General features: G+C 55.4%; 43 protein-coding genes and 1 tRNA gene. 21 read left to right on the top strand and 23 right to left on the bottom strand.

Going from position 1 to position 41,015, the window contains the following annotated elements:
* Nucleotides 1–2: 2 nt before the first annotated feature.
* The gene (locus ACI9KD_RS08495) at nt 3–512 is read left to right on the top strand and encodes an NUDIX hydrolase (protein ID WP_414980735.1); all 510 of its coding nucleotides are present in this window, start codon (nt 3–5) and stop codon (nt 510–512) included.
* A 22-nt stretch (nt 513–534) separates the two neighbouring features.
* Here the strand turns inward: ACI9KD_RS08495 and ACI9KD_RS08500 are convergent, their stop codons facing one another.
* The gene (locus ACI9KD_RS08500) at nt 535–807 is read right to left on the bottom strand and encodes a TMEM165/GDT1 family protein (protein WP_414980736.1); all 273 of its coding nucleotides are present in this window, start codon (nt 805–807) and stop codon (nt 535–537) included.
* Nucleotides 808–907: 100 nt separating this feature from the next.
* Between ACI9KD_RS08500 and ACI9KD_RS08505 the strand changes: the two genes are divergently transcribed.
* Both ACI9KD_RS08505 and ACI9KD_RS08510 read left to right on the top strand, forming a co-directional pair.
* A complete protein-coding gene (locus ACI9KD_RS08505) occupies nt 908–1,672 on the top strand; it encodes an SDR family oxidoreductase (RefSeq protein ID WP_414980737.1) in 765 nt (254 codons plus the stop codon).
* A 10-nt stretch (nt 1,673–1,682) separates the two neighbouring features.
* Nucleotides 1,683–1,931: a hypothetical protein gene (locus tag ACI9KD_RS08510; RefSeq protein WP_414980738.1), complete on the top strand. Its 249-nt coding sequence runs from the start codon at nt 1,683–1,685 to the stop codon at nt 1,929–1,931.
* 12 nt (nt 1,932–1,943) lie between these two features.
* Here ACI9KD_RS08510 and ACI9KD_RS08515 read toward each other — a convergent pair whose 3' ends face one another.
* The 3 genes from ACI9KD_RS08515 to ACI9KD_RS08525 all read right to left on the bottom strand — a co-directional run bounded on the left by ACI9KD_RS08515 (nt 1,944) and on the right by ACI9KD_RS08525 (nt 3,960).
* Nucleotides 1,944–3,176: an acetamidase/formamidase family protein gene (locus tag ACI9KD_RS08515; protein ID WP_414980739.1), complete on the bottom strand. Its 1,233-nt coding sequence runs from the start codon at nt 3,174–3,176 to the stop codon at nt 1,944–1,946.
* Between the two features lie 152 nt (nt 3,177–3,328).
* Nucleotides 3,329–3,404, bottom strand: a tRNA-Phe gene (locus ACI9KD_RS08520).
* A gap of 82 nt (nt 3,405–3,486) precedes the next feature.
* On the bottom strand, nt 3,487–3,960 hold the full coding sequence (locus ACI9KD_RS08525) for an LEA type 2 family protein (RefSeq protein ID WP_414980740.1): 474 nt from the start codon (nt 3,958–3,960) through the stop codon (nt 3,487–3,489).
* Between the two features lie 140 nt (nt 3,961–4,100).
* Between ACI9KD_RS08525 and ACI9KD_RS08530 the strand changes: the two genes are divergently transcribed.
* Complete coding sequence (locus ACI9KD_RS08530; RefSeq protein ID WP_414980741.1) at nt 4,101–4,967, top strand: SDR family oxidoreductase; 867 nt, start codon at nt 4,101–4,103, stop codon at nt 4,965–4,967.
* Nucleotides 4,968–5,385: 418 nt separating this feature from the next.
* Here ACI9KD_RS08530 and ACI9KD_RS08535 read toward each other — a convergent pair whose 3' ends face one another.
* Both ACI9KD_RS08535 and mutY read right to left on the bottom strand, forming a co-directional pair.
* Nucleotides 5,386–5,658, bottom strand: coding sequence for an oxidative damage protection protein (locus ACI9KD_RS08535; protein ID WP_414980742.1), 273 nt, complete (start codon nt 5,656–5,658; stop codon nt 5,386–5,388).
* Nucleotides 5,655–6,734, bottom strand: a complete 1,080-nt coding sequence (mutY, locus tag ACI9KD_RS08540) for an A/G-specific adenine glycosylase (protein ID WP_414980743.1) — start codon at nt 6,732–6,734, stop codon at nt 5,655–5,657. The genes ACI9KD_RS08535 and mutY overlap by 4 nt, the downstream gene beginning before the upstream one ends.
* A gap of 109 nt (nt 6,735–6,843) precedes the next feature.
* Here mutY and hisB point away from each other — a divergent pair, with 109 nt between their 5' ends.
* Genes hisB through hisF form a run of 4 tightly spaced genes read left to right on the top strand, consistent with a single transcriptional unit; the run spans nt 6,844 to nt 9,662 of the window.
* Nucleotides 6,844–7,449, top strand: a complete 606-nt coding sequence (gene hisB, locus ACI9KD_RS08545) for an imidazoleglycerol-phosphate dehydratase HisB (protein WP_414980744.1) — start codon at nt 6,844–6,846, stop codon at nt 7,447–7,449.
* A gap of 58 nt (nt 7,450–7,507) precedes the next feature.
* Complete coding sequence (hisH, locus tag ACI9KD_RS08550; RefSeq protein WP_414980745.1) at nt 7,508–8,158, top strand: imidazole glycerol phosphate synthase subunit HisH; 651 nt, start codon at nt 7,508–7,510, stop codon at nt 8,156–8,158.
* A complete protein-coding gene (hisA, locus tag ACI9KD_RS08555; protein WP_414980746.1) occupies nt 8,152–8,889 on the top strand; it encodes a 1-(5-phosphoribosyl)-5-[(5-phosphoribosylamino)methylideneamino]imidazole-4-carboxamide isomerase in 738 nt (245 codons plus the stop codon). The genes hisH and hisA overlap by 7 nt, the downstream gene beginning before the upstream one ends.
* Nucleotides 8,889–9,662, top strand: a complete 774-nt coding sequence (gene hisF / locus ACI9KD_RS08560; protein ID WP_414980747.1) for an imidazole glycerol phosphate synthase subunit HisF — start codon at nt 8,889–8,891, stop codon at nt 9,660–9,662. Before hisA ends, hisF begins: the two co-directional genes overlap by 1 nt.
* Here hisF and ACI9KD_RS08565 read toward each other — a convergent pair whose 3' ends face one another.
* From ACI9KD_RS08565 to gpmI, 4 genes are all read right to left on the bottom strand, one after another.
* On the bottom strand, nt 9,663–10,637 hold the full coding sequence (locus tag ACI9KD_RS08565) for an alpha/beta hydrolase (protein ID WP_414980748.1): 975 nt from the start codon (nt 10,635–10,637) through the stop codon (nt 9,663–9,665). It abuts the gene before it with no gap.
* A 53-nt stretch (nt 10,638–10,690) separates the two neighbouring features.
* The gene (locus ACI9KD_RS08570; protein ID WP_414980749.1) at nt 10,691–12,037 is read right to left on the bottom strand and encodes a S41 family peptidase; all 1,347 of its coding nucleotides are present in this window, start codon (nt 12,035–12,037) and stop codon (nt 10,691–10,693) included.
* Between the two features lie 88 nt (nt 12,038–12,125).
* Complete coding sequence (locus tag ACI9KD_RS08575; RefSeq protein WP_414980750.1) at nt 12,126–13,328, bottom strand: murein hydrolase activator EnvC family protein; 1,203 nt, start codon at nt 13,326–13,328, stop codon at nt 12,126–12,128.
* A 9-nt stretch (nt 13,329–13,337) separates the two neighbouring features.
* Nucleotides 13,338–14,891 (bottom strand): 2,3-bisphosphoglycerate-independent phosphoglycerate mutase, encoded by a 1,554-nt coding sequence (gene gpmI / locus ACI9KD_RS08580; RefSeq protein WP_414980751.1) that lies wholly within the window; start codon nt 14,889–14,891, stop codon nt 13,338–13,340.
* A gap of 192 nt (nt 14,892–15,083) precedes the next feature.
* On the opposite strand from gpmI, the gene ACI9KD_RS08585 reads away from it, so the two are divergent.
* From ACI9KD_RS08585 to secB, 3 genes are read left to right on the top strand one after another with little or no spacing between them, the layout of a single operon-like run.
* Nucleotides 15,084–15,500, top strand: a complete 417-nt coding sequence (locus ACI9KD_RS08585) for a rhodanese-like domain-containing protein (protein WP_414980752.1) — start codon at nt 15,084–15,086, stop codon at nt 15,498–15,500.
* A 13-nt stretch (nt 15,501–15,513) separates the two neighbouring features.
* A complete protein-coding gene (grxC, locus tag ACI9KD_RS08590; RefSeq protein WP_414980753.1) occupies nt 15,514–15,783 on the top strand; it encodes a glutaredoxin 3 in 270 nt (89 codons plus the stop codon).
* A gap of 53 nt (nt 15,784–15,836) precedes the next feature.
* Nucleotides 15,837–16,340 (top strand): protein-export chaperone SecB, encoded by a 504-nt coding sequence (gene secB / locus ACI9KD_RS08595; protein ID WP_414980754.1) that lies wholly within the window; start codon nt 15,837–15,839, stop codon nt 16,338–16,340.
* Nucleotides 16,341–16,369: 29 nt separating this feature from the next.
* Here the strand turns inward: secB and trmL are convergent, their stop codons facing one another.
* The 5 genes from trmL to glnA all read right to left on the bottom strand — a co-directional run bounded on the left by trmL (nt 16,370) and on the right by glnA (nt 21,606).
* Nucleotides 16,370–16,834, bottom strand: a complete 465-nt coding sequence (gene trmL, locus ACI9KD_RS08600) for a tRNA (uridine(34)/cytosine(34)/5-carboxymethylaminomethyluridine(34)-2'-O)-methyltransferase TrmL (RefSeq protein WP_414980755.1) — start codon at nt 16,832–16,834, stop codon at nt 16,370–16,372.
* A 3-nt stretch (nt 16,835–16,837) separates the two neighbouring features.
* Nucleotides 16,838–18,256 carry a nitrogen regulation protein NR(I) gene (gene ntrC / locus ACI9KD_RS08605; RefSeq protein WP_414980756.1) on the bottom strand — a complete coding sequence of 473 codons (1,419 nt, stop codon included), beginning with the start codon at nt 18,254–18,256 and terminating at the stop codon, nt 16,838–16,840.
* A gap of 1 nt (nt 18,257) precedes the next feature.
* Entirely contained in the window at nt 18,258–19,304 is a 1,047-nt protein-coding gene (glnL, locus tag ACI9KD_RS08610; protein WP_414980757.1) for a nitrogen regulation protein NR(II), read from the bottom strand.
* 233 nt (nt 19,305–19,537) lie between these two features.
* Nucleotides 19,538–20,101, bottom strand: a complete 564-nt coding sequence (locus tag ACI9KD_RS08615; RefSeq protein ID WP_414980758.1) for a hypothetical protein — start codon at nt 20,099–20,101, stop codon at nt 19,538–19,540.
* A 98-nt stretch (nt 20,102–20,199) separates the two neighbouring features.
* The gene (gene glnA, locus ACI9KD_RS08620; RefSeq protein WP_414980759.1) at nt 20,200–21,606 is read right to left on the bottom strand and encodes a glutamate--ammonia ligase; all 1,407 of its coding nucleotides are present in this window, start codon (nt 21,604–21,606) and stop codon (nt 20,200–20,202) included.
* Nucleotides 21,607–21,981: 375 nt separating this feature from the next.
* Between glnA and typA the strand changes: the two genes are divergently transcribed.
* Entirely contained in the window at nt 21,982–23,793 is a 1,812-nt protein-coding gene (gene typA / locus ACI9KD_RS08625; RefSeq protein WP_414980760.1) for a translational GTPase TypA, read from the top strand.
* Between the two features lie 6 nt (nt 23,794–23,799).
* Nucleotides 23,800–24,240, top strand: a complete 441-nt coding sequence (gene dtd, locus ACI9KD_RS08630; RefSeq protein WP_414980761.1) for a D-aminoacyl-tRNA deacylase — start codon at nt 23,800–23,802, stop codon at nt 24,238–24,240.
* 21 nt (nt 24,241–24,261) lie between these two features.
* Here dtd and ACI9KD_RS08635 read toward each other — a convergent pair whose 3' ends face one another.
* Entirely contained in the window at nt 24,262–24,885 is a 624-nt protein-coding gene (locus tag ACI9KD_RS08635) for a GNAT family N-acetyltransferase (RefSeq protein ID WP_414980762.1), read from the bottom strand.
* Between ACI9KD_RS08635 and ACI9KD_RS08640 the strand changes: the two genes are divergently transcribed.
* Together ACI9KD_RS08640 and parC are read left to right on the top strand one after the other, a co-directional pair.
* Entirely contained in the window at nt 24,884–25,726 is an 843-nt protein-coding gene (locus tag ACI9KD_RS08640) for a cyclic nucleotide-binding domain-containing protein (protein ID WP_414980763.1), read from the top strand. The genes ACI9KD_RS08635 and ACI9KD_RS08640 overlap by 2 nt on opposite strands.
* 63 nt (nt 25,727–25,789) lie before the next feature.
* On the top strand, nt 25,790–28,039 hold the full coding sequence (gene parC, locus ACI9KD_RS08645) for a DNA topoisomerase IV subunit A (RefSeq protein ID WP_414980764.1): 2,250 nt from the start codon (nt 25,790–25,792) through the stop codon (nt 28,037–28,039).
* A 28-nt stretch (nt 28,040–28,067) separates the two neighbouring features.
* Here the strand turns inward: parC and ACI9KD_RS08650 are convergent, their stop codons facing one another.
* On the bottom strand, nt 28,068–29,333 hold the full coding sequence (locus ACI9KD_RS08650; RefSeq protein ID WP_414980765.1) for a hypothetical protein: 1,266 nt from the start codon (nt 29,331–29,333) through the stop codon (nt 28,068–28,070).
* 119 nt (nt 29,334–29,452) lie between these two features.
* Between ACI9KD_RS08650 and serB the strand changes: the two genes are divergently transcribed.
* Nucleotides 29,453–30,622 carry a phosphoserine phosphatase SerB gene (gene serB, locus ACI9KD_RS08655; RefSeq protein WP_414980766.1) on the top strand — a complete coding sequence of 390 codons (1,170 nt, stop codon included), beginning with the start codon at nt 29,453–29,455 and terminating at the stop codon, nt 30,620–30,622.
* Here the strand turns inward: serB and ACI9KD_RS08660 are convergent.
* Complete coding sequence (locus tag ACI9KD_RS08660; protein WP_414980767.1) at nt 30,602–32,431, bottom strand: GTPase; 1,830 nt, start codon at nt 32,429–32,431, stop codon at nt 30,602–30,604. The genes serB and ACI9KD_RS08660 overlap by 21 nt on opposite strands.
* Nucleotides 32,432–32,568: 137 nt before the next feature.
* On the opposite strand from ACI9KD_RS08660, the gene efp reads away from it, so the two are divergent.
* Both efp and epmA read left to right on the top strand, forming a co-directional pair.
* Complete coding sequence (gene efp / locus ACI9KD_RS08665) at nt 32,569–33,141, top strand: elongation factor P (protein WP_414980768.1); 573 nt, start codon at nt 32,569–32,571, stop codon at nt 33,139–33,141.
* A 1-nt stretch (nt 33,142) separates the two neighbouring features.
* Nucleotides 33,143–34,099 (top strand): EF-P lysine aminoacylase EpmA, encoded by a 957-nt coding sequence (gene epmA, locus ACI9KD_RS08670; RefSeq protein WP_414980769.1) that lies wholly within the window; start codon nt 33,143–33,145, stop codon nt 34,097–34,099.
* A gap of 16 nt (nt 34,100–34,115) precedes the next feature.
* On the opposite strand, the gene ACI9KD_RS08675 is transcribed toward epmA, so the two are convergent.
* Both ACI9KD_RS08675 and nhaC read right to left on the bottom strand, forming a co-directional pair.
* Nucleotides 34,116–34,565: an acyl-CoA thioesterase gene (locus ACI9KD_RS08675; protein ID WP_414980770.1), complete on the bottom strand. Its 450-nt coding sequence runs from the start codon at nt 34,563–34,565 to the stop codon at nt 34,116–34,118.
* A gap of 9 nt (nt 34,566–34,574) precedes the next feature.
* Nucleotides 34,575–36,053 carry a Na+/H+ antiporter NhaC gene (gene nhaC / locus ACI9KD_RS08680; RefSeq protein WP_414980771.1) on the bottom strand — a complete coding sequence of 493 codons (1,479 nt, stop codon included), beginning with the start codon at nt 36,051–36,053 and terminating at the stop codon, nt 34,575–34,577.
* A 91-nt stretch (nt 36,054–36,144) separates the two neighbouring features.
* On the opposite strand from nhaC, the gene ACI9KD_RS08685 reads away from it, so the two are divergent.
* Nucleotides 36,145–36,267 carry a hypothetical protein gene (locus ACI9KD_RS08685; protein ID WP_414980772.1) on the top strand — a complete coding sequence of 41 codons (123 nt, stop codon included), beginning with the start codon at nt 36,145–36,147 and terminating at the stop codon, nt 36,265–36,267.
* On the opposite strand, the gene ACI9KD_RS08690 is transcribed toward ACI9KD_RS08685, so the two are convergent.
* Genes ACI9KD_RS08690 through ACI9KD_RS08700 form a run of 3 tightly spaced genes read right to left on the bottom strand, consistent with a single transcriptional unit; the run spans nt 36,268 to nt 39,544 of the window.
* Complete coding sequence (locus tag ACI9KD_RS08690; RefSeq protein ID WP_414980773.1) at nt 36,268–37,527, bottom strand: class I SAM-dependent methyltransferase; 1,260 nt, start codon at nt 37,525–37,527, stop codon at nt 36,268–36,270.
* A complete protein-coding gene (locus ACI9KD_RS08695; protein ID WP_414980774.1) occupies nt 37,524–38,288 on the bottom strand; it encodes a DUF1365 domain-containing protein in 765 nt (254 codons plus the stop codon). The genes ACI9KD_RS08690 and ACI9KD_RS08695 overlap by 4 nt, the downstream gene beginning before the upstream one ends.
* Nucleotides 38,285–39,544 carry an NAD(P)/FAD-dependent oxidoreductase gene (locus ACI9KD_RS08700; protein ID WP_414980775.1) on the bottom strand — a complete coding sequence of 420 codons (1,260 nt, stop codon included), beginning with the start codon at nt 39,542–39,544 and terminating at the stop codon, nt 38,285–38,287. The genes ACI9KD_RS08695 and ACI9KD_RS08700 overlap by 4 nt, the downstream gene beginning before the upstream one ends.
* 210 nt (nt 39,545–39,754) lie before the next feature.
* Here ACI9KD_RS08700 and ACI9KD_RS08705 point away from each other — a divergent pair, with 210 nt between their 5' ends.
* Nucleotides 39,755–40,381, top strand: coding sequence for a sigma-70 family RNA polymerase sigma factor (locus ACI9KD_RS08705; RefSeq protein WP_414980776.1), 627 nt, complete (start codon nt 39,755–39,757; stop codon nt 40,379–40,381).
* Nucleotides 40,382–41,015, top strand: a 634-nt coding sequence (locus ACI9KD_RS08710; RefSeq protein ID WP_414980777.1) for a ChrR family anti-sigma-E factor, incomplete at its 3' end; no start/stop codon positions are given.

The following is a 41,015-nucleotide window of genomic DNA, read 5'->3' on the forward strand; positions in this document are numbered from 1 at the left end:
CGGTGTGTCGTGACGATGATCGTCCCGTCATTATTGTGACCCGGCGTAGTGCTTCATTGAGGGCACATTCGCGACAATGGGCGCTACCCGGGGGGCGTCGGGATCAGGGTGAGACCGCCGTTGAAGCTGCGCTGCGAGAACTTCACGAAGAAGTGGGCCTGCTGGCTGGGCCAGATAGTGTTTTAGGCACCTTGGATGACTACGCTACCCGGTCAGGCTATGTGATTACGCCCGTGGTTGTGTGGACCGACAAAGATTGGCGCGAGCTGGAACCCAATCCTGATGAGGTCGAGCTTATAAAACCGTTCTCGTTTAAAGAGTTGGCTCGGCGTGACTCACCGAATCTGCAGACGATTAAAGAAAGCGAACATCAAGTGTTATCCATGAATTTTCATGACGATGCTATCTATGCCCCTACCGGTGCGATGCTTTATCAGTTTCGTGAGGTGGCGATGTTCGGTCGTCCTACCCGGGTAGCGCACTTTGATCAGCCGCTGTTTGCCTGGCGGTGACGCTGGAGTCAATAAGGATGTACTACGCTTTGTAGAGCGTGAATGCGCCGATGATGATGAAGCCAGCACCCGCGATGTAGTGCAAAACTTTCTCGTTGATATACGAGGACAGCAGGCTCCCCGCCAGCACTCCTATTGCGGAAGCAAGTATCAGAGCCGCCGACGCTGCGAAAAACACCGTCCATTTACTGACCTCTTTGTCCGCGGCAAACAGCATGGTAGCCAACTGCGTCTTGTCCCCAAGCTCGGCGATAAACACTGAAGCAAGTACTGTTGCAAAGATTTTCCAGTCCATGGGTTTTATCCGACCAGGTTGCGAGCAGGTAGCCGATTGTCAGCTGTGTTGTTTCGTTACACTGGGCATTATCTATTTAAAGCCAACATAAGGAAGACAAATGTCTGACCGAATGACGAATAAAATTGTCCTTGTTACTGGCGGTGGTGCGGGAATAGGTCAAGCGGCGTGCTACGCCTTTGCGCGCGAAGGCGCGAAGCTCATGGTATCGGACATAGACTCTGCGAGCGGTAACGCAACAGTCGATGCCATACGCGAAGACGGCGGCGATGCACACTTTGTACAGGCGGATGTATCCAAAGCCGCTGATGTAAGGGCCATGGTTGATTGCTGCATTAAAACCTACGGCCAGCTGGACTGCGCTTTTAACAACGCAGGTATCGAGGGAGACGTGGCAGTGCCTATTACCGAGGCCTCAGAAGAGACCTGGGATCGAGTAATAGATGTCAATTTAAAGAGCGTGTTTCTGTGCATGAAGTACCAGCTGGTGCACATGCAGGAGCGCGGCACCGGCAGCATAGTGAACACCGCATCCATTGCCGGTTTGGTTGGTGGAACTTTTGGAGCTGCTTACTTTGCCAGCAAGCACGGTGTTGTGGGCCTGACCAAGGCTGCTGCTATCGAATACGGACGTGCAGGTATTCGCGTTAATGCGGTCTGCCCTGGCGTGATTGAGACGGACATGGCCGACCGTTCCATGGGCGACAACCAAAAGCTACAGGACGTTGTTCGCGCTCAGTATCCGCTGCGTCGCTTTGGTCGGGCCGAGGAAGTTGCCGAGTCTGTAGTGTGGCTGTGTTCTGATGCCGCGTCTTTTGTCACCGGGCAATCGCTTGCGGTAGATGGCGGCTTTGTTGCGACTTGAGTTAGTTGGCATGACCGAAACCCAAGAGCAAGATGCGGACCTTGGGCAAGAGTTCTTTCTTGCCCTACACCGACTTACAGAGCGTCTGGCCAAGCGGCACGGTGTTCCTGTGGAGCGCGCCGCTGATTACTTGTTAGCGGGTTCGTTGTTCACAGCGGCGCACATCTATGAATTGAGTCTCGATGAGACTATTGAAGTGGCGCAAGAAATTGCCGAGTCAGTGCAACAGGATGAGCTCCCTGCGTCGACGCGGCATTGAAAAGTCTTCGATTTACTCAAAGATATCCAGCGGCAACAGTGCTACTGCGCCCACATTCGGCGCATCGACAAGTTGGCCGATACGAAGATCCACAGCGACCGAGCAAATCACATAGGCCTGATCGATGGTGTAGCCTCGCTCGTCGACCAGATAGTCGATCATTGCGACGAGCGCGTTGCGGGCAGCCAGCGCAATGTCATCGGGCAGACTTTCAAGTTCTGCCATCAAAGTGGAGTTGAGGTACTCCATGTCGGGTGGGATTTCTCCCTCGGACTTAAAGGGTAGGCCCGTAGTGGCAAAGTAAGTTTCGCTGGGGATTGCCAGGGTCGATGCCGGTCCAGTAAATGAGACCCCCGCCGCCGGGGCCTTATTCAGCACCGCGGTGCTTAGGGTGACCGTTGCATCCATTTCTATGGCGGTGCCGCTGACCTCGCCATCGCCCTGAGCGAAGTGGACGTCGCCAACAGCCAGGCCGCAGCCATCAACCATGCAGGGAAGATACAAAGTAACCCCCGGCCGTATGTAGCGAATATCTACATTACCGCCGTGCTCCCGCGGCGGGATAGTCCGTAGGCACTCATCTTTTACACTGCCATCGGGCCCACAAATTTGCGCTGGTGTCGCGTTGACCGGTGTTGGGAGAAACACGCGGGCACCGAGTTCGGCGATTGCAGCTTCGCGCGCCAGCGACTTTTTCACAAGTTTGGCGTCCGGAAGCGTAGTGATGACGCCCGGAAAGGCACTATTGGGGATGCGAACACCGGGAATCTGTTTGGAGGTGGCGTAATCTGAATTGAGCTTCCAGGTGGCAGCAAACCCAGTAGGGTACTTGTCTGCAAGAAATCCGCCGCTGCCGACCCAGGTTTTCCCCCAGGGGCCCGGTTCTACCGCCAGCAGCGTCACTGCCAGCGTATCGCCAGCCTTTGCGCCGCGAATATGCACCGGGCCGGTCAAGGCGTGCCCGGTATTGCCCGTCGCCCGCCGTGGATCCTTATAGCTGCTTGCGGGATCGAGATCAAAGTCACTGGCATTACGTGTATGCATGACAATGGTTTGACCGGGGTCCGCCATCGCTGCCATGGGGATATCGGGGTGAAGTCTATTGATGCACTGCGCATCTACATTGCAGTTACGACCATTGCCACCGACTTCAAGCACCTCTGTCGCCATGCATGGCGTGGTGAGTAGAAGCACAGTGATCGGACTTAGTTTTCTAAGGCAGCGCGCGGAGAAAAGGCTTTGCATGGTTGGTGGCTCCGGAAAAGACTCTCTGAGTCTCCCATTGCCCACAGATGCCGGCAAGTCCGACGGGACCTGTTCTTAAGGTATCTTTGGGCTTATCAGCAGTTTGAGCCCGCTTGTGGGGGAGTACTTGCTGATTGGTGATGTTCAAGAAATGGTGCCCGGAGACAGAATCGAACTGCCGACACGGGGATTTTCAATCCCCTGCTCTACCGACTGAGCTATCCGGGCACAAACCTTGGCGTCAATCTGTGGACGTTGCACGCGTCCGTTGCTCAAGGGCCGCGTATTAAACCTATAGGCCCGCGTACAGTCAAGGGCGGGCGTTCAAATCTATGCTGCCTTCACGGCTTACGCGTATGGCCCCGCCGATGCCCGACCGGGACAGCTTGGCATTAAGCTTGTAAGGCAAACCGCCATCTGTGGGCTTAGACATGAGATCCCTAATCAAAGCGAGGGACCCAAACATGCCCGCGGCCACCTCTAGTTCGGCGACACTTTCGCTATAGGCGTCTATTTTGAGGCCCTCGTTACTGACGCCCGACAGAACTTTTGAATCCCGAATAAAGACATCGTAGGCCATGCCATTGATTTCCAGAGGAATGGAGTTGGGATTGACGACACGCAGTTTCACGAGGAATCGCGCTTCCAGACCCTGGCTAGGAAGCGGCTCTAGTGCCAAAAGTTCGATTTCCGGATCATCAAAGTCCAGCATGCCAACGCTGGCGCAGCCGCTCAACAGTAGCGTGGTGAATAACAATGAGAGCACGAGCCTATTAACTGCCATACGTTTTCCTATGGTTTTGATATCCGTTATTGTGCGCCCTGCCGTAAAAGGTACAACGTTCGCTTTTGCTGCGACGTATAGTGACAAACCCCGAACAGAGCTGGATGTCGATTGACTCCATACCCACGCAAGGAATGACTATGAGCTTAGCAGGAAAAACAATATTTATTACCGGCGCCAGTCGCGGTATCGGCCTGGCTATCGCAAAGCGCGCCGCCGCTGACGGTGCGAATGTGGCGATCGCCGCGAAGACCACCGAACCCCACCCCAAGCTGCCCGGTACCATCTACACCGCCGCAGCAGAAATAGAAGCCGCAGGTGGAAAAGCACTGCCCCTGATCTGCGATATCCGCTTTGAAGAGCAGGTGCAGGCGGCCGTGGACAAGACTGTAGAGACCTTTGGCGGCATCGATATTTGCATTAACAATGCCAGTGCCATCAGTCCTACACCGACCTTGGGTACTGAGATGAAGCGTTATGACCTCATGAATGAGATCAATACGCGCGGTACATTTTTGACCTCCAAAATCTGCATTCCCCACCTTCAGAAGTCCAGCAACGGCCACATTCTGAATTTGGCGCCACCGCTGGACATGGAAGCCAAGTGGTTTGCGCCGCATGTGGCCTACACTATCGCCAAAATGGGTATGAGCCTGTGTACCTTGGGTATGAGCAAGGAGTTCGCGTCGGATGGTATCGCTGTGAATTCCCTGTGGCCGCTCACTGCTATTGATACTGCCGCTGTGCGCAATGTTCTGGGCGGAGACTCAATGAGTAAGGGCAGCCGTACCGTTGCGATCATGGCGGATTCTGCATACGAGATTCTCACGCGTCCTTCTGCCGAGTGCACGGGTAACTTCTTTATTGATGAGGTTGTCCTGCGCGATGCTGGTGTCACGGACTTTGATCAGTATGCGGTCGCCCCCGGAGAAGAGCTGTTCCGTGACTTCTTCGTCCCTGACGATGTCATTGATAGCTTGCCGACTAAAACGCTGACTATGTACTAAGAGTCCAAGTGCTGATGGTCAGGCTTTGGGGCGCGACTTAGTAGGCGTTCTGGGCGGCTCGACTCCGCTTTACTCGAGCTGCTCGCGCATCTCCATTGGCACCAGAGTATTAAACAACGCGCTCGACGGACGCTCGAGCAAAACGGAGCCGAACCGCCACCCTTCGTAAGTGCATGCACAGCCAGGCACTACGCCTCGATGAGGCACTGACGGAGGCTAGGCGGGCGGCAGTCCTTTGAGCGTCCGTCGCGTGGGTCTGACAATGCTGAGGCTTCTCTAGAGATGCGCGAGCAGCTCAAAAGACTGCCGTCTGCCGCGCCGACTCAAAGGCTCAGCGTGGTCATGAGCTAATGCCTTTCAGAGCAATGATTGAGGCGACGCGCAGGCCTTGATCTGGGAGCCCGCGACGGCCCTTTTTTTAGGCCTCCGGCGGAACGTAACCCTCTGCCTGATCGTATTCTTCGCCCGCCAAAAACTTGTCCATTTCTTGCTGCAGATATTTTCGTGTTTCGGGATCAATAAGGCTGAGCTGCTTCTCGTTGATCAGCATGGTTTGATGCGCCTGCCATTCTCCCCACGCCTGCTTGGAGACATTCTCAAATATATCCTGCCCCTTGGGGCCCGGGTAAGGGGGGGCCTCCAGACCGGGTAAGTCCTGTTGATGCTTGCGGCAGAAAACCTGTCGGCTCATTGTTTTTTGTCTCCTGTTCTTGATTTTGTGATGACGGCAGCGGCTTCCTGCCATAGGCGTTGCACGGGTGCGGCTAGCCCCACCGCCGGCGATTCCTCGGCCGGCCAGAAACGCAGCTGATCGTGCTCGCTGATCATGGTCGGTGTTCTCGACAGTGTAAGCAGCAGTGGACTTATCTCAAGATGATAATGGCTAAAGCTATGGCGGAGGGTCGGTAACTCAGTCATAGCCGCTATGTCTGTAAAAAGGGTTTCTTTGCAGTAGCGGCTTGCGCTGGCAGCATCGTCGACTTCGGGAAAACACCACAGACCACCCCAGATACCTGAGGATGGGCGGCGCTCCAGTAGCAAATGATCGTCAGGACTGTGGGCAATCACAAAGTGGGTGCGGCGAGTGGGGATCGATTTTTTAGGCTTTTTACCGGGAAAATCACCCTGACGGGACCATCGCAGCGCGGCACAGTCCCCTGCCTGAGGGCAGCGCTGGCAATCTGGCTTCGCGCGGGTGCACAGCGTTGCGCCCAAGTCCATGATGGCCTGCGTGTAGTCAGCGACACGTGACTCAGGGGTATGCTCTTCGGCATGCTCCCAAAGCGCAGCCGCAACGGCGGTTTTACCCGGCCAGCCCTCTACGGCATGAAAGCGGGCCAATACCCGCTTTACGTTCCCATCGAGTATTGCTGCTCGACCACCAAGGGCGGTGGATAAAACAGCGCCGGCTGTGGATCGGCCTACCCCCGGTAATGCTTGCAGAGCGTCGATATCAGCGGGGAACTCGCCGCCGTAATCTGTCACAAGCATAATGGCTGTCTTGTGTAGATTCCGCGCCCGAGCGTAATAGCCCAGTCCGCTCCAATGATGAAGGACTTTGTCCACGTCGGCACTGGCGAGGGCGTTGATATCGGGGAAACTTTCGATGAATCGCTCGTAGTAGGGAATCACGGTGGCAACCTGTGTTTGTTGCAGCATGATTTCTGATAGCCACACGTGATACGGCGTAGCATCGCGCTGCCAGGGCAGGTTGTGGCGGCCATGGTCGTCATACCAGGCCAGCAGTTGTGTAGCGAAGTCGTCCATAATCGGTCGCGAGACTATCCTTGCAGCGGCAGAATTGCCAATGAATTGGCCGAGGGGCTACCCTATAATGGCGCGCTTTCGCGAACCCCGTCGCGAGCTGGAGGAAAACATGTCACAAGTTAGCTCAGACCGCAGCGCAACGGTAAGCCGCGATACGCTGGAAACACAGATCACCGTGTCTGTGAATCTTGACGGCAGCGGCAAGGCCGAATTCGATACGGGCTTACCGTTTCTCGAGCATATGCTGGATCAAATTGCCCGTCACGGCATGATGGACATCAACGTTAAGGCCCATGGCGACCTACATATCGACGCGCATCACACCGTCGAAGACATCGGTATTACCTTGGGCCAGGCTTTTACCAAGGCGGTAGGCGAGCGCAAAGGTATTCAGCGTTATGGACATGCCTATGTACCCTTGGATGAGGCGCTATCTCGGGTTGTGATTGATTTTTCTGGACGTCCGGGTCTTGAGTTTCACGTCCCCTTCACCCGCTCAGCGGTGGGGAATTTTGACGTCGATTTGTTCTACGAGTTTTTTCAGGGTTTCGTTAATCACGCCCTGGTGACCTTACACGTTGATAATTTGCGCGGCGACAACAGCCATCACCAGATCGAGACAGTGTTTAAAGCCTTTGGCCGCGCACTGCGTATGGCTCTCAGCGCAGACCCGGCAATGGCCGGTGTCACGCCATCCACCAAGGGCGTGCTCTAGCTCTTCTTGGTTTTTTGTAGGACGCGCTGTTTTTTAAAAGGCTTAAGGGAGATTCACTGTGGGTGAGACGGTCGCAGTTATCGATTACGGCATGGGTAATCTTCACTCTGTGGAGAGCGCTTTGCAGCACGTGGGTGCCCAAAAAGTCATCGTGACCCACGATGCAGATCTCATACGTGGTGCAGACCGTGTTGTGTTTCCCGGTGTAGGCGCTATACGCGACTGTATGTCCGAGATTCGTCGTTTGCATTGCGACGCCCTGTTGGACACCGCTTTGCGAGAGCAGCACAAGCCGGTATTGGCGATCTGTGTGGGCATGCAGGCGCTTATGCAGCGCTCAGAAGAGAACGGCGGAGTCGACTGCCTGGGCCTGCTTGAAGGTGACGTTCGGCACTTTGGCGCTCCTTTGGCGGATCATGATGGCAATCGGCTCAAAGTACCTCACATGGGGTGGAACGGCGTCCATCAGGAAAGCCCTCACCCACTGTGGCAGAACATTGCCGATGGCGAGCGCTTTTACTTTGTCCACAGCTACTACGTGCACGCAAGTGATCGCTCACTTCTTGCGGGAAGCGTTGATTACGGCGTTAAAGCCGACGCAGCCCTGGCGAGAGACAATTTGTTTGCGGTGCAGTTCCACCCGGAAAAGAGTCACCGGGCAGGCTTGCAACTCTTAAGTAACTTTCTTGATTGGAACGGAACATGCTGATTATCCCTGCGATCGATCTTAAGGATGGCGAGTGCGTCCGGCTTCGTCAGGGTGAAATGGACGATAGCACCGTGTTTTCTGATGACCCTGTTGCGACTGCGCAGCGTTGGGTGGATGCGGGGTGTCGGCGCTTACATCTGGTGGATCTCAACGGTGCTTTCGCCGGAATGCCGGTGAATGGCGACGCCGTGACCGCGATTGCGGCGAAGTTTCCTGACCTGCCTATCCAGATCGGCGGCGGGATTCGCAGTCTTGAAACCATTGAATTCTATCTTCGGGCAGGTGTGAGCTACGTGATCATTGGCACCCAGGCCGTTAAAGAGCCGACCTTTGTCGCTGAGGCCTGTGCCGCTTTTCCGGACAAAATTATTGTGGGTCTTGACGCGCGAGATGGTCGTGTTGCCACGGATGGTTGGGCCGAAGTGTCTGCGCTGCAGGCCACTGACCTGGCCCGGCGGTTTGCTGGCGATGGCGTCAGCGCCATCGTTTACACCGACATTGCTCGAGACGGCATGATGCAGGGTGTAAATGTCGAGGCCACTCTGGATGTGGCCCAGGCTGGCGGTATCCCTGTGATCGCGTCTGGCGGAATTACTAATATGCGCGATATTCGAGCGTTGGCTGCGCTGCGTGGTGCCGGCATTATGGGCGCCATCACTGGCCGTGCTATCTACGAAGGCTCGCTTGATCTTGCCGAAGCTCAGAATTTCTGTGACGAGAGTGCCGCCTGATGGGGCTTGCAAGGCGCATAATCCCTTGCCTGGACGTGGACAATGGTCGCGTTGTTAAGGGCGTCAATTTTGTTGATATACGGGACGCCGGCGACCCGGTGGAGATCGCGGCGCGCTACAACGAGCAGGGTGCAGACGAAATCACCTTTTTGGATATCACTGCCAGCCATGAGGGTCGGGATACCACTGTGCACATGGTCGAGGCCATCGCCCGAGAAGTGTTTATACCTTTGACTGTAGGCGGTGGAATTCGCAGTGTTGAGGATATTCGCGGAATGCTCAATGCGGGAGCCGACAAGGTAAGCATCAATACCGCAGCGATCCATGATCCTGACTTAGTGCGCCGTGCATCGGAACGTTTTGGCGCCCAGTGCATCGTCGTGGCCATCGATGCAAAACGTGTTGATGATGTCGATGGCAAGCCGCGTTACGAAATCTTCACCCACGGAGGACGTAAATCCACGGGGATCAACGCTGTGGAATGGGCACAGCGCATGGCTAAGCTTGGTGCCGGGGAGATTCTCCTCACCAGTATGGATCGGGACGGTACTCGAGATGGATTTGAGTTGGGCGTCACCCGTGCCATCACTGATGCGGTAGACATTCCCGTCATAGCCTCCGGTGGCGTCGGTAACCTTCAGCATCTGGTCGACGGTGTAACTCAAGGTGGTGCTGACGCCGTGTTGGCGGCCAGTATTTTTCACTTTGGGGAGTTTACTGTCGGGCAGGCCAAGGAATACATGGCCGCGGCAGGGATCGAAGTGCGAGTCTAGCTATGACTCAGCAATAAACGCGCTGATGAGCTCGGCGATGCCCGAGCTTGTACCCGGCGCGAGAATGTCTCCGGTGAGTACGTGGGGGCTCAGGCTTTCTGGCTTATCCACCTTGTGAATTTTCTTGCGCTCGGCAGGCAGCGTATCGAAGCCTGCAAGTAGCTTGCTCACTGACACCACATCATCCTGTGGCGAATACACCAGCATCGCGTTGGGGGTTTCGGCTTCGGGAGTCAGCGTCACAGCCAGATTGACGAGGCGCATCACTTCAACAACCGATGCGGCCGGGTAATTCGTGGACCAATACTTCTCCTGAAGAGGATTGGCGGCTACCCAGGAGCGGCGCTCGCCCAAAATCAGTCGCGCCAGCTGCGGTCCATAGGGGCCGGTGGTAATACCAGCGCCGTAATCGGCGGGTCCGAAGTTGGGCGAGACCAATATCAGGCCATGCACCAAAGAAAAATCCGGATGTCTCGCCATGGCCAGCGCGATTGTGGCACCCGTCGACGTACCCATGAGGATGATTTTGTCGCCCAGGGTTTTGGCAGTCGCAAGCGCCTCTGCCCCGTCGTGCATCCAATCTTCGGCGCTGATGCCCGCGAGTTGTTCTCTCTCCCGGCCATGACCGGACAGACGCGTTTCAAACAGGTTCGCCCCCAGCTCTTTGGCCACAAGCTCTGGAACGGGTGCTATTTCCTGGCGCGTCGCAGAAAACCCGTGCAGGTAAACAAGCACGTACTCGCTGCGCTGCCCGGGCTCTACCGCCCATACAACTCGCTTCTCTGCCCCGGGGGTAATGCCAAACCTGGCAGCGACAGACGCTTCTTCCTTACGCAGATATTCATCGATGTCTGCAGGAACAGTGGCGCTCGGTGCTTCCGGTGAGAGCTCTGCTGGTTTTGTGATCCAGCCACCCACCGCAATAGCGACTGCTGTTGCGCCTAGCGCGGCCAGGATCATTTTTTTGCCCGTCATTTTTCGGTAAGCAGTATTAAAAGCTCCGGCGCGTGAGTTGCATAATTATGCAATCAAGACTCACGGTCAGTGTCGTCTGCAGAAGCTGTTTGTTGTCCCTCAGGCAAGGCTCGTGGCGGCCTTGGATTAATGATATTGATGCCTTTTAACAGGATCAGGGCTTCATAGAGCTGATTGTCTCGAGAGATAAGGCCTTCGCTAGCCTCGGCTTCGATTGCCTCTTGATCGGTAGTGTTATCCAGGTGTCCCACAAGGTCTTTTTCTCTAACGCGACCTGATTCATCAAAGGTTTCTACCTTTGCGCGTTCGACAATGATGTCCGGTTTAATACCTTCTGCCTGAATAGATCGGCCATTGGGCGTGAAGTAGCGTGCGGTTGTTAACTTCACAGCGCGGAAATCAGAAATCGGAAGTACGGTTTGCACTGATCCTTTACCGAAGCTTTGAGTGCCCATGACCACCGCTCTGGCGTGATCTTGCAGTGCGCCTGCAACAATTTCGGAGGCGCTTGCGGAGCCGCGATTGATCAAAATAACCAGCGGCGTACCGTCGGTCATATCACCGACCGCTGCACCATAGTTTTGCGCAGCGTTGTTCAAACGCCCTTCGGTGTAGACAACATCGCCGCTTTCCATAAACAGCCCCGCTACGTCTACGCTGGCTCCAAGTACACCACCGGGATTGTTACGAAGATCAAGAACGAGGCCTTTTAAAGACTGCTCCGCTTGAAGCTTCTCGATGGACGCTCTTACATCGTCACCGGTTTTTTGCTGGAATTGAGAAATACGTAGATAGCCAAAGCCAGGCTCCAGCCATCGCTCGCGGACACTGGCTATGCGAATCGTGTCCCGCACGAGAGTGACATCAAAGGGCTCCTGTTCGCCCCGGCGCCCAATGGTCACTACGATCTCGCTGCCCTTGGGGCCGCGCATTTTCTCGACGGATTCGTTAAGGCTCACTCCTCGAATGGCTACGCCATCTAACTTAAGAATGACGTCCCCGGATTGGATGCCCGCATCAGTAGCCGGTGAGCCATCGATGGGCGAGATAACCTTCAAAAAGCCGTTCTCCATGCCGACTTCGAGCCCCAGGCCAGAAAATTCGCCACTCGTTGATGACTGCAGTTCTTCGTAGGCGTCGCGCTCAAGGTAAGCCGAGTGGGGGTCGAGGCCGCTCAGCATGCCTTTTATGGCGTACTCCAGCAGCGTACTGTCGTCGATTTCTTCGACGTAGCCCACGCGAATCTGATTGAAGACGTCGGCGAAAGTGCGGAGTTCGTCCAGCGGAAGCTCAGTCGCGTCAGCGTTTTCCTGGGCGGCAGAGATTTGAATATTGCCAAGCAACAAGCCTGCGGCCGCGCCAACAAAAAAACGGTGGAGTGATGTACGAGTCGTATTCATGGCATGCATAGTTAAATTTTTGAAACCTTTTTTGAAGCCTTTTTTTGGAGCTTTAGTGTAGCCTAATCGGCGCTTTGTCTAAGTGCGTCTAACCTCGGCACCAACCCTGTGGGTCCGTAGGTTTGCCATCTTTTCGAATTTCGAAGTACAACCCGGCCTCGCTCTGACCGCCGCTATCGCCCACGGTGGATACCGGTGCGCCGGCAGTGACCCAGTCGCCGACTTCGCGTAGGAGACTTTCGTTGTGTGCATAGAGGCTCAGGTAGCCCTCGCCGTGATCAATCACCAGTAATAGTCCAGAGCCTCGAAGCCAGTCTGCATAAACAACGCGACCGTGATGAATAGCAGCCACTGTGCTGCCAGATTCGGCTTTAAGGCGAACCCCCTGCCAGCGCATCTTGCCTTGATTTCGAGGGCGACCAAAGCGACTCGTAATTCGACCGTCGACCGGCCAGCGCATGCTCCCTTTAGCAGCACTGAAAGGTTCGACATCGTCCTCGGGGATAAGTTGCGCGAGCGCTGCGTCGATTTGGGCAAGGAGGTTTTCCAGTTGCTCACGGTCTTGTTCTCGGGCAGCGAGTTGCTCCGCTTCACTTTTTAAAGTGCTATCTATCTTTCTCAGTAGGCTCTTGCGTTCGCTACGTTCGGCCTCCAGTGAGCGTTGTTGTGTAGCAAGAGAAAGCCTTTGCGCTTCCAGTTCCGCCTCGCGCGTCTGAAGTTCCTGTTTGGTATTGGCAAGCGCACTTAGGGTGTCCCGGTATTCATCCAGTAGCTCACTGCGCGCAGCCAGGATATAGCGGTAGTAGGCAAGCATGCGGGCCAGGAGTTGCGGATCTTCCTCACTTAGCAGGAGTTTTAGTTGGTCACCCCCTCCGCCTTTGTAGGCTTCGCGAATCTCCCGGGCTACTGCATCACGCTGAGAGGCGGCGGCATCCACAAGCATGCTCTGCTCAACACCAAGCTTCGAGACTTCTCCTTGATTACGGCCTATTGCGGCGCGTGTTGTCTGCTGTTGCTCCTGTAGGCGCCCCAGAGCGACCTCACTGCGACGTAGATCGGCCTGGAGGCCGCTTCGTTGTTTTTCCCGTTTGGCCTGGGCGGCGGCAATTCGCGCAATATCCTTCTCTAGCTGCGCCAAGCGTTCACGGGTCTCTTGAGCGTCAGCGCTGCTGCTTTGCGCTTGTAACTCGGGCGCGACGACGGCGACGATTAAGCTCGCGAGAAGCAGTACAGCTGACAGCCAGGTGATTAGAGCCTGCTGACTGCGATTAGCTGGAGCAGTGCGCCTCACGGGCAGTGGTCACTCCTGGTTTCTACTTGAGTTGATTAAGCTGCGACCGCTCATCTCCCTGGGCTGGTCCAGCATCATGAGCGAGAGCAGGGTCGGTGCCACATCAGCCAAAATACCGCCCTTCGGATCGAGGGTCAGCGGGGTGTCGCCCAGATACACCAGAGGTACCGATTCGGTGGTGTGCTGTGTGTGAAGCTGGCCGGACTCGTAATCTTGCATTTGTTCACAGTTACCGTGATCTGCCGTAATCAGCGCTTGGCCACTCACATCCTTAAGCGCCATCTCCACACGCCCAAGGCAGGTGTCTAAAGCCTCCACGGCCTGCATTGCTGCTGCGTAGTTGCCCGTATGGCCTACCATGTCTCCATTAGCGTAGTTGCACACGATAAGGTCGTATTTTCGTGAACCAATAGCCTCTACGAGTCTGTCGGTGACCTCCGGAGCACTCATAGTTGGCTGTAGATCGTAGGTAGCGACGTCTGGGGAGGACACCAGAATACGCGTTTCATTCTCAAATTCGGCTTCCCGTCCCCCGCTAAAAAAGAAGGTGACATGCGCGTACTTCTCGGTTTCTGCGATACGTAACTGGGAAAGGCCTTTATCTGCGATCCAGGCGCCGAGCACGTTATCCAGTTTGCTTGGCTTGAATGCGCAGGCTGCAGGCATTCCTGCCGCGTATTCCGTGGTCATTACAAAGCCTGACAGTTTTGGGCGCTGCTTCCGCGCGAATCCTTCAAAGCCGTCTTCAACAAAGGCCTGGCTAAGCGCTCTTGCGCGGTCGGCACGAAAATTCATGAACAACAAAGCGTCCCCATCACTGATGGGCGCGGCCTCACCAATGCGTGTGGGCGTCACAAACTCGTCGTTCTCGTCCCGAGCGTAGGCTGCGTTGAGGGCGCCTATGGTCGTCGCATCTGAGAACTCCGCGTCCCCCTGGGTTAGTAAGCGGTAGGCGGGCTCTACCCGTTCCCAACGCTGGTCCCGATCCATGGCGAAGTAGCGCCCGGTGACGCTAGCGACGCGACCAACACCAAGTTCATCGAAGCATTTCTGGGCAGCCAGTAATGAGGGTTCAGCACTGCGCGGCGGTGTGTCACGGCCATCCAAAAAAGCATGTAGGTAGATTTTTTTGGCCCCACGTTGGGCCGCAAGTCGCAGCGCGGCAAATATTTGGCGCTCGTGACTGTGGACCCCACCAGGAGACAGAAGCCCCATCACGTGCACCGCACCATTGGCAGCAATAGCGGCGTCTATGGCATCGCAGTAGGCGGGGTTCCTGGCGAAGCTGCCATCACTGATCGCTTCGTCGATGCGAGAAATGCTCTGGTACAGAACTCGGCCCGAGCCCAAACTCATATGCCCTACTTCCGAATTGCCGAACTGCCCTTCAGGTAAGCCTACATCCGGACCTGAAGCGGAAATCAAGGTGTGCGGCGCTTCGCTCCAAAGGCGGTCCCAAGTTGGAGTGTCCGCATTCGCGATGGCGTTGTCTTGCGTCTCCTCGCGGTAGCCCCAGCCGTCGAGAATAATCAAAACCGTTGGAGATTTTTGCTGCTCTTGCATATTCGGTTCATCCGGCTCGCTGAATAAGTTCCTTGGGCAGTTCGGCTGATTTGTCTCGCCGTTTGCCAAGGGGTTCCGATTCTACCGATTGTCAGCCATGGGCGCATTTTTCGGGGTGGAGCCTCTTCCACTCAAACTGTATACTTCGCGACCTTTTCGGCCTTAGGCCCTTGTCGGTATACCTACGGGATCATGGAACTTTTTTTAGAATTTGCAGCTCAGCAATGGATTCTTATGGCCGCACTGGCGGTTTCTATTGCGATGCTCGTCGCGCACGAAGGCCGAAAATCCGGCCCGACACTTAGCCCACAACAGGCGATTAACCTCGTGAACCGTGAGGATGGGGTGTTTGTGGATTTGCGGGATACCGCTGCCTTCAAGCAGGGGCATATCGTTGAAGCACGGCATATCCCTATGGCTAAGCTTCAGGAGCGCAGCGCGGAACTGGAGTCCTTTAAGGACAAGCCCGTGGTGTTGGTGTGCAAGATGGGCCAGCAGGCAGCTACCGCCGGCAAACAGCTTCGTGCCGAGGGCTTCAATCAGGTCTATAAGATGGCAGGCGGCATGATGGAGTGGTCAAGCCTTCAGTTGCCCACCGTTAACAAGTAGCTGGACCCCGACAATGAGCGCCGACGTTACTCTTTACAGCACACGATTTTGTCCCTATTGCGTAGCGGCAAAACGACTGTTGGAGGCCAAAGGCGTGAGCTATCAGGATATTCCGGTAGATGGCGATCCTGAATTGCGGCAACAAATGAGCCAGCGCGCTGGGCAGCGCACGGTGCCGCAAATCTGGATCGGAGAAGAGCACGTGGGCGGGTATACGGATCTTGCGGCTCTGGAGCAGCGGGGACTTCTTGACGGTCTTTTGAGCTCAGCCCCGAACAGTTAATACAGAATCGAACGTAGTCTTACACTTTCTTTAAAAGAGCAGGAGCAGAAACGATGGCCGACGAACAGGCAGCAGCAACCCAAGAACCCGTGCAGCAGCAGTTTGTATTGCAGCGCATTTACAATAAGGACTTGTCTTTCGAGTCCCCCTCTACGCCAGGAATCTTCAAGAAGCAGTGGCAGCCCAAGGTCAATGTTGACCTAAATACGCGCAGCAACGCGATTGATGAAGAAGGCAACTTCGAAGTTGTGCTGACCATTACTGTGACGTCAAAGATGGAAGAAGACACAGCCTTTTTGGTTGAGGTTCAGCAAGCAGGGGTTTTCTTTATCACTGGTTTTGAGCCCGATCAACTGCGTCGAGTGCTGGGCACTGCAGCGCCAAACATCTTGTTCCCTTATGCGCGGGAAACAATCGATGGTCTCGTGGTTAAGGGTGGTTTCCCGGCCCTGATGCTGTCACCGGTAAGCTTTGATGCGTTGTTTGAGCAGGCTCTGGCGCAACAGGCTCAGCAACAGCAACAGGCTGCTGAAGCCGAAGCTCCCGCCACGCACTAAGCTCTTGTTAGGGGTTCCCCGTGTATGGCTTAAGCCATGCCTGGGAAGCCCTGCTGACGCAGACCTTCATAAAGAACCAGCGCTGTTGCATTGCTGAGGTTGAGACTCCGGCTTTCGGGGAGCATCGGCACCCGTAAGCACTTATCAACCCCCAGTTCCTTGATGACCGCCACAGGCAATCCGCGTGTTTCGGGTCCAAACAGCAGAACATCACCTTCCTGAAATTTTGCTTCCGTGTGATTTTGGGTTCCCCGGGTGCTGAGTGCCCAGATTCGCGGATTGTTCAGCGCGGCGATGAGTGCTTCTAAGCTCTCGTGAACGCGAACGTCTGCAAACTCGCGATAATCAAGCCCGGCACGCCGTAACTGTTTGTCCTCCAGGGTAAAGCCCAGGGGTTTGATTAGGTGCAAGGGGCAACCCGTGTTTGCACAAAGGCGCATGATATTGCCCGTGTTCGGGGGTATTTCTGGCTCATAAAGTGCGACTTGCAGCATCTTTTACAGGTCGTCGCTTTCTAGTTCTTTCATTTTTCGTGTCAGGGTATTTCGACCCCAACCCAGAAGTTCTGCCGCGTCGCGCTTGCGGCCGCGGGTATGCGCCAGCGCCACCTCAATCAGGGCTTTTTCGAAGGCCGGAATCGCATCGCGAAGAATGTGCTGCTTGCCACTGACCAATTCAGTGCGAGCCCACTGGCAGAGCAGTTCCTGCCATTGAGTTTCCTGCTCTCCGGCGGTCTCTTCATTATTGCGGCCAAGCTCTGGTGGCAGGTCAGACAGGTGTATCTCGCGTCCCGAAGCCATGACGGTAAGCCAGCGGCAGGTGTTTTCCAGCTGACGTACATTCCCGGGCCAGTGAAGGGAGACCAGAAATTGCTGTGTCTCCGGGAGAAGGATTTTGGGTGCACCGCCAAGCTCCTTGGCCGCCTTATCAAAGAAGAAGTCCATGAGGCGAGGTATGTCTTCCTGGCGCTCGGATAGCTTCGGGATGTGAATGCGAATGACGTTCAGGCGATGAAAGAGGTCTTCTCGAAAGTCACCGCGACGAACAAGCCCCTCAAGATCCTGATGTGTTGCCGCAATGATTCGCACATCGGTGCGCTGGGAAGTGTGGCCGCCTACCCGATAAAACTCTCCATCTGCGAGAACGCGAAGGAGCCGTGTTTGAGTTTCTGCCGGCATGTCGCCAATTTCATCGAGGAAAAGGGTGCCGCCATTGGCCTGCTCAAACCGACCCTCCCGGCGAGTGTTGGCCCCGGTGAATGCGCCCTTCTCATGACCAAACAATTCGGACTCCATGAGGTCCCGGGGAATTGCTGCCATATTCAGCGCAATAAAGGGCGCGTTCACTCGCGGACTGTGGCGATGCAGTGCCCGGGCGACAAGTTCTTTACCGGTACCCGACTCGCCATTGATAAGAACGGTGATATTGCTATGTGCGAGACGGCCAATAGCGCGAAACACCTCTTGCATAGCCGGAGCTTCGCCGATGATTTCTGGGGTAGGTTCACCGCGGCTGATACTTTTGGGTGTGCCTCGACCGCGCTCTCGAACCTGCGCTAATGCACGCTCTGCGACGGCGACCACTTCGTCGATGTCGAAAGGCTTGGGTAGGTACTCAAACGCGCCTTTTTGATAAGACGCGACCGCGCTGTCCAGATCGGAGTGCGCTGTGGTGATGATAACCGGAAGGTCAGGGTGGTTCTCTCCAATACGCTGAAGCAGCTCGAGGCCGTCCATGCCAGGCATGCGGATGTCGCTGATTACAACGTCCGGGAGTTCGTTTTCCATGCGCTGCAGCATAGATTCCGCATCAGAAAAACATTCTCTGGAAATGCCTGCTTGTGTCAGGGCCTTCTCAAGGACCCAGCGTATGGATTGGTCGTCATCGACGACCCATACGGAGCCGGAATTTTGCATGTCAGTTGTCCATGGGTAGATAAATAGTGAAACAGGTTTCCCCGGGGCGGCTTTCGCAATTCAATAAGCCCCCATGACGGTGAACGATGGATTGGGAAATAGAGAGCCCCAAACCGGTGCCTTCGGCACGGCCACTCACCATGGGTATAAACAGGTTTTCGCGAAGTTGCTCGGGGATACCGGGGCCGTTGTCGATAACGTCTACCTGGCAGACCAGGCGATGACGCTGACCCCCTATCGTGAACTGTCGCTGGGAACGACTGCGCAGAGTGAGGGCGCATTGAGGCTGCTTGTCTGTGGCCTGAAGCGCGTTACCGATAATGTTGAGCAATGCTTGTATGAGCTGAGCGCGGTCACCTTTGATCAGCGGAAGGCTCGGATCATAGTCGCGTTGAATGGCCAGCCGCTCGCCGGCCTCTACGACGGCCAGTTGCAGCACGTGCTCCAGAACCTCATGTACGTTTAGAGGTGCGAGAGCGAGCTGCTTGTTGGGCCCAAGTAAGCGGTCAACCAGGTCCCGGAGTCGGTCGGCTTCTTGAATAATGATGCCGGTGTATTCCTGAAGTGATCCCTCGGGAAGCTCTCGCTCCAGTAGTTGCGCGGCACCGCGAATCCCGCCTAGCGGATTCTTGATCTCATGGGCTAGTCCCCGAACCACGGTACGCGTTGTCTCCTGGGCATTCATGAGATTTTCTTCTCTACTAATGCGCAGCATGCGATCCACTGGATGGAGTTCGATGAGGTAAGCCAGATCGGCAAGTTCCTGCATGGGGGACATAATGATGTCGACAAAGCTCGGCTTGCCATCACCGATGTCTAATTCCAGGCTTCGGTGAACGATGGCCCTGCCTTCCTCTGCTGCCTGATCAAGGGTGACTCGCCAGGGAACGTTAGGTCTCTCCAGCTCACAGATCATTTGTCCAATAATTCGTGCCTCAGACAACTGCAACAGCGCTTCAGCAGACTGGTTTATCAGGCGCACGCGATAGTCGGCATCAAGGCCAATGATGCCGCTACTGATGTTGTCTATGATGTCCTGTTGCAGCATTTTAAGCTGTTATGCGCACGCTTTGGATCAATGTGCTTGATAATGAAGCAAAAATGAAGCCATGTCCTTGCTTTTTGCCGCTCAGCTTAAGTGCCCAGTAAGTATAAACATATTGAGATTAGTGAGCGCTAACTTCATGTATCTGCCTAGATGAAAAACTTGCGGCGACACGAGAAGACGGCCTTAAAATAACGCATTTGCACCGAAGTAGTGCAGGGCAATAGAGTGCTCTATTAGCGTCCGATGATCGAGGGGCGCAGTACATAGATGCGCACTGATTCTGAGGCGGCGATCATTTTTCCGCGAGAGCTTATGCGTTGTACTACCAGGTCGTGAGGCCCGCGCAGGGTGCCTTGGATGGACCAGCTGCCCGAAGATTGAGCCCCACCCTGAGCGACGCCATCCACTAAAAGTACGAGCCGCTCGTTTCTGGACAGTGCCGGGCTTGTCGCCGCGCTCACAGAAAAGTTGCCTGGACCCATAGCAATGGTGCTTTCGTTAGCCGGTGACATGATGCTCACCGTAGGCTTTGCGGCTGCCTCAGACTCCGCGGTGGCGGAGCTAGAGCTGGGCGCGAAACTGGGGCGCGCTTCCACGGGTGTCGCAGTGTTCATTTCTTCCAGTTCTACTTGTTCAACGCTTTGATCACTGGTGTTGCCCATCACTTGGGGGCTATCGGTAAAGACGACACCGTTTTCGCTATCGATCACTTTGTATATCTGCCCCCAGCCATAGCTTGCGGGGATCACTATAAGCGCGGTCAAAGCAACAAGGATGGCTATCTTTTGCGGGCTCATTGCGAGTCTCCAATGATTGTTTATGCACCGTAGCAGATCGCTGGGCAAAAAAAAGCCCGCTCTAGGAGCGGGCTTTCATGGTGCCAGCGTTCGGCAACTTACAACGAATAGTACATATCGAACTCAACGGGGTGGGTTGTCATGTCGAGCCTTTCGATTTCTTCGGACTTGAGCGCGATGTAACCATCGATCATGTCATCAGTGAATACGCCGCCGGCTGTCAGGAACTCACGATCCGCATTGAGTGCTTCTATGGCCATGCCCAGGCTCGAGGCAACGGTGGGGATTAGCTTGCCTTCTTCGGGAGGAAGGTCGTAGAGGTCCTTGTCCGCTGGGTCTCCAGGGTGAATCTTGTTCTGGATGCCGTCCAGGCCTGCCATCAGCATGGCTGCGAATGCCAGGTAAGGGTTGGCTGTGGGGTCCGGGAAACGAACTTCTACGCGCTTGCCCTTGGGGCTGGGCTCGTAGGGGATACGAATCGACGCCGAACGGTTGCGAGCGGAATACGCGAGCATGACCGGTGCTTCGAAGCCAGGAACAAGGCGCTTGTAGCTGTTGGTGGATGCATTGGTAAATGCGTTCAGTGCGCGAGCGTGCTTAATGATTCCGCCAATGTAATACAGGGCGGTATCCGAGAGGCCTGCATAGCCATCGCCCGCAAAAATGTTCTCGCCATCCTTGCTGATCGACTGGTGTACGTGCATACCTGAGCCATTGTCGCCAACCAGAGGCTTAGGCATAAAGGTGGCTGTCTTGCCGTAGGCATGGGCCACATTGTGTACGCAGTACTTGAGAATTTGAACTTCGTCGGCTTTCTTGATCAGGGTGTTGAACTTCACACCAATTTCACATTGCCCTGCGGTGCCCACTTCATGGTGATGAACTTCGATAGGCAGTCCCATCTGGTCCATTGCTGCACACATCGCCGCGCGGATGTCATGCAAAGAGTCAACAGGAGGTACAGGGAAGTAGCCGCCCTTAACGCCTGGACGGTGACCGATGTTGCCGTCGGCAAAGCTGTGGTTTGATGCCCAGGCAGCTTCTTCCGAGCTAATTGCATAGCCGGCGCCAGACATGTCAGCGTGCCATTTTACGTCATCAAATACGAAAAACTCAGGCTCGGGACCGAAGTAAGCGGTGTCGCCAATGCCCGTGGACTTGAGGTATTCCTCGGCACGGTGCGCCACAGATCGTGGATCGCGCTCGTAGCCCAGCATGGTCATGGGCTCTACGATGTCGCAGCGCAGGATCACAGTGGTGTCATCGGTGAAGGGGTCTAGCACGCTGCTGCTGTCGTCCGGCATCAGAATCATGTCGGACTCGTTGATGCCTTTCCAGCCAGCAATCGAGGAGCCGTCAAACATCTTGCCGCCGTCAAAAAAGTCTTCGTCGACTTCGCTGGACGGGATCGAGACGTGCTGCTCTTTGCCGCGTGTGTCGGTGAAGCGCAGATCTACCCATCCGGCTTCGCTTTCTTTAATTAGGTTCAGAGTCTTCTCTGACATTGTGGGTTCTCCAGTTGGAAAAGTGGTGCTACTCACGTCGGGACATGCTGTCCCCAAGGCCGTGCACCTTAACAGTAAAAGTGCCTTAGAAAAAAGCAAGAGCTGTGCCACAGCGGTGCCTTTTACAAGCAATTGAAAAATAGCAGATTTTATCTGCGGCGAGGCATTTTGCGTAAGATTTTGCTGCCTTGCGGTGCGTTTACGCACTATTTTTGTGCGATGTGAGGGGCCTGTCGGCTAAGGGTGTGCATTATGCCGCCTAACGCTGCTGTGCAGGCTTGCAATCCGCCGCTATACTCGCGACCTTTTTTAGCTCCCCAATTTTCTTAATGAGCTGCCGGATAACGCTTTCTGCGCCGGAGCCGGACTATCGCTGTGATCGAAAAACTTCGCAACATCGCCATTATCGCCCACGTAGACCACGGCAAGACTACGCTTGTGGACTGCCTTCTACGGCAGTCTGGCACTCTGGATCGCCGAGACGCTGATTCCGTGCGCGTCATGGACTCCAACGATCAGGAGCGCGAGCGCGGTATTACCATTCTTGCCAAGAACACGGCCATTAACTACGGCGACTACCGCATCAATATCGTGGATACCCCCGGGCACGCTGACTTTGGCGGCGAAGTGGAGCGTGTTCTGTCTATGGTTGATTCCGTGCTGCTGCTGGTCGATGCGGTTGATGGCCCCATGCCACAAACCCGCTTCGTGACCTCCAAGGCCTTCGCCCAGGGCCTGAAGCCTATTTTGGTGGTTAATAAGGTTGATCGCCCCGGTGCTCGGCCGGATTGGGTTGTGGATCAGGTGTTCGACCTGTTTGACTCCCTGGACGCCAGCGAGGAGCAGCTCGACTTCCCGATTATCTTTGCCTCAGCGCTAGAAGGCATTTCGGGTCTCGATCACGAGGACATGGCTGACGACATGACGCCGTTGTTTGAGTCGATTATTAGCAAGGTGCCGGCGCCTGACGTCGACGTAGACGGCCCATTGCAGCTGCAGATCAGTGCGTTGGACTACAACAGCTATGTCGGCGTCATCGGGGTGGGACGCATAAGCCGCGGTATTCTCAAGCCTAATACTCAGGTGGTGGTGGTCGACCACGAGGGTAAGCAGCGCAAGGGTAAAGTTCTTCAGGTAATGGGTTACATGGGTCTTGAGCGTATCGAGACCGCTGAGGCCCGCGCCGGCGACATTGTCTGTGTCACCGGTATCGAGTCGCTGAATATCTCTGACACGCTCTGCGATCCCGCGACGCCCGATGCTCTGCCTCCTCTCAGTGTTGACGAGCCTACCGTGAGCATGACTTTTCAGGTCAACAATTCACCGTTTGCCGGTAAAGAAGGTAAGTACGTAACCTCCCGCAATATTGCGGAGCGGCTTGAGCGCGAGCTTATTCACAATGTCGCGCTGCGTGTCGAGCCAGGTGAAACACCCGATAAATTCAAAGTGTCCGGCCGTGGCGAACTGCACCTGTCTGTGCTGATCGAGAGCATGCGTCGTGAAGGCTTCGAAATGGGCGTGTCTCGCCCGGAAGTTATTCGCAAGGAAATCGACGGCGTCATGCATGAGCCCTTTGAGCAACTGGTCATCGATTGCGAGGACAAGCACCAGGGCTCAGTCATGGAGGAGCTGGGCTCGCGGCGCGCGGATCTCAAGAACATGCGCCCCGATGGTAAGGGCTGGGTGCGCCTGGAGTTCATTGTGCCGGCGCGTGGTTTGATTGGGTTTCGTTCTTTGTTTCTAACACTGACATCTGGCAGTGGCACTCTAACCCATGTTTTCGACCACTACGGTCCCGTTAAGGATCAAGAGATCAGTCACCGCAGCAACGGTGTGTTGGTATCGATGGTGAAAGGTAAAACCCTTGGTTTCGGTTTGTTCAACCTGCAGGAACGTGGACGCCTGTTTGTGGACCCCAATGTTCAGGTTTACGAAGGGCAAATTGTCGGGCTGCACAGCAGGGGCAATGACCTGACAGTGAACCCCACCAAGGCCAAGCAGTTAACCAACGTTCGTGCCTCCGGTACCGATGAAGCGCTGGTCCTCTCGCCACCTACCCGACACACCCTTGAGCAGGCCTTGGAGTTCATCGAGGACGACGAGTTGGTCGAGGTAACACCACTAAGCATTCGTTTGCGCAAGAAGCTGTTGATTGAGCACGAGCGAAAGCGCGCCTCGCGCGGCTAGGGTTCGGTGCGCGCACTGCTACAGCGGGTACGGCGCGCATCGGTCGAGATCGACTCGCAGGTCGCGGGAAGCATCGATGCGGGCTTACTGGTTTTTCTCGGCCTGGAGCCCGGCGACACTTCTTTTATGGGAGAAAAGCTCCTTGAGCGAGTCTTGAATTATCGAATATTTTCCGATGATCAGAACCGCATGAATCTCAGTCTCCGGGATGTCTCTGGAGACTTGTTGCTGATTTCCCAGTTCACGCTTGCTGCAGACACTTCCCGGGGATTGCGGCCCGGGTTTTCTACTGCAATGCCTCCCGGTGAGGCAGAGCCGCTGTTTCAACAGTTATACGATTATGTTGATGGCGTTTACGGCCCCGTGGCTGGGGGACGCTTTGGCGCCGATATGCAGGTCAGCCTGATTAACGATGGCCCGGTAACGTTCTTGCTGAGCGCTTCTTAAGCCGCCCACGCACCAGTATTGCTACCCCGTCTGAGCACTCGGATGTCGCATATAGATGTGTGATATCCCGTCTTCCATGTAGGGCTCGGAACAGACCACAAATCCCAGAGATTCATAAAAGCGCTGAAGGTATGCCTGGGCGCCAATAAGGATCTCTCTGTCCGGCCAGTGGGTCAGGTTAAAGTCGATACCTCTGCGAACCAGTTCACGCCCCAAGTCCTTACCGCGTTGCGTTGGATCGACAATGACGCGGCCGATTGAGCTTTCGTTGTCGTAGGAGCTACCGGGCGCCAGACATCGTTGATAAGCAAGCACTTTTCCGGCTTCACGGTAAGCCAGGTGCCATGCCGTGGTGTCGAGGCCATCGGGATCCAAATAGACGCAGTCCTGCTCCACCACGAAGACGGCGCAGCGAAGTTGTAGCAGTTCATAGACATCGCCGCCACTCAGTGCAGAGAAAGGCTGGCAGGACCAGCCGGTATCATCGAGCATCCTGTTTGCCTGATTGTTCGAGAAGGTGGACATGCTAGCGATTTGCTTGCTCTCTCGCCAGTTGAGTTGTTCTCGCTGGAGGGAGAAGTTGGTATGATCGAAGTCTCTGCGCTGTTCGAGGCGCTCCGATAAGACGGCACCCAGGTCTAGCATGCTAGCGAGCGTTGAATTACCCGCTGATTTTAAGCTTCTGAACCAGCAGTATCATGGCTTGGTGCAAGCCTTGCTGGATGAAGTTGAGCTGCTGCCCATACGGGTAGAGGTGGCGCCGACCCAAACTGGCAATTTCCGAGGTTTTGACCCCGCCAAGTTTTATCTGGTAGCCAGTGGAACGGTAACCGCCCGTTATTCTAGTCGGGCCGTCTACTTGCTCGAAGAAGGCGATATTTTGCTCCCGGATATCGCGGGTGGACGCGATCCGGACGCTGCGGTTTTTTACGGCAGCGAGGCCGGGGCGAGCCTCAATAGCTATAGCGCTCTGGAGTTCATGCAACAGATATTCGCGCGTCCCAGCACTACCAAGCTGTGGACTCGAATGCTGGTGACCTACAGCGGGATGATGCTGCGTTTAACTGCAATGCAAACCCAGATCGACGTCATCACTACGCCAGGCTTTGCTTTGTATGAGCCAGGCGAGATCATCATTACCCAGGGCGAGCGTGCCCAGTACGTCTTTAATCTCACCTCTGGACTTGCGGATGTACTGGTAGATAACGTGCCCGTAGGAATCATCAGCCCGGGAGAGATTTTCGGTGCTATGGCCGCGCTTACCCACGCTGATCGCAGTGCTACGGTACGGGCGCGGAGTCGTTGCAGTGTTGTGAAGGTGCCCACTAGTCAGTTCACGGATCTGATTAAGAGTAATCCGGCGACGATTCATGCCCTGTTAACCGATATGGCTAATTCCATCGTTAGCTTGAACGAGCAACTCGTACAGCAGCGCATCGGAGCTAAAGATAGGCAGGTAGATACGCAGGGAGGCGATGCGGCCTGATCTGTAACCATTGTAATAAGATTTACGAAGTCAGTTGCGAAGACCCTCCAAGAGACCCAATAAATGAGTGATACCAGTTCCATCGATGACGATGGCATCGAGGGCGTTTCCCTAAAGCACTATGCCGAGAAGGCATACCTTGACTACTCGATGTACGTCATTCTTGACCGCGCTTTGCCACATATTGGTGATGGCCTTAAGCCGGTACAGCGACGCATTGTGTATGCCATGAGTGAGCTGGGCCTGAAGTCTACGGCCAAGTTCAAGAAGTCGGCACGTACCGTGGGCGATGTGATCGGTAAATTCCACCCTCATGGTGATAGCGCAGCTTATGAAGCTATGGTGCTCATGGCGCAGAGTTTTAGCTATCGTTACCCATTGGTGGATGGTCAGGGCAACTGGGGCGCACCGGATGACCCCAAATCCTTTGCCGCGATGCGCTACACCGAATCTCGTCTGACCGCGTATGCCGACGTGCTTCTGGGAGAGCTCGCGCAGGGCACGGTCGACTGGACGCCTAATTTCGACGGCACCATGGATGAGCCGTCGCTGTTACCCGCTCAAGTACCTAACATTTTGCTCAACGGGACCACGGGCATTGCGGTGGGTATGGCGACGGATATTCCGCCACATAATCTTCGTGAGGTCGTTACGGCGGCAATTACCTTGCTAGACGCCCCCAAAACGAGTCTTGCTGAGCTTTGCGAGATCATTCAGGGGCCCGATTACCCGACCGAAGCAGAAATCATCACGCCTCCGGAGGATATTGCCCAGATATACGCGACCGGCCGTGGCGGCTTGCGTATGCGCGGAGTATGGGAGCTTGAGCACGGCGATATTGTGGTCACTGCTTTGCCCCACCAAGCCTCCGGGTCTCGGGTGCTGGAGCAGATAGCCCAGCAAATGCAGGCCAAGAAGCTCCCTATGGTTGCGGATCTTCGCGATGAGTCGGATCACGAGAATCCCACCCGTCTGGTGATTGTGCCTCGTTCCAATCGCATAGATCGAGAGGGGCTCATGAGCCATCTCTTCGCGACCACGGACCTAGAGCGCACCTATCGCGTCAACCTCAATATGATTGGCATCGATGGGCGCCCCGGGGTCCGCAGCCTCGACGGGATCCTGAGTCAATGGCTGAAATTTCGTCGAGAGACCGTGCGCCGCCGTCTGGCTTATCGTTTAGAGCGTGTGCAGCTACGCCTGCACATCTTGCAAGGTTATCTCGTTGCTTACCTGAATATTGACGAAGTGATTCACATTATTCGCACCGAGGAACATCCCAGGCAGGCGCTCATGCAGCGTTTCGAAATTTCGGATGTTCAGGCGGAAGCCATCCTTGACCTCAAATTGCGCAACCTTGCCAAGCTCGAAGAAGTAAAAATCCGCTCAGAGCAGGATGAACTTGAAAAAGAGCGGGACTGGCTGGAAACAACGCTTGGCTCCGAAGCCAGACTCAAGACGCTCATCAAGAAAGAGCTGACGGCCATTGCTGAAAAGTACGGTGATGATCGCCGCTCTCCCCTGGCATCTCGGGAGGACGCTCGAGCGTTTAGCGAGCTGGAGTTGATGACCGCAGACCCAATTACTGTTGTGCTGTCCGAAAAAGGCTGGATCCGTTCTGCGAAAGGTCATGAAATGGATCCGACGACGCTCAGTTATAAGTCCGGAGACAGCTTTAAATTGGCGGTGCGAGGTCGAAGCAATCAGCCGGCTGTGGTCATTGATTCCACGGGTCGTGCTTACACCCTCGCTACCCATAATCTGCCCTCGGCGCGGGGGCAGGGTGAGCCGATTACCGGCCGCATTAACCCCCCCTCTGGCGCGGGCTTTGATGGGCTGATGATGGGTGACAACGAGCAGCGCTGCTTGTTGGCATCGGATGCGGGATATGGCTTTGTGACGACGCTGGCTGAGCTACAGACCAAGAACCGAGCGGGGAAGGCAGCTTTGAGTTTGCCCGCCGGGGCTAAAGTCGTTAGTCCCGTGCCTATATCCGAGGGTGCGCAGTGGGTGGCAGCCGTTAGCAATGAGGGCCGGCTACTGCTGTTTCCTCTTGCCGAATTGCCGAGCCTGTCCCGCGGGAAGGGCAACAAAATCATTGCGATCCCTGGTCCCCGCGTTCGGGATCGGGAGGAGTTCGTGATCGCCACAGCCGTCCTGAAAGACGACGACGGTTTGACGGTATGGGCAGGCAAGCGTCACCTGACGCTCAAGCGCACGGAGCTTGATCATTACCGTGGAGAGCGCGGTCGTCGGGGAAACAAGTTGCCCCGAGGGTTTCAGCGTGTGGAAAGAATGGATGTCGCGGAATGAGGGTAGCGGGTCTCCCTCAATCACTTAGCTAGCTGTCAGCCGGCGCTGTCGAGGGCTTGATGCGTTCGACAATCATCTGCGCTTGATGTGCTAGCAGCGTCTCCTGATCTGCGGACAGCGTCAAAAGCTCGCTTACTACTGCGTTCTCTTCGCTATCTTCGGCAAGCTCTGCGGCGGCTGCTAGTTGTTCATCAGCGAGCGCTGTTTCAGTCAGAAGAATGGCAGGATAGCGTTGATGGTTAAGGCAGGCGTCGCGTAGTTCGTCAATGGCACCCTGGAGGTGCAGCTGGGGATAAATGTCTTTTGTTTCGTCTGTGCTTTGTTCACATTGCCCCAGCGCCATTGCTAGTTCCAGAGACAGGCTGGTGCGCTGCTGCAGACCCAAAGAGATGAGCGCAATCAAGCGGGCGCAGCTTGCCGCGCGGAGCGCTTCACTTCCGGCATTGGGTTGCGGACTAAAGCTGATGATCAGGCCGAAGGGACGTGAAACGATAAGTTCTCCGCGGTAGCACTGGGCGGCAGCCTGAACGATTTGTTGCAGCCTGCGAGTGTAACGATGCAGATTTGACTCGCCTAAGGTGTCGACATAGCGAGCCAGGCTCGCTAGATGGACAAACAAAATAGTCGCTTGTTCAAACTCCGTCGCTGCTGCAGGTATCGGAGCGTGACCACGAAGCATGTCCAGCGGGAGGGCTTCTACGCTGCGCTGAATTCTTGAAATTTCGTTTTCGAGCTCCGCTTCGACGGAATCTGGCAGCGCGAGCTGTGTATCCAGCGCGAGTAATGAGGTCGCCAGGCGCTGCGCAAAAATGCGGGTTGCCAGAAACACCAAGAGACTTAGCGCCGCTGCCAGAGCCAACAGAGAGAACAAAAATCGCCAGCGACTCTCCTGCCCCGAGCTGCTGTCCACCGTAACCAACACTTCGCCGGCGATACCTTCGCCAATGCGTATGAGAGCGCTGTACTGGTTAAGGTTTGGTCCGCTAATAATGCCAGCAGTGCCCATGGCCATTCCTTCTACATCGCGGATAGTGATGCCGCCAGCGAGAGAGCTGTCTACAAATCGCTGTAGTGACGCCCGGGCACTCAAAAGGTCTCCACGCTGTAGGGCCTCTCGGACTGTAGAAGACACTTGCTGGGCAAGAGATTCGCCGTACAGTCGTTCGCGTTCATTTTGAAGGTATGCGCTGGATGTCGCTGCCAGCCATAAAAGGCACAGACCCACGAGCAGAGCGCAGCCGGCTGCCAGTATGGGTAGCTGTAGACTCAGGCTTAGATCTTTGAAGCGCTGCATGAATCGATTCGTTGTGATGCTGTGCCGCGAAGTATAAGCGTCGGCCTCACACGGCGTCTTGTTGTCTGAACTCTGAGTTAGAATTAAGCGCTAAATTTTCTGTAATACAGGTTCCAATCGTGACCACAACGGGCTTTTCTCTCCCAGCAACGCTGACCTATTCATCGCTGCAGCGGCTATTGCCCGAACTTGCATTGGCTGAGGCTGTGCACTTTATTGCCGAACCACCCGCGCTTGTTTTGCGCGGTGAAACCAAGGATGACTCTTTGGGCGATCGCGTTGCTGCCGGCTTGTCACGTTTGGGGCTGACTTGGCGGGCGCAGGCTGTATTAAATACGACGGACTATGGCGATTTATCGCTCTATCAACATGCAGATGCCGTCCTCACCGTCATCGTGCCCGCAGGTCGTGATCTGCCTTCGGAGCTTGCGGCCACGCTTGCCGCATGGAATGTTGAGTTGCGCGGTATGCGGCGCTTATCACTCGCCGCGCCGGGGGAAGAGCTGGCGCTGGAACTGTATTTAGATGACTGGACACGTTGTGCTGATCGGCGCGGGACCCTTCAGGAACTGGCGATACGCTGGGAGGTTGATCTGGCGCTCGCCCCTAGTGATAGTAAGCGGCCCCGGCGGCGACTGATCGCCTTTGATATGGATTCAACGCTTATTCAGTGCGAAGTCATTGATGAGCTTGCCCGTCGCGCCGGCGTTGGCGACGAGGTTGCCGCGGTTACGGCCCGGGCCATGCGCGGTGAGCTCGATTTTCGCAGTAGTTTCCGTGAGCGTATGAGCAAGTTGCGTGGTTTGCATGCCTCGGAGATTCAGGCGGTGGGTGCCAGCTTGCCGCTCATGCCTGGTGCCCTTTCGCTGCTTCGCACTTTGCGCTCCCAGGGTCACTACACGGTGATTTTATCTGGAGGATTCGATTACTTCGCTAAACAGGTACAAACCCAAATCGGCATTGATGAAGTGCATGCCAATCATCTGCAGATTGTTGAGGATCGGCTAAGCGGTGAGGTAGAGGGTGAAATAGTCGATGGGGAACGTAAAGCTTTGCTGCTCGCAGAGATTGCGAAGCGCGAGGGTTTTGAGCTATGCGACACCGTCGCGGTGGGCGACGGCGCGAACGATTTGCCAATGCTGGCTGCGGCCGGCCTGGGCGTTGCCTTTCACGCGAAGCCACTGGTTCGCAAAACGGCCCCCTGCGCTATTAACCACAGTACACTTGAAGGCCTGCTTTATGTCCTGGGAGTGCCGCGCGGCGGCGTATCAAATATCGGTCCAAATTGAATCAAACGCCGCAGTAGGTAGTTCTTTGCGTTTGGAACTCTCGATGTCATCGTCCAGCTGGCGCAGGTATTCAAAGTCCATTTGACTAAAATACCCTGTGGAAGACACCTGCCGTTTGAGTTTCACCAAAGCAGATTCCTCGTCACGCGACAGCGTAATACGCTGCCCTTCCTTAAACACCATGCGTGGCACCACCAGAGTGTGTGCCTGACCGACAAGCGGTATCTCCGGCAGTAGCAATACCCGAATGGGTTTTGACTGCTCGCCATTGGGCATCTTGATTTGCGCAGCATAGGCACCGCCGCGGGGACTGATAAGCTCAAGACCCAGTAGCGTTGGAGCATGCTTTACCTGGCTGATCCAGCGGATCACGGCCAAGGTCCAGTCTGCCTGCTCCATTTCCGACTCGCGCATGCAAACGACATCGCCAATGTGGAGGCCATCGGGTGGATCTGTCCACTCTACACAGTAGCCACCTGGACTGGTGTTAGTCGTTTTCACGGAATAAACGGTGTGTCTTACGGGCTGCCGAGCTTGGTTATCCTGGTCCTCGGCTAGTTTCGAGAACTTGTCGACATCAACGCCCAAGTCTAGTTCTTCTTCGGATGCATGTTCGTCTGTGCCGTCTTCCGAATTTGCCTGCTGCCATTTGTCGGCGTGGCTTGCAGGGCTGAGGAAGGGGTTTTGGTTGTCCGTGGAAAACTGAGCGTCCTCGTACGCCATGCCGTGGAAAACTTCTTCCAGACTGCGTTCTCCAGCGACAAAGTAATGCACGTTGCTCAAGCCTGTGGCGATGTCCAGAGTGCTTCGAGACTCCTGTCGATTGAAGTTACGCTGACTGATCTCTCCCAGAGATTTGATCAGGTGCTCGAGAAGGTTAGTGTCCAGCCGAGTTTCTCGATCAAACTCGATCACTCGTAGGCCCTGGGTGCCCCGGGATTTCTTCAGCTCCTCTAGATGAGTGATGAGCGGCTTGGTATTGATATAGCGAAACTGTGTGCTGCCCCGCCGCACCAGAAGTTCCGCGAAAGCCGGGGCCTGGTCGCTCAACATATCCACTGCGAACAAGCCTTCGCCTAGCTCCGGGTCCTGCAACTCAGCAAAGTCTCGCCACTCTTGGAACGCGCGATAGGCGCCCGTAATGTCGTGTTGACGGAGCTGATTAGGTTTAGAGCAGGCCAACAGTAGCGCCGGCAGGTATTCCTGAGCGATATTGCTGCGCGTTTTCCGGAGACTGTCTTCTACCGGTAGGCGCGCTAGTTGTTGCCGTTCACTCAGGGAGTAAAGCTGATGGAGTCCTGCCCAGCCATTGAGCTCTATGGGCTGATAAAGAACGTAGGAGACGAGAATACGCTGTCCCGACAGTGTAATGGCTCGATGTAATGACTCACAGGCCAGTTTGGCCGGATTCACGCCAGTAACACTGCTGTTGTCCTGAATCGTTTGTACGCCGGCTATGGTGTAGCCGGCAGCCGTGAGGGAACACAGGTCAGTGATTAGATCGACCTGAATCTGTTTGTCGTCGTCCAAGATGATTGGTTGGTTCAAGCAGCCTCGGATGAGGGCCGTGAGTACCAAATCAATAGGCGCGCGCAGTAATTCAAGAAGCTGGAAGCGTTCTTGCGGAGGTAATGCCACGCGATTGAGCTCAGACACCGCGTTACGCAGGTTGGACCCCGCCCGCGGAGGGCTGCCCATTGGTAGTTCCTGAGCCCAGGTCTCCACGGCCTCGACGTTGCAGTCAAACAGACTGCAGCGATCGAGATCCTGCTGAGGGAGGCGCAGGCCTGAATGTTTTATCGGCGACATGGCGCCCAGTCCTTTTTGCCGGGTGCGAATTTACCTGAGCATAGCTCAACTGTGGGCCTTCGCGCTAACTTGAAACACTGATTTTGCGAACCCGGTGCGGTATCATCCCGCGCGTTTAAACTCAGGGGTGCACAGGCATGGCCAATTACTCAACCAATGAATTCCGCTCTGGCCTTAAGGTAATGCTGGATGGGGACCCCTGCAGCATTCTCGACAATGAATTCGTCAAGCCGGGGAAAGGACAGGCCTTTAACCGGGTACGTTTGCGAAACCTCAAGAGCGGTCGTGTCTGGGATCGAACCTTTAAGTCGGGCGAGAGCCTCGAAGGCGCCGACGTCATGGACATCAGTATGGAGTACCTCTATACGGACGGCGAGTTCTGGTTCTTCATGGAGCCCAATACCTTCGAGCAATATCAAGCGGACACTGCTGCAGTAGGTGATACGAAGAAGTGGCTGAAGGAGCAGGAGGCCTGCGAGGTGACGCTCTACAATGGCACGCCACTCTCTGTGACACCGCCAAATTTTGTGGAGCTTGAGATCACAGAAACCGACCCAGGGCTTAAGGGAGATACGGCGCAGGGTGGCAGCAAGCCTGCAACGCTCAGCACCGGCGCCGTTGTGCGCGTGCCGTTGTTTATTTCCCAGGGTGAAGTGGTTCGCGTGGATACCCGCTCTGGAGACTACGTCGCTCGCGCGAGCAAAAGCTGATATGAGCGATTGGCGGCCCGGGACAACCCGCGCCGCACTTCAGGCCCGGGGCGAGATATTCGCCCAACTCCGACGTTTTTTTGCAAAGCGACAAATTCTTGAAGTCGACACTCCGATATTGTCTCGATTTGGTGTGACTGATCCGGCCATCGAGCCGCTTCGCTTGACGCCGTCGCAGGCTGAAACAGCATCCATGTTCCTCCAAAGCTCGCCCGAATTTGCCATGAAGCGACTGCTGGCCTCAGGCAGTGGACCTATTTACCAGTTGGGCAAAGCGTTTCGCGATGGTGAAATTGGAAGAAGGCATAACCCGGAATTTACTCTACTGGAGTGGTATCGCCCGGGCTTTAGCCTCGATCAATTGATTCAAGAGGTCGGGGAGCTAATCTGTGAGTGTCTCGACCGTGACGCGTGGGAGCTTGTTAGCTACAGAGCACTCTTTCAGGAGGTTCTGGCCATCGATCCCTGGACAATCAGCGTGCCGGAGCTCAAAGAGGTCGCTGCAAAGCAGCTGGATGTTGGCGAGCTCGAACTAGACTACGACGGCTGGCTGGATCTGCTTATGAGTCACGTGCTGGAGCCAGTACTTGCCCATCGAGGACTGCAGTTTGTCTGTGATTACCCCCCCTCTCAAGCCGCTCTTGCGCGCTGCGCTGATCGCAATGGCCGCCGTGTTGCTGAGCGTTTTGAGCTGTATGTAGACGGAATTGAACTGGCCAACGGCTATCGCGAACTCCTTGACGCTGCGGAGTTGATAGATCGCGCGGCGGGTGATAATGCTCGTAGACATACGTCGGCTCAGGAAGCCCGAGCACTGGATTCCCGGTTGATTGAGGCCATGCAGGAGGGCTTGCCCGACTGTAGCGGTGTTGCTCTGGGAGTGGATCGCTTGCTGATGGCAAAGCTAGGCTTGGATCGCCTCTCGGCCGTGATGCCTTTCGACTGGACGCGCGTCTAATGGCGCCCGTATCGGTCTATTGCGAATCTATGCCCAGAATCGCCGGTCCGTAAGTCTCTAGGAACTCTTTAGGCAGTCGCCGAGGTTTACCGGAGCTGATCTCGATACAGGCAAAACGGACTTTTCCGCGCAGCAATGTTGCACCATCCTGCACTCTGCGTATCTGAAAATGCCGCGTCATGGTCAAACGCTTGTCCCAATGCGTAATCCAGGTTGCAGTGACAATTTCGTCATCAAGATGCGACGCTTTTAGGTATCGATAACGCCCTTCGACTACGGCCATGGCGCGATCGAGGCGGTGATAGGAGTCGATGTCCATACCAAGGCTTGCGGAGTGTTCCCAGGCACATTCTTCGCACCAGCGGACATAGATCGTGTTGTTGGTGTGTTGCAGTGCGTCTACGTCTGCCGCCATTACGCGTGTGCGGCGCAAAAAAGGCGCTGCATAGTCCCATTCGTCGCTCACAGTGCCTTCCTAAGCCGATGCAGCAGCTGGCTCTGGGTCGGACGCAGACTCCAGGGGCTTTTGAGCAATGCCGCTAACGCCGTAGGCAATCGCGATGAGTGGGCAGACAATGTTAAAGATCGCAAAAGGTGCGTAAACAACGGTAGCGACTCCCAGTGTTGCGGACATATACGCGCCACAGGTGTTCCAGGGGATTAGTGCCGATGTAAGCGTAGCGGAGTCTTCCAGTGTTCGTGACAGGTTAAGTGGCGACAGCTTGTACTCTTTGTAGGCGTCACGGTACATTCGGCCGGGCAGTGCGAGGGCCATGAACTGATCGGCCGCAAGGACGTTGGTAGCGACGCAGGTCGCTACCGTGGTGGCGACCAGTGAGCCGGTACCTTTGACCATGCGCAGGGCGTGCCGGAGCCAATAGTTGAGAATGCCGGTGCGCTCGAGAATACCGCCAAAACCCAGGGCGCAGATGATCAGCCATACGGTGTTCATCATGCTGCTCATGCCCCCTTTACTGAGGAGCGCATCCAGAAACTCATTGCCGCTGTTTGATTCATAGCCCGCGAACAGGGCTATCCATACACCTTTAACCAGTGCCAGTCCCCGGGAGAGCTCCGTGTCTCCTGCCAAGCCCTGTACTACATCAGGCTGAAAAATCAGCGCAAAAATACCGCCGGCCAAGGCGCTGATAAGGATTGCTGGATAGGCGGGGAACCGCTTGTAGACTAGAAACAGCATGAGTAACAGAGGAAGCAGCAGATGCAGCCCGATATTGAACTCAATCTGGAGACTGTTTTGCAGTGCTTCGATCTCCTGGGGGGTTGAAGCATCGCCGCCCCCGATGAGGGCGAAGACCAACAAGGCGATAGCGAAGCTGGGTACGGTGGTCCAGAGCATATGGCGAATGTGCTCAAAGAGATCAACCCCGGCTACCGCGGAGGCAAGGTTGGTTGTGTCGGACATAGGCGATAGTTTGTCGCCAAAGTAGGCGCCGGAGATGATCGCGCCTGCGGCTATGGCCGGTGACAAGTCAAAGCTCCCGGCAATCCCCATAAGCCCAATGCCCAACGTTCCGGCTACCGTCCAGGAGCTACCGACGCTAATCGCCACAATGGCGCAAATGAGTGCACTGGCGGCATAGAAAATCTGTGGATTCAGGATCTGAATGCCGTAGTAAATCATCGTGGGAACAGTGCCGGCGAGTATCCAGGTGCCGATGAGCATGCCTACGACGAGGAGAATCAGGGTGGGAGCAAGGCCGACACCGATGCCATCGATGATGCCCTCCTGGGCGTCTCGCCAGCGAATGCCTGTGTGTTGCCCCACGAGCGCAGCAACCCCTGTCGCGAGCACTAAAGCGATCTGGTTGGCACCGTAAGATGCGTCGGACCCAAAAAAGAACACGGATAGTGCCAGCATGGCGATGAGCAACACGATGGGGGCGGCTGCCAGCGTCGGCGTGAGTTGTTCATTGGTATGTTGCGTTGAGCTCAAGAGCTAATCACCTGCCGCAAAAGACTGTGAGGATGCCGCAAAAGCCCGCAGGGGTACAGAGAGGCCGCTTTAAACGCAGCCAGATGCGTCGGTGTTGAGTACACTGCCTGCGCGACAGGCCCAGACTATTAACTACACCTGGGCGATTATGTTGGCGCTGCTTTCTATTCCGGTGCTGGGGCAGCGACTTGCCGCCCGAGATGGCTACGACTGATCAGACGCTGCGATAGCCGGGCTTGGCAAATGCGATCTGCGCGGTACCGATGATTCGCTCGCGAAATCCACCTTCGCAGTAGCACAGATAGAATTCCCACATGCGAATAAAGCGGTCATCAAAGCCCATCTCGCGAACCTCCTCAAGACGCGCCATGAATCGTTGTCGCCAGTGTGCCAATGTGAGTGCGTAATCGGCCGTGATATCTCGCAGGTGCACCATTTGCAGATCGCTATCCTTCGCGATGTGCTTGGCGATTATCTCTAATGACGGTAGACAGCCTCCCGGGAATATATAACGCTTGATGTAATCCACAGAGCGCCTTGCTTGCTCGTAGCGATCATCGGTGATGGTAATCGCCTGAATCACCATCTTTCCGTCATTTTTAAGCAGCTTACTGCAGCACTGGAAATAGCTGCTGTAGAAGTCGTGGCCTACCGCCTCGATCATCTCCACGGATACCAACTTGTCATACTGGCCTGTTAAAGCGCGGTAGTCCTCGCAAAGCAGGGTAATACGGTCCTCAAGACCGAGTTCCGTGACCCGCGCCTTGGCGTAATCGAACTGTTCCTGAGAAATGGTGGTGGTTGTCACATGACAGCCGTAGTGCGTTGCGGCATGTATCGCCATGCCGCCCCAGCCTGTGCCAATCTCTAGCAGGTGATCGTCAGGCTTGAGGTCCAGCTGCCGGCAGAGCTCATCGAGTTTACCCACCGCGGCTTTCTCCAGTGTGTTTTCTCGACGGTCAAAAACCGCTGCGGAATACATCATGGTCGGGTCGAGAAACAATCGGAAAAAATCGTTGCCAAGGTCGTAATGCGCAGAAATATTGCGCTTTGAACCTTCGTGCGTATTGCGATTCATGGTGTGCGCGATCTTTAGCGCTAGCTTGGTATACCAGTGCTGTTTTGACTCCACAGATTCCATAGCCTGCATGTTGGCACTGAAAAGCCGTGTCACTTCTGTGAGGTCCGGGGTTGACCAATCGCCATCGATGTAGGCCTCGCCCGCCGCTACCGTGCCCCCCAGTAGCACCTTCGCAAAGGCAGCGCGATTGTGAATCACGATTTCCGCATGGGGTTCGCGGGTATCCTCGGAATTTCCAAAGTGGTGTGTATCTTCGCCATCGTGAATCGTGACGTACCCGACAGTAATGTGCGACAAAGCCTGCAAAAGGAAGTGCCGAGCAAGTTCCGTTTTATTGCGAAAGGTCTTCGCCTGGGGCAGTAGGGGAATCCTGCTGACACTGACTTCGTTCATTGTCGTGCTCCAGATTGAGCGCTTGTCCCGGGATGTGGGTGATAAGGGATGCGTTTGATAAAGAGTTTGAGCGCTTGCCAGTAAATCGCGCCGGCTACTTTAGCGGTCATTAAGGGGAACCGCCACAGAATGCTGCGCAGCGCCGCCCTGGTAATTGGTTCTGCGCTTAGGGACAGTGTGGCGTCAAACACCCGGCCCCCCGCGCTGTGGTTTTCAAGATGAATTGCCAAGCGGTCTCCTGGCACATTGCTCCGCCAGGAGTAACGCATGTCCATAGGATTAAATGGCGACACATGAAAAGTTTTGTCAAACTCCTGGCGCAGCACGCGCTGCCCCGGCTGTGCTGACAGAACATAGCTGTGACGCTCGTTCCAAGGTGTGTTGGTGACTTCAGCGACCAGGTAGTCGAGTTGAGTTTCGTCCTCGTTGAAGCAGTAGTAGCAGATGAGTGGATTCATCTGCGTACCGAAATAGCGCATATTGGCAAGGAGGTAGATAGGGCCTTGATGATCGACGCCTATTTCTTCGTGGATGCGGCGCCTTACCTCATCGCTGAGGGATTTTGTCGGGTCGCCCAGAAAGTCTTCTCGGCGAAAGCTCGCCGCAGCGAAGCGCGAATGGGACCAAAAACGAGACAGGTTTAAGACGGTGTCCACTTCGTCCAGATGCAGATAGGGCATAAAGACGCGGTACTTAAAGGCGTGCTCACGCGGGAGGTGCCGCCGGTGCCGCAGCGTTCCGGTATATAGGCGGGACTTCATGCCGCTGCGCGAGCCTGCTTGTTGATGGCTTCGGTCACTCGAAGCGCACTGACCACGCCATCTTCATGAAATCCATTGTGCCAGTAGGCTCCGCAAAACCATGTGTTTTGCTGACCGTTAATGTCGGCCCAGCGCTGCTGAGCGGCCATGCCCGCGAGGCTGAATACCGGGTGATCGTAAGTAAACCGTCCGAGTATCCGGTGCGGATTAATCGAGGCAGTGTCATTGAGAGTCACGCAGAAAGTTTCCGGGGCCGTAATGCCCTGAAGAATGTTCATGTTGTACGTTAGCACGGCTCTCGAATCATCCACTCCTAGTCGATAGTTCCAGCTCGACCAGGTTTTTCGGTTGTCTGGCAGCAGGCGAGTGTCTGTGTGTAGAACGACATCATTGGCCTGATAGGGCAGAGCAGCTAAAATTTCCCGCTCCTCCACACTCGGTGCATCGAGCATTGTCAGCGCATGGTCAGAGTGCGTTGCGATGACGACTTGATCAAAACGTTGTTCGCTACCGTTCTCAAGAACCAGCGTTACTCCAGCGGCATCCCGGCGGACACGACTTACAGGAGTGCCTGTATAGATCCGTTGCTCAAAGCGTCGGCACAGTGGCGCGATATACTCTCTGGAGCCGCCTTCGATCACCCGCCACTGAGGGCGATTTGATACTGACAGCAGTCCGTGGTTCTTGAAGAAGCGCACGAAAAACTGCACAGGGAACTCGAGGATGCTGGCGCAGTCCGACGACCAGATGGCGGAGCCCATGGCTACAAGATAGTCCCGTTTGAAAGCCTCGCTATAATTTTTGCGCGTCAGATAACTACCGAGGCTTTCATCCTCAGCGAGCGTCCCGGATTCAAGATCAGCAAGGCTTTCTTTATTAAAGCGCAAGATGTCCCGAACCATTTTCAAAAAACGCGGCGACACAATGTTGCGTCGTTGCGCGAACAATGAGTCCAGATTGGTGCCTGAATACTCAAGCCCGGTGTCTTCGTCCCGAACGCTAAAGCCCATGGCTGTTTCGCGACTGCTGACGCCTAGCTCGTCCATCAGAGCGATAAAATTAGGGTAGGTCCAGTCATTAAAAACAATGAACCCTGTGTCGATGGCAAAGCGGCGGGTACCGAGCTCGACGTCCATAGTAGCAGTGTGACCACCGAGTCGTGTGTTGGCTTCGAATACGCTAACCGTGTGCTCAGTACTGAGATAGTGAGCGCACGCTAACCCTGAGATGCCTGAACCTATTACCGCTATCTGCACCTAAGGGTGACTCCTATGGGTTGTCGGGAGGCGAGCGCACGGAATTTATGCTGCGATTCGCCATGTTTTCCGGCATTATCGATGCCGCAGTCTTGTCTTCAAAATTACGCGTATTTGCGGGCTCTGGATCAGCTGACGTTATCTCAGGGTGAAAAGTCATCCAATTTAAGTACAGTCGGCGTATCTACAGCAATAACCTAGGGGGTAAACGTGGACGAAGCGTCAGACACGGCCGGGAATCGAAACGATATGGTGCGAGCTATACCGACCGGGCGCCGTACGGACGAGTGGAGCGAGTGCTTGGTGCTGATTGCCAGTCAGCAAGACAGAGCCGCCTACACGCGCTTGTTTCGTCATTTTGCACCACTGATCAAAGCTTTTGCTCTGTCCGGATCTGCCCTGTCGGCGACTCATGCTGACGAGTTGGTTCAGGAGGTTATGTTAAAAATTTGGCAAAAAGCCGGTGGTTTTAATCCAGAGAAGGCCGCGGCGAGTACATGGGTATATACAATTGCACGAAACTGCCGAACGGACTTGTTTCGCAGGCTGAACAAGTTCAACACCCCCTTAGCGGCGGAGGACTTCAGTGCCGATCAGGAGCATGAGGAACCACTCAGGCAGCTCCAGAGTCGGCGTAGTGCAGATCGAATCAGGGAGACGATGAAAAATCTTCCCGCGGACCAGACGCAGATCATCGCCAAGGTCTATATGGAGGGCAAGTCGCACGCAGAGGCGGCGGCCGAGTTGGATTTACCACTGGGGACCGTGAAGTCGCGGGTCAGACTAGCCGTGCAAAAGATGCAGGTTCAGTTTGAGATAGCCCAGGAGAGTAAATAAATGGAACAGGAATACAGGGTCGAAGTGAAAGCTATGGCAAAACATCATCCAGAACTGGATATTCTTACGGAACATGCGGCGGGTAGTTTATCTCTTGCCCAGGCAGCTTGCGTGTCCGCTCACCTTAGCTACTGCGATTGCTGCTCCCTGACAGTGACGCATCTTCAAACGGTTGGGGCGGCAATGTTCGAGTCCCTGGACCCGGCGCCCGTGGGTGATGCGATTCTGGATCGCGTTTTGACACGTCTGGATGAAGAAGCTCCCCTGTGCTATCAGCCTGCGCAGCGCAGTGGGCAAGATGCAACGCCAGCATTGTTGAGCCGCTTGATGGCGGGAGATTTCTCGGAGTTGGTATGGAAGAAAGTCACCGATGCCCTGCGTATGACACCGATTCGCACGGGCGACCGGCAGTTTGAGTTTTCACTACTCCATATTAAAGCAGGCGGGGAGATTCCTCATCATGATCACCGGGGTTCAGAAATGACGCTGGTGCTTCAGGGCGGTTTCAGTGACGATCGGGGTAGCTACTATCCGGGCGATTTTATCTACCGCAGCAAGAACGACGTGCACGCACCGCGAGCTTTTGCTGACGAAGACTGCCTGTGTTTAGCGGTTATCGATGCGCCCTTACGAT

Origin of the sequence: Congregibacter sp., from assembly GCF_047617445.1 — a bacterium.
Classification (GTDB): domain Bacteria; phylum Pseudomonadota; class Gammaproteobacteria; order Pseudomonadales; family Halieaceae; genus Congregibacter.

Coding starts and splice junctions, on each gene's coding strand:
- ACI9KD_RS08505 (WP_414980737.1), top strand. CDS start 908: ATGTCTGACCGAATGACGAATAAAATTGTCCTTGTTACTGGCGGTGGT.
- hisF (WP_414980747.1), top strand. CDS start 8,889: ATGGGGCTTGCAAGGCGCATAATCCCTTGCCTGGACGTGGACAATGGT.
- hisB (WP_414980744.1), top strand. CDS start 6,844: ATGTCACAAGTTAGCTCAGACCGCAGCGCAACGGTAAGCCGCGATACG.
- hisA (WP_414980746.1), top strand. CDS start 8,152: ATGCTGATTATCCCTGCGATCGATCTTAAGGATGGCGAGTGCGTCCGG.
- ACI9KD_RS08530 (WP_414980741.1), top strand. CDS start 4,101: ATGAGCTTAGCAGGAAAAACAATATTTATTACCGGCGCCAGTCGCGGT.
- epmA (WP_414980769.1), top strand. CDS start 33,143: ATGAGCGATTGGCGGCCCGGGACAACCCGCGCCGCACTTCAGGCCCGG.
- ACI9KD_RS08660 (WP_414980767.1), bottom strand. CDS start 32,431: ATGTCGCCGATAAAACATTCAGGCCTGCGCCTCCCTCAGCAGGATCTC.
- ACI9KD_RS08515 (WP_414980739.1), bottom strand. CDS start 3,176: ATGCAAAGCCTTTTCTCCGCGCGCTGCCTTAGAAAACTAAGTCCGATC.
- ACI9KD_RS08585 (WP_414980752.1), top strand. CDS start 15,084: ATGGAACTTTTTTTAGAATTTGCAGCTCAGCAATGGATTCTTATGGCC.
- ACI9KD_RS08510 (WP_414980738.1), top strand. CDS start 1,683: ATGACCGAAACCCAAGAGCAAGATGCGGACCTTGGGCAAGAGTTCTTT.
- mutY (WP_414980743.1), bottom strand. CDS start 6,734: ATGGACGACTTCGCTACACAACTGCTGGCCTGGTATGACGACCATGGC.
- glnL (WP_414980757.1), bottom strand. CDS start 19,304: ATGCTGCAACAGGACATCATAGACAACATCAGTAGCGGCATCATTGGC.
- secB (WP_414980754.1), top strand. CDS start 15,837: ATGGCCGACGAACAGGCAGCAGCAACCCAAGAACCCGTGCAGCAGCAG.
- ACI9KD_RS08615 (WP_414980758.1), bottom strand. CDS start 20,101: ATGAGCCCGCAAAAGATAGCCATCCTTGTTGCTTTGACCGCGCTTATA.
- ACI9KD_RS08695 (WP_414980774.1), bottom strand. CDS start 38,288: ATGAAGTCCCGCCTATATACCGGAACGCTGCGGCACCGGCGGCACCTC.
- ACI9KD_RS08690 (WP_414980773.1), bottom strand. CDS start 37,527: ATGAACGAAGTCAGTGTCAGCAGGATTCCCCTACTGCCCCAGGCGAAG.
- ACI9KD_RS08640 (WP_414980763.1), top strand. CDS start 24,884: ATGCTAGCGAGCGTTGAATTACCCGCTGATTTTAAGCTTCTGAACCAG.
- ntrC (WP_414980756.1), bottom strand. CDS start 18,256: ATGCAAAATTCCGGCTCCGTATGGGTCGTCGATGACGACCAATCCATA.
- parC (WP_414980764.1), top strand. CDS start 25,790: ATGAGTGATACCAGTTCCATCGATGACGATGGCATCGAGGGCGTTTCC.
- ACI9KD_RS08565 (WP_414980748.1), bottom strand. CDS start 10,637: ATGACGGGCAAAAAAATGATCCTGGCCGCGCTAGGCGCAACAGCAGTC.
- ACI9KD_RS08535 (WP_414980742.1), bottom strand. CDS start 5,658: ATGAGCCGACAGGTTTTCTGCCGCAAGCATCAACAGGACTTACCCGGT.
- gpmI (WP_414980751.1), bottom strand. CDS start 14,891: ATGCAAGAGCAGCAAAAATCTCCAACGGTTTTGATTATTCTCGACGGC.
- efp (WP_414980768.1), top strand. CDS start 32,569: ATGGCCAATTACTCAACCAATGAATTCCGCTCTGGCCTTAAGGTAATG.
- trmL (WP_414980755.1), bottom strand. CDS start 16,834: ATGCTGCAAGTCGCACTTTATGAGCCAGAAATACCCCCGAACACGGGC.
- ACI9KD_RS08650 (WP_414980765.1), bottom strand. CDS start 29,333: ATGCAGCGCTTCAAAGATCTAAGCCTGAGTCTACAGCTACCCATACTG.
- ACI9KD_RS08500 (WP_414980736.1), bottom strand. CDS start 807: ATGGACTGGAAAATCTTTGCAACAGTACTTGCTTCAGTGTTTATCGCC.
- ACI9KD_RS08570 (WP_414980749.1), bottom strand. CDS start 12,037: ATGAATACGACTCGTACATCACTCCACCGTTTTTTTGTTGGCGCGGCC.
- ACI9KD_RS08635 (WP_414980762.1), bottom strand. CDS start 24,885: ATGCTAGACCTGGGTGCCGTCTTATCGGAGCGCCTCGAACAGCGCAGA.
- glnA (WP_414980759.1), bottom strand. CDS start 21,606: ATGTCAGAGAAGACTCTGAACCTAATTAAAGAAAGCGAAGCCGGATGG.
- ACI9KD_RS08525 (WP_414980740.1), bottom strand. CDS start 3,960: ATGGCAGTTAATAGGCTCGTGCTCTCATTGTTATTCACCACGCTACTG.
- grxC (WP_414980753.1), top strand. CDS start 15,514: ATGAGCGCCGACGTTACTCTTTACAGCACACGATTTTGTCCCTATTGC.